Annotated in this window: 50 protein-coding genes (2 of these 50 running past the window's edge); 17 read left to right on the top strand and 33 right to left on the bottom strand. The window is 61.1% G+C overall.

Features of this window, described 5'->3' with window-relative positions:
* On the bottom strand, nt 1-767 hold the 5' portion of the coding sequence (xerD, locus tag AC4PS6_RS28435; RefSeq protein ID WP_014719783.1) for a site-specific tyrosine recombinase XerD. The gene continues 130 nt to the left of window position 1, outside the view; only the first 767 of its 897 coding nucleotides appear in the window; it begins with the start codon at nt 765-767; its stop codon lies off the left edge, out of view.
* Between the two features lie 107 nt (nt 768-874).
* On the opposite strand from xerD, the gene AC4PS6_RS28430 reads away from it, so the two are divergent.
* Nucleotides 875-2,683, top strand: coding sequence for a cation:proton antiporter (locus AC4PS6_RS28430; RefSeq protein ID WP_014719784.1), 1,809 nt, complete (start codon nt 875-877; stop codon nt 2,681-2,683).
* Here the strand turns inward: AC4PS6_RS28430 and AC4PS6_RS28425 are convergent, their stop codons facing one another.
* From AC4PS6_RS28425 to ffh, 6 genes are all read right to left on the bottom strand, one after another.
* Nucleotides 2,684-3,097 carry an acyl-CoA thioesterase gene (locus AC4PS6_RS28425; protein WP_003193963.1) on the bottom strand — a complete coding sequence of 138 codons (414 nt, stop codon included), beginning with the start codon at nt 3,095-3,097 and terminating at the stop codon, nt 2,684-2,686.
* A gap of 82 nt (nt 3,098-3,179) precedes the next feature.
* Complete coding sequence (rplS, locus tag AC4PS6_RS28420; protein WP_003175895.1) at nt 3,180-3,530, bottom strand: 50S ribosomal protein L19; 351 nt, start codon at nt 3,528-3,530, stop codon at nt 3,180-3,182.
* 45 nt (nt 3,531-3,575) lie between these two features.
* Nucleotides 3,576-4,349 carry a tRNA (guanosine(37)-N1)-methyltransferase TrmD gene (gene trmD / locus AC4PS6_RS28415; protein WP_153475158.1) on the bottom strand — a complete coding sequence of 258 codons (774 nt, stop codon included), beginning with the start codon at nt 4,347-4,349 and terminating at the stop codon, nt 3,576-3,578.
* Nucleotides 4,331-4,867, bottom strand: a complete 537-nt coding sequence (gene rimM / locus AC4PS6_RS28410; RefSeq protein WP_003175898.1) for a ribosome maturation factor RimM — start codon at nt 4,865-4,867, stop codon at nt 4,331-4,333. Before rimM ends, trmD begins: the two co-directional genes overlap by 19 nt.
* 5 nt (nt 4,868-4,872) lie before the next feature.
* The gene (rpsP, locus tag AC4PS6_RS28405; protein WP_003175899.1) at nt 4,873-5,124 is read right to left on the bottom strand and encodes a 30S ribosomal protein S16; all 252 of its coding nucleotides are present in this window, start codon (nt 5,122-5,124) and stop codon (nt 4,873-4,875) included.
* A 251-nt stretch (nt 5,125-5,375) separates the two neighbouring features.
* On the bottom strand, nt 5,376-6,752 hold the full coding sequence (ffh, locus tag AC4PS6_RS28400; protein ID WP_003193965.1) for a signal recognition particle protein: 1,377 nt from the start codon (nt 6,750-6,752) through the stop codon (nt 5,376-5,378).
* A 232-nt stretch (nt 6,753-6,984) separates the two neighbouring features.
* Here ffh and AC4PS6_RS28395 point away from each other — a divergent pair, with 232 nt between their 5' ends.
* The 3 genes from AC4PS6_RS28395 (at nt 6,985) to AC4PS6_RS28385 (ending at nt 10,724) form a co-directional block, all read left to right on the top strand.
* A complete protein-coding gene (locus AC4PS6_RS28395) occupies nt 6,985-7,797 on the top strand; it encodes a cytochrome C assembly family protein (RefSeq protein WP_003193966.1) in 813 nt (270 codons plus the stop codon).
* Between the two features lie 12 nt (nt 7,798-7,809).
* The gene (locus tag AC4PS6_RS28390) at nt 7,810-9,048 is read left to right on the top strand and encodes a transporter associated domain-containing protein (RefSeq protein ID WP_003193967.1); all 1,239 of its coding nucleotides are present in this window, start codon (nt 7,810-7,812) and stop codon (nt 9,046-9,048) included.
* Between the two features lie 365 nt (nt 9,049-9,413).
* Nucleotides 9,414-10,724, top strand: coding sequence for an MFS transporter (locus AC4PS6_RS28385; RefSeq protein WP_003193968.1), 1,311 nt, complete (start codon nt 9,414-9,416; stop codon nt 10,722-10,724).
* 121 nt (nt 10,725-10,845) lie between these two features.
* Here the strand turns inward: AC4PS6_RS28385 and purT are convergent, their stop codons facing one another.
* The 5 genes from purT to AC4PS6_RS28360 all read right to left on the bottom strand — a co-directional run bounded on the left by purT (nt 10,846) and on the right by AC4PS6_RS28360 (nt 14,085).
* A complete protein-coding gene (purT, locus tag AC4PS6_RS28380; protein WP_014719785.1) occupies nt 10,846-12,027 on the bottom strand; it encodes a formate-dependent phosphoribosylglycinamide formyltransferase in 1,182 nt (393 codons plus the stop codon).
* A gap of 70 nt (nt 12,028-12,097) precedes the next feature.
* Complete coding sequence (locus AC4PS6_RS28375; protein WP_014719786.1) at nt 12,098-12,565, bottom strand: preQ0 transporter; 468 nt, start codon at nt 12,563-12,565, stop codon at nt 12,098-12,100.
* A gap of 148 nt (nt 12,566-12,713) precedes the next feature.
* Entirely contained in the window at nt 12,714-12,929 is a 216-nt protein-coding gene (locus AC4PS6_RS28370) for a DUF1289 domain-containing protein (protein WP_014719787.1), read from the bottom strand.
* Entirely contained in the window at nt 12,926-13,447 is a 522-nt protein-coding gene (locus AC4PS6_RS28365; RefSeq protein WP_492181068.1) for a gamma carbonic anhydrase family protein, read from the bottom strand. The genes AC4PS6_RS28370 and AC4PS6_RS28365 overlap by 4 nt, the downstream gene beginning before the upstream one ends.
* Nucleotides 13,448-13,482: 35 nt before the next feature.
* Nucleotides 13,483-14,085 carry a CoA pyrophosphatase gene (locus tag AC4PS6_RS28360; RefSeq protein WP_014719789.1) on the bottom strand — a complete coding sequence of 201 codons (603 nt, stop codon included), beginning with the start codon at nt 14,083-14,085 and terminating at the stop codon, nt 13,483-13,485.
* Between the two features lie 147 nt (nt 14,086-14,232).
* Between AC4PS6_RS28360 and AC4PS6_RS28355 the strand changes: the two genes are divergently transcribed.
* The 7 genes from AC4PS6_RS28355 to nagE all read left to right on the top strand — a co-directional run bounded on the left by AC4PS6_RS28355 (nt 14,233) and on the right by nagE (nt 22,727).
* Nucleotides 14,233-14,781: an NUDIX hydrolase gene (locus AC4PS6_RS28355; RefSeq protein ID WP_003193976.1), complete on the top strand. Its 549-nt coding sequence runs from the start codon at nt 14,233-14,235 to the stop codon at nt 14,779-14,781.
* A gap of 36 nt (nt 14,782-14,817) precedes the next feature.
* Nucleotides 14,818-15,321, top strand: a complete 504-nt coding sequence (locus tag AC4PS6_RS28350) for a L,D-transpeptidase family protein (protein ID WP_014719790.1) — start codon at nt 14,818-14,820, stop codon at nt 15,319-15,321.
* A 262-nt stretch (nt 15,322-15,583) separates the two neighbouring features.
* On the top strand, nt 15,584-16,342 hold the full coding sequence (locus AC4PS6_RS28345) for a GntR family transcriptional regulator (protein WP_003193978.1): 759 nt from the start codon (nt 15,584-15,586) through the stop codon (nt 16,340-16,342).
* A 10-nt stretch (nt 16,343-16,352) separates the two neighbouring features.
* A complete protein-coding gene (gene nagA / locus AC4PS6_RS28340) occupies nt 16,353-17,459 on the top strand; it encodes an N-acetylglucosamine-6-phosphate deacetylase (RefSeq protein ID WP_014719791.1) in 1,107 nt (368 codons plus the stop codon).
* Nucleotides 17,440-18,462 carry an SIS domain-containing protein gene (locus tag AC4PS6_RS28335; protein WP_014719792.1) on the top strand — a complete coding sequence of 341 codons (1,023 nt, stop codon included), beginning with the start codon at nt 17,440-17,442 and terminating at the stop codon, nt 18,460-18,462. Before nagA ends, AC4PS6_RS28335 begins: the two co-directional genes overlap by 20 nt.
* A gap of 30 nt (nt 18,463-18,492) precedes the next feature.
* Nucleotides 18,493-21,003, top strand: a complete 2,511-nt coding sequence (gene ptsP, locus AC4PS6_RS28330) for a phosphoenolpyruvate--protein phosphotransferase (RefSeq protein ID WP_200600597.1) — start codon at nt 18,493-18,495, stop codon at nt 21,001-21,003.
* Nucleotides 21,004-21,029: 26 nt separating this feature from the next.
* A complete protein-coding gene (gene nagE / locus AC4PS6_RS28325; RefSeq protein ID WP_336827170.1) occupies nt 21,030-22,727 on the top strand; it encodes an N-acetylglucosamine-specific PTS transporter subunit IIBC in 1,698 nt (565 codons plus the stop codon).
* Between the two features lie 125 nt (nt 22,728-22,852).
* Here the strand turns inward: nagE and AC4PS6_RS28320 are convergent, their stop codons facing one another.
* From AC4PS6_RS28320 to purL, 3 genes are all read right to left on the bottom strand, one after another.
* On the bottom strand, nt 22,853-23,122 hold the full coding sequence (locus AC4PS6_RS28320) for a DUF6124 family protein (protein ID WP_020301367.1): 270 nt from the start codon (nt 23,120-23,122) through the stop codon (nt 22,853-22,855).
* A 475-nt stretch (nt 23,123-23,597) separates the two neighbouring features.
* Nucleotides 23,598-23,909, bottom strand: coding sequence for a YqfO family protein (locus AC4PS6_RS28315; protein ID WP_014719796.1), 312 nt, complete (start codon nt 23,907-23,909; stop codon nt 23,598-23,600).
* Between the two features lie 4 nt (nt 23,910-23,913).
* Nucleotides 23,914-27,810 (bottom strand): phosphoribosylformylglycinamidine synthase, encoded by a 3,897-nt coding sequence (gene purL, locus AC4PS6_RS28310; RefSeq protein ID WP_336827169.1) that lies wholly within the window; start codon nt 27,808-27,810, stop codon nt 23,914-23,916.
* A 286-nt stretch (nt 27,811-28,096) separates the two neighbouring features.
* Between purL and mltF the strand changes: the two genes are divergently transcribed.
* Entirely contained in the window at nt 28,097-29,557 is a 1,461-nt protein-coding gene (gene mltF / locus AC4PS6_RS28305) for a membrane-bound lytic murein transglycosylase MltF (protein WP_137270788.1), read from the top strand.
* A 136-nt stretch (nt 29,558-29,693) separates the two neighbouring features.
* On the opposite strand, the gene AC4PS6_RS28300 is transcribed toward mltF, so the two are convergent.
* The 5 genes from AC4PS6_RS28300 to treP form a co-directional block, all read right to left on the bottom strand.
* A complete protein-coding gene (locus tag AC4PS6_RS28300) occupies nt 29,694-29,972 on the bottom strand; it encodes a PTS sugar transporter subunit IIB (protein WP_019817232.1) in 279 nt (92 codons plus the stop codon).
* A 2-nt stretch (nt 29,973-29,974) separates the two neighbouring features.
* Nucleotides 29,975-32,509, bottom strand: coding sequence for a phosphoenolpyruvate--protein phosphotransferase (gene ptsP, locus AC4PS6_RS28295; protein WP_336827168.1), 2,535 nt, complete (start codon nt 32,507-32,509; stop codon nt 29,975-29,977).
* A gap of 209 nt (nt 32,510-32,718) precedes the next feature.
* Nucleotides 32,719-33,939 (bottom strand): maltoporin, encoded by a 1,221-nt coding sequence (locus AC4PS6_RS28290; RefSeq protein WP_019817230.1) that lies wholly within the window; start codon nt 33,937-33,939, stop codon nt 32,719-32,721.
* Between the two features lie 165 nt (nt 33,940-34,104).
* Nucleotides 34,105-35,751 (bottom strand): alpha,alpha-phosphotrehalase, encoded by a 1,647-nt coding sequence (gene treC / locus AC4PS6_RS28285; RefSeq protein WP_336827167.1) that lies wholly within the window; start codon nt 35,749-35,751, stop codon nt 34,105-34,107.
* Between the two features lie 122 nt (nt 35,752-35,873).
* Entirely contained in the window at nt 35,874-37,316 is a 1,443-nt protein-coding gene (treP, locus tag AC4PS6_RS28280; RefSeq protein WP_103451177.1) for a PTS system trehalose-specific EIIBC component, read from the bottom strand.
* Nucleotides 37,317-37,570: 254 nt separating this feature from the next.
* Between treP and treR the strand changes: the two genes are divergently transcribed.
* Nucleotides 37,571-38,275 (top strand): trehalose operon repressor, encoded by a 705-nt coding sequence (gene treR, locus AC4PS6_RS28275; protein WP_020301373.1) that lies wholly within the window; start codon nt 37,571-37,573, stop codon nt 38,273-38,275.
* Nucleotides 38,276-38,429: 154 nt separating this feature from the next.
* Here the strand turns inward: treR and guaA are convergent, their stop codons facing one another.
* The 4 genes from guaA to AC4PS6_RS28255 all read right to left on the bottom strand — a co-directional run bounded on the left by guaA (nt 38,430) and on the right by AC4PS6_RS28255 (nt 43,115).
* The gene (gene guaA / locus AC4PS6_RS28270; protein ID WP_014719806.1) at nt 38,430-40,007 is read right to left on the bottom strand and encodes a glutamine-hydrolyzing GMP synthase; all 1,578 of its coding nucleotides are present in this window, start codon (nt 40,005-40,007) and stop codon (nt 38,430-38,432) included.
* A gap of 80 nt (nt 40,008-40,087) precedes the next feature.
* Nucleotides 40,088-41,557, bottom strand: a complete 1,470-nt coding sequence (guaB, locus tag AC4PS6_RS28265) for an IMP dehydrogenase (protein WP_014719807.1) — start codon at nt 41,555-41,557, stop codon at nt 40,088-40,090.
* Nucleotides 41,558-41,661: 104 nt separating this feature from the next.
* Nucleotides 41,662-42,210, bottom strand: a complete 549-nt coding sequence (locus AC4PS6_RS28260) for a hypothetical protein (RefSeq protein ID WP_005791157.1) — start codon at nt 42,208-42,210, stop codon at nt 41,662-41,664.
* A gap of 137 nt (nt 42,211-42,347) precedes the next feature.
* Entirely contained in the window at nt 42,348-43,115 is a 768-nt protein-coding gene (locus AC4PS6_RS28255; RefSeq protein ID WP_032903680.1) for a sulfite exporter TauE/SafE family protein, read from the bottom strand.
* A gap of 99 nt (nt 43,116-43,214) precedes the next feature.
* Here AC4PS6_RS28255 and AC4PS6_RS28250 point away from each other — a divergent pair, with 99 nt between their 5' ends.
* From AC4PS6_RS28250 to leuA, 4 genes are all read left to right on the top strand, one after another.
* Complete coding sequence (locus AC4PS6_RS28250) at nt 43,215-44,105, top strand: LysR family transcriptional regulator (RefSeq protein WP_020301375.1); 891 nt, start codon at nt 43,215-43,217, stop codon at nt 44,103-44,105.
* 10 nt (nt 44,106-44,115) lie between these two features.
* Nucleotides 44,116-45,495 carry an exodeoxyribonuclease VII large subunit gene (gene xseA / locus AC4PS6_RS28245; RefSeq protein WP_014719810.1) on the top strand — a complete coding sequence of 460 codons (1,380 nt, stop codon included), beginning with the start codon at nt 44,116-44,118 and terminating at the stop codon, nt 45,493-45,495.
* A gap of 3 nt (nt 45,496-45,498) precedes the next feature.
* On the top strand, nt 45,499-46,320 hold the full coding sequence (locus tag AC4PS6_RS28240; protein ID WP_336827166.1) for a peptidoglycan DD-metalloendopeptidase family protein: 822 nt from the start codon (nt 45,499-45,501) through the stop codon (nt 46,318-46,320).
* Between the two features lie 425 nt (nt 46,321-46,745).
* Nucleotides 46,746-48,425: a 2-isopropylmalate synthase gene (leuA, locus tag AC4PS6_RS28235; RefSeq protein ID WP_014719812.1), complete on the top strand. Its 1,680-nt coding sequence runs from the start codon at nt 46,746-46,748 to the stop codon at nt 48,423-48,425.
* A gap of 167 nt (nt 48,426-48,592) precedes the next feature.
* Here the strand turns inward: leuA and AC4PS6_RS28230 are convergent, their stop codons facing one another.
* The 9 genes from AC4PS6_RS28230 to pilW all read right to left on the bottom strand — a co-directional run.
* A complete protein-coding gene (locus AC4PS6_RS28230; RefSeq protein ID WP_014719813.1) occupies nt 48,593-49,384 on the bottom strand; it encodes an amidohydrolase in 792 nt (263 codons plus the stop codon).
* Nucleotides 49,372-50,520 carry a pyridoxal phosphate-dependent aminotransferase gene (locus AC4PS6_RS28225; RefSeq protein ID WP_019817224.1) on the bottom strand — a complete coding sequence of 383 codons (1,149 nt, stop codon included), beginning with the start codon at nt 50,518-50,520 and terminating at the stop codon, nt 49,372-49,374. Before AC4PS6_RS28225 ends, AC4PS6_RS28230 begins: the two co-directional genes overlap by 13 nt.
* Before the next feature lie 134 nt (nt 50,521-50,654).
* Nucleotides 50,655-52,124: a ribosome biogenesis GTPase Der gene (gene der, locus AC4PS6_RS28220; protein WP_005791167.1), complete on the bottom strand. Its 1,470-nt coding sequence runs from the start codon at nt 52,122-52,124 to the stop codon at nt 50,655-50,657.
* Nucleotides 52,125-52,263: 139 nt separating this feature from the next.
* Nucleotides 52,264-53,415, bottom strand: coding sequence for an outer membrane protein assembly factor BamB (bamB, locus tag AC4PS6_RS28215; protein WP_014719815.1), 1,152 nt, complete (start codon nt 53,413-53,415; stop codon nt 52,264-52,266).
* Nucleotides 53,408-54,049 carry a YfgM family protein gene (locus AC4PS6_RS28210; protein WP_014719816.1) on the bottom strand — a complete coding sequence of 214 codons (642 nt, stop codon included), beginning with the start codon at nt 54,047-54,049 and terminating at the stop codon, nt 53,408-53,410. The genes bamB and AC4PS6_RS28210 overlap by 8 nt, the downstream gene beginning before the upstream one ends.
* 41 nt (nt 54,050-54,090) lie before the next feature.
* A complete protein-coding gene (gene hisS, locus AC4PS6_RS28205; RefSeq protein ID WP_336827165.1) occupies nt 54,091-55,380 on the bottom strand; it encodes a histidine--tRNA ligase in 1,290 nt (429 codons plus the stop codon).
* Between the two features lie 23 nt (nt 55,381-55,403).
* The gene (gene ispG, locus AC4PS6_RS28200) at nt 55,404-56,513 is read right to left on the bottom strand and encodes a flavodoxin-dependent (E)-4-hydroxy-3-methylbut-2-enyl-diphosphate synthase (protein WP_003175952.1); all 1,110 of its coding nucleotides are present in this window, start codon (nt 56,511-56,513) and stop codon (nt 55,404-55,406) included.
* 2 nt (nt 56,514-56,515) lie between these two features.
* The gene (locus tag AC4PS6_RS28195; protein ID WP_336827164.1) at nt 56,516-57,496 is read right to left on the bottom strand and encodes a RodZ domain-containing protein; all 981 of its coding nucleotides are present in this window, start codon (nt 57,494-57,496) and stop codon (nt 56,516-56,518) included.
* Nucleotides 57,496-57,671 carry the 3' end of a type IV pilus biogenesis/stability protein PilW gene (gene pilW / locus AC4PS6_RS28190; RefSeq protein ID WP_014719819.1) on the bottom strand. 583 nt of this gene lie beyond the right edge of the window, so the window shows 176 of its 759 coding nt (coding positions 584-759); its start codon lies beyond the right edge, outside the window; the stop codon is at nt 57,496-57,498. Before pilW ends, AC4PS6_RS28195 begins: the two co-directional genes overlap by 1 nt.

Below are 57,671 nucleotides of genomic sequence, written 5' to 3'. Positions count from 1 at the left end.
TTGAGCAAGTGGGTGGCGAAGGCATGGCGCAAGGTGTGGGGTGACAGCGCCTTGCCGATCCCGGCCACTTTGGCCTGGTGCTTGATGCGGTGCCAGAAGGTCTGGCGGGTCATCTGCTCGCCGCGCTGGCTGGGGAACAGCACGTCGCTGGGGCGCCCACCCAGCAGTTCGTGGCGCGCATCGCGCATGTAGCGCTCGACCCACACAATCGCCTCCTCGCCCATGGGCACCAGCCGCTCCTTGCTGCCCTTGCCCATCACGCGCAACACGCCCTGGCGCAGGTTGACCTGCTCCAGCGTCAGGCTGATCAGTTCGGTGACGCGCAGGCCGCAGGCATACAGCACCTCAAGCATCGCGCGGTCGCGCTGGCCGATGGCCTCGCTCAGGTCTGGGGCCGCGAGCAGGGCATCGACGTCGGCTTCCGACAAGGATTTTGGCAACGGCCTGCCGAGTTGCGGCATGTCGATTTGTAGGGTCGGGTCGACGGCAATGAGTTTTTCCCGCAGCAGGTAGCGATAAAAGCCACGCACGCCGGAGAGGAATCGCGCAGTGGAGCGCGGTTTGTAGTTCTGCTCCAGGCGCCAGGCCAGGTGATCGAGGATCAGCTCGCGCCCGGCATTTTTCAGCTCAAGTTTTTTCTCCTGCAGCCAGCCGTTAAACAGCGCCAGGTCACTGCGGTAGGCCTGGCGTGTGTTGTCCGACAGGCCTTTTTCCAACCAGAGGGCGTCGAGGAAGCGGTCGATCAGGGGATGGTCAATGGCAGGCATGGGCACTCAAGCAACGCAGCACAAGGCAATACGCGAATTATTTAGTGAACTGTGGCAAGAGCCATTAGTCTTTCATAGCCCGCTAATTCAAGGAACAGGAAGCTTTAATGAACGAACAACAGATTTTGTTGGCTTTTGGCGGTATTGGCGTGGCCGCACTCGGCTGCCAGTGGCTGGCCTGGCGCCTGAAACTGCCGGCGATTCTGTTTCTTCTGCTGAGCGGGATTCTGGCAGGGCCGATACTCGGATGGCTCGACCCGCAGGAAATGTTCGGCCCTCTGTTGATGCCATTGGTGTCGTTGGCAGTGGCGCTGATCCTGTTTGAGGGCAGCCTGACCCTGCACCTGTCGGAATGGAAGGAAATCGGCAGCGTCGTCCACCGGCTGGTCACCGTCGGCGCACTCTCGACCTGGGCGGTGATCACCCTGGCCACCCACTGGCTACTGGGTTTCGACTGGATGCTGGCACTGCTGTTCGGCACCCTGACACTGGTCACCGGCCCAACCGTGATCGTGCCCATGTTGCGTGTGGTGCGCCCCAAAGCGTCCATCGCCAATATCCTGCGCTGGGAAGGCATCGTCATCGACCCGATTGGCGCACTGCTGGCGGTAGTGGTGTATAGCTTTATCATCGCCAGTGCGTCGGGCGATGGTTTGAGCCACAGCCTGCTGACCTTCGGCGGCGTCATCCTCTGCGGCAGCCTGTTCGGCATCGCCGGTGGCTGGGTACTGGGGCAGATCATGCGCCGCCAGTGGTTGCCGGAATACCTGCATAACCTGGCGACACTGGCGGGCGTGCTGGGTATCTTCATCGCTTCCAACCAGGTGATGCATGAGTCCGGCCTGCTGGCGGTCACGCTGATGGGCATGTGGATGGCGAACATGAAAGGCGTGGATGTACGGCACATCCTGCACTTCAAGGAAAACCTCAGCGTGTTGCTGATTTCCGGGCTGTTTATCCTGCTGGCGGCACGCCTGGACCTGAACGCCATGATCGCCCTGGGGCCGTTCGTGTTGATCCTGCTGTTGATCATCCAATTCATTGCACGCCCGTTGAACGTGGCGCTTTCGACCTTTGGCTCGGGGTTGAACTGGCGCGAGCGCGCACTGCTGGCCTGGATCGCCCCACGGGGCATTGTGGCGGCGGCGGTGTCAGCGATCTTTGCGATCCGCCTGGATGAGGCTGGCCACGAAGGCGCGTTGTTGCTGGTGCCGCTGACCTTCGCGGTGATCATCGGCACCGTGGTGCTGCAAAGCGCCACGGCACGCCCCTTGGCCCGCCTGCTCAAAGTCGCTGAGCCGGCGCCTAGCGGCTTTTTGATCGTGGGTGCGAACGGCCCGGCGCGAGCACTCGGCAAGGCGTTGCAGCAATTGGGCAGCCGCGTGTTGCTGACGGATTCCAGCTGGGAAAACATCCGCGCCAGTCGTATGGAAGGCTTGCCTACGTACTTCGGCAACCCGGCCTCCCAGCATGCCGAATCCCATCTGGACCTGGTCGGCCTGGGGCACCTGCTCGCCCTCTCGCCTTCTGGCGAACTGAATGCCTTGGCCACCATGCGTTTTCGCCATGACTTCGGCCATCGCCTGTTCGCCCTGGCCAGCAGCCAGGAAAACCGTCGCACCGACAAGCACAAGGCCAGTCATGAACACCGCGGACACTTGCTGGGCAGCCAACCCTTGAGCTACACCAAATTGGCCAGCCTGCTGGGCCAAGGCGCCGAGTTGTACAGCACCAGCCTCACCGACGGCTTTGGCTGGGAGCAGTACCAGGCGTTGCACGGCGAGCGCGCCACCTTGCTGTTTGCCAGGGACACCAGCGGCTGGGTGCACGTGGTCTCGCCCGAGAGCAATTTGAAGCCCGTAGCGGGCTGGACCTTGCTGGCGGTCATTCAACCGCAGGCCAGCACCGCCGAGTAATCAGTCAACAAAGCCAGGCAGTACTGGGACAGGGCGTTTATCTGCGTCAATCGCGACAAAGCTGAATACGCCCTGGATCGCCTTTTCACGGCCATCAGCGCTCATGCTCTCGACGAACACTTCAACCTCGACCTTGAGGCTGGTGTTGCCGACCTTGATCACCCGACCGATCAGCTCAACGATAGAGCCAGCCGGGATCGCATGGTTGAAGTCGATACGGTCGGTGGAGACCGTCACCAAAGGTAAGCGACAGAAACGCGTGGCGGTGATGAACGACACTTCGTCCATCCAGGCCAGGGCAGTGCCGCCGAACAGGGTGTTGTGATGGTTGGTGGTGGGCGGGAACACGGCCTTGGTCACGTGGGTGACGGACAGGTCGGTGCGGCGCTGGATTTCTTCGAGGCGGGTGGTCATGGGTCAATACCGGCAGATAGGCAAATTTCAGGCACAAAAAAGCAGCCCGTAGGCTGCTTTTTTCTGCATCGGGAAGCTGGACTTAAGCCAGTTTTTCCTTGATGCGAGCTGCTTTACCGGACAGGTCACGCAGGTAGTACAGCTTGGCTTTACGTACGTCACCGCGACGCTTGACGGCCATGCTGTCGATTTGCGGGCTGTAGGTCTGGAAAGTACGCTCTACGCCAACACCGTTGGAGATTTTACGAACAGTGAAAGCACTGTTCACACCACGGTTACGCTTGGCGATTACCACGCCTTCGAACGCTTGCAGACGCGAACGGTCGCCTTCCTTCACTTTCACCTGAACGACAATGGTGTCGCCCGGGGCAAAGGTAGGGATCTCTTTGGTCATCTGCTCTGCTTCGAGTGCAAGGATGATTTTGTTAGTCATGCTGTGCTCCTAAGGTAAGTCAATGGACCTACCATCGATACGTTGTTAACTATCGTCCCGCGCGAGGATGTATTCCTCGAGCAGCTTCTTCTCTTCTCCAGAAAGCGAGCGGCTTTCCAGAAGATCGGCGCGTCGTTCATAGGTCCGACCAAGGGACTGCTGTAAACGCCAACGCCGGATGTGTGCGTGATTGCCACTTAGCAATACGTCGGGAACACGCTGATCCACATACACCTCCGGACGGGTGTAGTGCGGGCAATCCAGCAAACCATCCGTGAAGGAATCTTCCTCCGCGGAGTCCGCATGCCCTAAAGCTCCGGGCAGCAGTCGTGTAACCGCATCTATCAGGACCATCGCCGGCAGCTCGCCGCCAGACAGGACATAGTCCCCAATCGACCACTCTTCATCGACATGAGCTTCAATAAAACGCTCGTCAATGCCTTCATAGCGACCGGCAATCAGGATCAAACTTTCCTCATTCGCCAGTTCGCGTACCGCCGCCTGTTTCAGCTGACGGCCTTGAGGGGACAGGTAAATTACCTTCGCCTTCTCCCCGGCGGCTGCCTTGGCCTGAACCAACGCATCTTCCAGGGGCTTGATCTTCATCACCATGCCCGGGCCACCGCCAAATGGGCGATCGTCCACAGTGTGATGTCGATCCGTCGTGTAGTCTCGCGGGTTCCAACAGGTGAGCTGCAACAGCCCCTGTTTCACCGCCCGACTGGTGATGCCGTACTCGCTGATGGCGGAAAACATCTCGGGAAACAAACTGATCACTTCAATGCGCAAATTAGCCACGCTTAGAAGTCCGCGTCCCATTCCACCTTCATCTCGCCCGCTGCCAGGTCGACGGCCAACACGCATTGCTCGGTATAGGGCAACAGGCGTTCACGGTCATCCAGGCTGCCAGCGCAAGGCTTGACCACCATTACATCATTGGCGCCGGTTTCCAGAAGATGATCGATTTTCCCCAGCAATTGCCCGAGTTGATCAATAACCTTCAGACCTTCGAGCTGGTACCAGTAGTACTCGCCGTCGGTCAATTCAGGGAACAGGTTGCGCGGCACGCAGATCTCATAACCGGCCAGAAGACGAGCTTCTTCACGATCATCAAGACCCTTGAGCTTTGCGACCAGGAACTTGTCGCTCCCGCGTCCACTGACCAGCTCAACCTGCTTCACACTCCCTTCGCGCTTGAGCGTCCAGGTTTTGTACTGCAACAGGTTTTCAGTCGGATCAGTAAAGGAATACACCTTCACTTCGCCGCGAACGCCATGAACAGAGTAAATCTTGCCGATAACGATCAAATCATCAGCAACAGCTGGCGTCGCGTTCATATTGCTCAGGCTGCGGCCTTAGCCGAGTCCTTCAACAGTTTTGCAACGCGCTCGGATGGCTGTGCGCCAACGCTCAGCCAGTAGGCTACGCGCTCTTGGTTCACGGACAGACGAACTTCTTGACCACGAGCAACAGGGTTGAAGAAACCAACCTGTTCCTTGTGCGAACCGTCACGCGGGTTGCGGCTGTCGGTTACGGTCAAGTGGTAAAACGGGCGCTTTTTGGAGCCGCCAAGGGCAAGACGGATTGTTAGCATGTGAACATCGTTCCTGTAGTCGGTGCTGCAAATCTAAATGCACAGCGGGCATAGGTGCCCGAAAGGCCGCATATTCTAAGGAATATCCGGACTTTTGCAAATGTCTTTTTCTGGCGCCTATCAGCGTGCCATTCAGATCTGCTATAGAGCCGTCGGTTAAAACGGCGAGTCAGCGCCCGCCAACGGCGGGTTTGCTGGAGATCCCACATCCCTGTGGGGCGGAGCGCAAGCAAGGCTTGCGCTCGAATACTTTACATTTTAGGCATGCCGCCGCCGGGCAACATACCGCCCATGCCGCGCATCATCTTGGCCATACCGCCCTTGGCGGAGAATTTCTTCATCATCTTCTGCATCTGCTTGTGCTGCTTGATCAAGCGACCGATGTCCTGCACCTGGGTGCCGGAACCCATGGCGATCCGGCGCTTGCGCGAACCGCTGATCAGCTCAGGGTCGCGGCGTTCGGCCGGGGTCATGGAGTTGATGATGGCTTCCATCTGCTTGAACTGTTTCTCTGCCGCGCCCTGGGCGTTGCCCATTTGCGCCAGGTTCACACCGCCGATGTTGGGCAGCTTGTCCATCAGGCCGCCGAGGCCGCCCATGTTCTTCATCTGTTGCAGCTGGTCGCGGAAGTCTTCGAGATCGAAGCCCTTGCCCTTCTTCAGCTTCTTGGCCAGTTTGTCGGCCTTGTCCTTGTCGAGCGTGGCTTCGGCCTGCTCGATCAGGCTGAGCACATCACCCATGCCGAGGATGCGCGAGGCGATACGCTCAGGGTGGAACGGCTCGAGCGCTTCGCTCTTCTCGCCCATACCGATGAACTTGATCGGCTTGCCAGTAATGGCACGTACCGACAGCGCGGCACCGCCACGGGCGTCGCCGTCGACCTTGGTGAGGATCACGCCGGTCAGCGGGAGTGCATCACCAAAGGCCTTGGCGGTATTGGCCGCATCCTGGCCGGTCATGGCGTCGACCACGAACAGGGTCTCGACCGGGTTGATCGCGGCATGCAGCGCCTTGATCTCGCCCATCATCTCTTCGTCGATGTGCAGGCGACCGGCGGTATCGACGATGACCACGTCGATGAACTTGAGCTTGGCTTCTTTAATAGCCGCGTTGGCGATGTCGACCGGCTTCTGGCTGAGGTCGGACGGGAAGAAGGTCACGCCCACTTCGCCCGCGAGCATTTCCAACTGCTTGATGGCCGCCGGACGGTACACGTCGGCCGACACCACCATCACGGATTTCTTCTTGCGCTCTTTAAGGAAGCGCGCCAGTTTGCCGGCGGTGGTGGTTTTACCCGCACCTTGCAGACCAGCCATCAGCACGACGGCTGGCGGCACGGCGCTGAGGTTCAGGTCTTCGTTGGCCGCGCCCATCAGGCTTTCGAGCTCGGCCTGGACGATCTTCACAAAGGCCTGGCCCGGGGTCAGGCTGCGGGACACTTCGGTGCCGACCGCACGCTCCTTGACCGAGTTGACGAAGTCCTTCACCACCGGCAAAGCCACGTCGGCTTCCAGCAACGCCATGCGCACTTCACGCAGGGTGTCTTTAATATTGTCCTCGGTCAGCTTGGCCTTGCCGGTAACGTGGCGCAGCGTCTGCGAGAGACGGTCAGTCAAGTTTTCAAACATGCGCGATCCTTTCAGGCCCTATTCATCGAAATGCAGGTAGACCGAGGTAATGGCGGCCCAGGCTGGGGGTAATCGCTATTAAAAACAGCGTTCGCCGAGCCTGCGGCGTGGGCAGGTCGCGGATTATAGCGAAGACTGCGCCCATGCACACCCGCTGTCTGGCCCGGGAGTCTTTCGTGCAACGCAGGTGTGTGCCAAACTCAACGCCTTTCGGGCTTGCCTACCAGGATTTATGCTCCCCTTGTCACCCAGTTTGCTACCCAGCCTCGCCGCCGCCATTTTGTATGCCGCTGCGACCCTCTATCAGGGCACTCGTCTGGCCCAAGGCGCCAAAGCGGACAAACGTCTGCTCGTCGGCCTTGGCGTGCTGGCCCTGCTAGCCCATGCCGCCAGCCTGTTCACCCACCTGATGACCCCGGTCGGCCTGGGCCTGGACTTTTTCAGCGCCGCCAGCCTGATCGCCGCGGCCGTCATCGCGCTGACGCTGCTGGCCTGCTACCGGATTCCGGTGGAGAACCTGCTGGTGCTGCTATTCCCCCTGGGAATGCTCACGGTGCTGCTGGCGCAGTTCACCCCCACCGGCACCGTACAGGTGATCGACGAGGAGCCGGGCATCCTCGCTCACATCCTGCTGTCCATCCTCGCCTACGGCATGTTCACCATCGCGGTGTTCCAGGCCCTGCTCCTGCTGCTGCAGGATCACCAGCTCAAGCACAAGCACCCGTCGGGGCTGATCAAGAACTTCCCGCCCCTGCAAACCATGGAAAGCCTGCTGTTCGGGTTCCTGTGGGCCGGCTGGACCCTGCTGTCACTGTCGCTGATCTCCGGCTGGCTGTTCGTCGAGAACCTGTTTGCCCAGCACCTGGTCCATAAAACCTTGCTGGCGTGCCTGGCGTGGGTCGTGTTCAGCGTGCTGCTGTGGGGGCGCAACCGCCTCGGCTGGCGCGGGCACAAGGCCATCCGCTGGACCCTGGCCGGTTTCTGCCTGTTGATGCTGGCCTATTTCGGCAGCAAGCTGGTTCGCGAATACATCCTGCATATCTGACGGGCAGTGATCATGGACAACTTGCCCTTAGGGCCGATGCTCGCCGTAATTGCCCTGCTGATCTTGTGGGCGGCGCTGTTTACTGCCATAGAAGCTGCTCAACAACACCTGCTGGCCCTGCGCCCTGGCACCCGCCAGGGCGACAAGGCGGCCGCCCGCCTGAGCTTCCCGCGCCATAGCCTGATCCTGTGCAACAGCCTGTGTCGCGCCGCCGTGGTGATTCTTTGCACCCTGCTGGCAATCTATGCCTGGGCAGAAAACGGGCCCTGGCTAGGCTGGCTGATTTCCTGCGCAGCGCTGCTGGTGCTGGCCGACTACCTGCCCCGCGCCCTGGCCACCCGTCACCCTCAGGCAGTGCTGGGCTTTGGCAATACATTGCTGGGCGTGCCGCTGAAAATCCTCTACCCCCTGGCCTGGCTGCTCAATGGCATCAGCCTGCTGTTATTGCGCCCGTTTGCACGCAAATCCGGCGTGGCGAAAAACAGCGACGAGCCCCTGCCCGACCATGATGACAACCCAGAGCCCGATACCGACGCCGACCGCACTCCCGGCCTGCCCGGTATCCATGCCCTGGACAACATCACGGTCAACGACATCCTGGTGCCGCGCAGTGAAGTGGACGGCATCAACCTCGATGAGCCAATAGAAAACATCATCGAACAGTTGCGCACCTCGCCGCGCACACGCCTGCCGGTGTTCCACAGCGACATCAACCAGGTGCAGGCCGTGCTCAACACCCGGCAGGTCCAACACCTGCTGCCTGACGCCAGCCTGACCAAAGAGGCCCTGCTCGCCGCCTGCCACGAGCCTTACTTCGTGCCGGAAAGCACGCCGTTGCAGCTGCAACTGCTGAACTTCCACAAACAACAGCGGCGCCTGGGCATGGTGGTGGACGAGTACGGTGAAGTGCTGGGCATCGTCACCCTGGAAGATATTCTGGAAGAGATCGTCGGCGAATTCGAAAGCGATCAGGCGGTGGATAACCCGCATATCGAAGCCCAGCCCGATGGCCGCTACATCATCGACGGCGCCGCTTCGATCCGCGAACTGAACAAAAGCCTGGGCTGGCACCTGCCCAGCGACGGTCCCAAGACCCTCAACGGCCTGGTGACCGAAGCGCTGGAAACCATCCCCGATTGCGCGGTGTGCCTGAAAGTCGGCCGCTATCGCCTGGAAATTCTCGAGACCGAGGACAACCGGGTGAGCAAAGTATTGATCTGGCATACCAGCCACGTGCCAGTGGCCGCCTGACCTCAGCAGGCTCAACCCGGTCAATGTGGGAGCTGGCTTGCCTGCGATGCAGGCGACTCGGTCCTTCAGTTGAACCGAGGTGATGCTATCGCAGGCAAGCCAGCTCCCACATTGATCCAGTTCCAGGCCATAGATCCTCACCAGCCCCTTGTTGGATCCTTAGCCCCCTTCCTATAATCCCTGCGGCTTACCCAAGCCCCGCCCGACCGCGTGCTACCCGCACTCAGCGTGTCCTGGCACCGCCTTACCATGTCCGACCGGCGTTTGCTCCCATCCCGAGCCGCTCCGCGCATAGCCCTGATCCATGGGTGTTCGACCAATAATAATCCGCGTCCAAACGCGCAATAACCGTCAGGGATAACGTTATGAGCACCACCTACCAAGAGGCCGCGAGCGCCGCACCTGCCAACTCGACCGCCCGCGTCGCCACCGCGAGCATCGTCGGCACCGCCATTGAGTTCTACGATTTCTACATCTACGCCACGGCTGCCGCTCTGGTGATCGGCCCGGTGTTTTTCCCACAGACCTCTGGCACCGCACAGATGCTGGCGTCGTTTCTGACCTTCGGCATCGCCTTTATCGCCCGGCCACTGGGGTCGGCGTTATTCGGTCACTTCGGCGACCGCATCGGCCGTAAATCAACCCTTGTGGCTTCGCTGCTGCTGATGGGGGTGTGCACCACCTTGATCGGCTTGTTGCCGGGCTACGACAGCATCGGCGCCTGGGCCCCGATTCTCTTGTGTGTTCTGCGCTTCGGCCAAGGCCTCGGCCTGGGTGGAGAATGGGGCGGCGCGGCCTTGCTGGCGACCGAGAATGCCCCCAAGGGCAAGCGCGCCTGGTTCGGCATGTTTCCCCAACTGGGCCCGTCGATAGGCTTCCTGGCGGCCAACGGTTTGTTCCTGATTTTGGCCATGAGCCTGAATGACGAGCAATTTCGCAGCTGGGGCTGGCGCATTCCGTTCATCCTCAGCGCCGCGCTGGTGATGGTGGGCCTGTATGCGCGCCTCAAACTGCATGAGACGCCGGTGTTCGCCAATGCAGTGGCCAAGGAAAAACCCGTGAAAGTGCCGCTGGTGGAACTGTTCAGCCAGCATTGGCTGCCGGTACTGCTGGGCGCCGCGTCGATGGTGGTGTGCTATGCGCTGTTCTACATCACCACGGCGTTTTCGTTGAGCTACGGCGTTTCCACCTTGGGCTACAGCCGTGAAACCTTCCTCGGCCTGCTGTGCTTTGCGGTGCTGTTCATGGGGCTGGCAACGCCATTGGCCGCCTTGGCCAGTGATCGCTACGGGCGCAAGCCGGTGCTGATTGTCGGCGCGGTCCTGGCAATTCTGTCGGGCTTTACCATGGAGCCGCTGCTGACCCATGGCTCGACCTGGGCCGTGGCGCTGTTTCTGGCGTTGGAGCTGTTTTTGATGGGCGTGACCTTCGCACCGATGGGCGCCCTGCTGCCGGAATTGTTCCCGACCCGCGTGCGTTATACCGGTGCATCGGCAGCGTATAACCTGGGTGGGATCGTGGGGGCCTCGGCGGCGCCGTTCTTCGCGACCAAGCTGGTGGCGATGGGTGGTTTGAGTTATGTCGGGGGATATGTATCGGCAGCAGCGTTGCTGAGTTTGATTGCAGTGCTGTGCCTGAAAGAGACGCGGGATAATGATTTGAACAAGGTCGCCTGACCCCATGCTCGTTCCCAAGCTCTGCGTGGGAATGCAGTTAGGGACGCTTTGCGTCCCCAAGCGCGACGCAGAGCGTCACAAGAGGCATTCCCACGCAAAGCGTGGGAACGAGCGTGGAGGCTTAGAGCTCTACAACAACAGCCTTGGAAGCACGGGTCGCCTTGGCACGAGCCGCTTCAATCGACTCGTCCCGCGCCAGTGCCACGCCCATACGGCGCTGACCATTCACTTCAGGTTTGCCAAACAGACGCAACGCTGTATCCGGCTCGCTCAGCGCGGCGCCGAGGTTGGCGAATGCGGTCTGGGTGGACTGCCCTTCCACCAGGATCACCGCAGACGCCGAAGGCCCGAACTGACGGATCAACGGGATCGGCAGGCCGAGGATGGCGCGCGCGTGCAAGGCAAACTGCGACAGGTCCTGAGAAATCAGGGTCACCAGGCCAGTGTCATGGGGGCGCGGCGACACTTCGCTGAACCACACCTGATCGCCTTTGATGAACAACTCCACACCAAACAGACCACGACCGCCCAAGGCTTCGGTCACGGCTTTGGCTACGCGCTCTGACTCTGCCAGGGCAATCGGGCTCATGGCCTGCGGCTGCCAGGACTCCTGATAGTCGCCCTTCTCCTGGCGATGCCCTACCGGCGCGCAGAAGGTGGTACCGCCGATGTGGCGCACGGTCAGCAGGGTGATTTCGTAGTCGAAGTCGATAAAACCTTCGATGATCACCCGGCCCTTGCCGGCACGCCCGCCCTCTTGGGCGTAGTCCCAGGCTTTCTGCACGTCATCAGTGCTGCGCAACAGGCTCTGGCCCTTGCCCGACGAACTCATCACCGGCTTGACCACGCACGGAAAACCCAGGTCCTGGACGGCCTTGCTGTAGTCTTCGAAGGTGTCGGCGAAGTGGTACGGCGAGGTCGGCAGGTCCAGTTCTTCGGCGGCCAGGCGACGGATGCCTTCACGGTTCATGGTCAACGACGTGGCGCGGGCGGTCGGAATGACGGTAAAGCCTTCGGCCTCCAGTTCCACCAGGGTCGCGGTGGCGATGGCTTCGATTTCCGGCACGATAAAGTGCGGTTTCTCCGCCTCGATCACCGCACGCAATGCGGCCCCGTCAAGCATGTTGATCACATGGCTACGGTGCGCCACCTGCATGGCCGGCGCGTTGGCGTAGCGATCCACGGCAATCACTTCAACGCCCAGGCGTTGCAGTTCGATTACCACTTCCTTGCCCAGCTCACCGCAGCCACACAGCAAAACGCGGGTCGCGGTTGGCGACAATGGAGTTCCGATTCGGGTCATCTCAGGTCCTCAGGGGAGCGGATCATGGGGGAGAAAGGCCGGCATTTTACATGAACTGTAAAAATTGGCCTCAGTTGGCGACAGCCCGCCGGCGGATGCGCCAGGCCATGATCAGCCAGACCACGGTGACACCGGCGAACTTGGACACCAACGCCGTGCCCGCCACCGCCGGCGTCAGTGCGCCGATCAGGCCGAAAAAGATAAAGGTATCGAGGGGAATGCTCAGCGCCGAACTTATCCACAGGCGGTCATGCAGCGGGCGCTTGGTGATGCTGAACACCAGCCAGTCGATGCATTCGGACACCGCAAACGCCGTGGCACTGGCCAGGGCGATGGACGGGTCGGAGGTGATATAGGACAGCACCAGTGCCGCCAGCATGGCGATGATTGCGCCATGGCCGAAGCGGGTTTGCACCATGTCGCGCAGGATAAATACCAGGCCGCCCCAGGCGGACCAGATGATGTCCAGGTGTGGGGCGGTGGAGAAGGCGAAGTTGATCAGCACGACGCTGCTGATGTAGGCGATCAGGAAAAACATGGAGGATGGACCTGTGGGCAATGCCGCACAGGGTACACAATTACAAGGATGTCGTCTGGCAGGGCCTCATCGCAGGCAAGCCAGCTCCCACATTTGAGGGTATTCACACATCAAGGGTGGGAGCTGGCTTGCCTGCGATGGCGGCCTGTCAGGCGCCAGATTTTCCAGGGGTCATCCACACCATCCCACTCGCCACCGCCCGCTCATGGCACAACCCCAGCACCACCCGGCGCTCGGCGTTGTCCATGCGGCTCCAACGCGTGATTTCATCCACATTGCGCTGGCAGCCGGTGCAGATATCGTCATCATTCAGTGCGCAAATGCTGACGCAGGGCGAGGCGACCGGTCGCTCAATCGTGCTCATTCCTGCTCGACCAGGTCACGGGCATAACGCTGCGAGTTATGCACATAGTGCGCGGCGCTGGCTTCAAGCATGCGCTTTTGCGCCTCGGTCAGCCCACGCACCACTTTGCCCGGCGAGCCCATGACCAGCGAGCCGTCGGGGATTTCCTTGCCTTCACCGATCAGCGAGTTGGCGCCGATGATGCAGTGCTTGCCGATCTTGGCGCCGTTGAGGATCACTGCGTTGATACCGATCAGGCTGTAGTCGTCGACGGTGCAGCCGTGCAGCATGGCGTTATGGCCAATGGTCACGCCGGTGCCAAGGGTCAGCGGGTAGCCCATGTCGGTGTGCATCACGCTGCCGTCCTGCACGTTGCTGTTCTTGCCGATCAGGATCAGCTCGTTATCGCCACGCAACACCGCGTTGAACCAGACGTTGGCGCCCTCCTCCAGCTTGACCTTGCCCACCAGCGTGGCATTCGGTGCAACCCAACTGTTGGGATGGGTCTCGACGCGGGCGTCGCCCAGGCGGTATTTCATGGTTTTTCCTCACGGCATGCCATTTAAACGATGGCTTATAGATTGATGAAGCTCTTGGGCGGATGGTGCAGGCTGATCTTGGCATCGTCATAGAGCAGGTTGATCAGCTCGACAATCATGATTGCCGTCAGCCCCCAGATTTTGTATTCACCGAACCGGTAGCTGGGCACATACCAACTGCGGCCCTGGTAATCAATGCGATGGGTATGTTCGCGTGGGTCCTGTCGGAAAAAGTCCAAAGGCACGCTGAAAACGGCGGCAATCTCGGCGTCGTTGGCCAGGTATTCGACGTAATCGGGGACCACGCCCACATAGGGCGTTACGCGGATGCCGTGCAGGGAAATCAGCGGGCTCAACGGGCCGATGACTTCAACCAGCCCCGGCGGCAGGCCGATTTCTTCTTCGGCTTCGCGCAAGGCGGTAAAGATCAGGTCCGGGTCTTCGGGGTCGCGGCGCCCGCCGGGAAAGGCCACTTCGCCACCGTGGGTCGACAGGCCGCTGGCGCGCAGGGTCAGGATCAGCTCCGGTTCGTCACTGCGGGTAATCGGCACCAGCACCGCAGCCTCGGGGAAACGCCCGTCGGTTTCCAGAGTGTGGGGGGTGTGGTTGCTTACCCGGCGAAGTAGCTCGTCCAGCATGAGTCATCTCGGTCTGTTGGCTACCTTGCATCATGCACCAAAGCGTGCGAGCGCCCAACCCCAAAACCGCAGCGCTGTCGCGAAACGACAACTTGCAGGAACGCCCGGCACCGAGCCAAGATGTGCCCATTGTCCAGGAACCCCAGCATGAATTTCTGCAGCCAGTGCGGCAAACCGGTAACCCAACGCATTCCCGAAGGCGACGCACGCCTGCGCTATGTATGCGACCACTGCTCGACCATTCATTACCAGAACCCCAATATCGTCGCCGGTACCGTGCCGGTATGGGGCGACCAAGTGCTGCTGTGCCGCCGCGCCATTGAGCCACGCCTGGGTTACTGGACCCTGCCCGCAGGCTTTATGGAAAATGGCGAGACCGTCGAACAGGCCGCCATGCGTGAAACCCTGGAAGAAGCCTGCGCCCGGGTGCGCAACCTGAGCATCTATACCCTGATCAACGTGCCGCACATCAGCCAGGTGCATATCTTCTACCGCGCCGAACTGATCGACCTGGACTTCGCCGCTGGCCAGGAGAGCCTGGAAGTGAGGCTGTTCGACGAAGCCGACATCCCTTGGTCCGAGCTGGCTTTCCGCACGGTCGGGCGTACCTTAGAATGCTTCTTCGCTGACCGTCGCCAACAGGCGTACCCGGTACGTAGCGAATCTGTGCCACCGCTGTCCAAGCCCGCCCAATAACAAGCCGGCCAATGTCGCCAAAGGGATACCGTTTCAATGCGTTGGTTGCTTGCTCTGATCTGCCTGTCGTTCGCCACGCTGTCCCCGGCCTCCACGGTGCAAACCCTTGGCGGTAAAACGGTCGAGAAAGTCCTGGTACTCAAGTCCGCCCACCAGCTGCAGCTGATCAACGACGGCAAGCCGTTCAAGACCTATCGCATTTCCCTGGGCAAGAACCCCAAGGGCCACAAGCTGATCGAAGGCGACCGCCGCACACCCGAAGGCCTCTACTGGATCGACTGGCGCAAGACCAGCGACCGCTTCAACCTGGCCATGCACATTTCCTACCCGAACATCAGCGACGCCGCCCGCGCCCGCCGCGAAGGCGTGAAGCCGGGCAGCATGATCATGATCCACGGCACCCCCGACACCGAAGACTACCCGGAACAGTGGTTCCACACCCTGGACTGGACCGACGGCTGCATCGGCATGCGCAATGTGGATATGCGCGAAGTGTGGAATCTGGTCAAAGACGGCACCCTCATCGAGATTCGGCCGTAATCGCGTGCCGTTCGTAAAATAATTCGAAAATAATTCCTGCCCCAGGCAGCGCCTGCCGGTGAATACCAGTTCACCGCGCGGGACCCTGCACTTGTGCGCGCCACAAAGACCTCTCTAATACCACTTGACCCCAAGCCCCATTAAAGCGCCCTGAAACCGGGATTCGCACCGTTTTGGTAGCATTGACATGGTATTTAAGTGGTATTAGTTTTCGGCCATTACCGGGCGACAACACTCCAATAACGCATCGGAAACCTGACAGATGAACCCCATCCTGGCCCTGCGCCCCGACGATAAGCAATCCACGCCGCTGTACCTGCAACTGGCCCGCAGCCTTGAAGCAGCGATCCATGCCGGCCAGTGGAAATCCGAACAGGCCCTGCCTTCGGAACGCGCCCTCAGCGAGCAACTGAGCATCTCGCGGGTCACCGCCCGTAAAGCGCTGGAAGTGTTGCTGGCTCAAGGCCTGATCCGTCGCAGCCAAGGCTCCGGCACCTTCATCACGCCGCGCCTGGAACAACCCTTGTCACGCCTGTCGGGGTTCAGCGAAATGCTGCGGCTCAAGGGGTTTGTGCCCACGTCTCAGTGGTTGGAGCGCGACATCACCCCGCCGACCCATGAAGAACTGATCCGCCTGGGCCTGTCGCCCACCGACAAAGTGGCGCGCCTCAAGCGACTGCGCAAAGCCGATGACACGGTGATGGCGATTGAAATGACCGCCATGCCGGCCTCGGTGTTGCCCCATCCCCAGGCCATCGGCAATTCGTTGTACGAATACCTGGAAAGCATCGGCAAGCCCATCGTGCGCGCCTTGCAGCATATCCAGGCGATCAATGCCTCGGATGAGTTCGCCGCGCTGGTCGGCATCGCCCCCGGCACCGCCATGCTGCTGATGACCCGCGTGGGCTATACCGCCGATAACACGCCGATTGAAATCACCGACACCTACTGCCGCAACGATTACTACGACTTTGTCGCAGAACTGCGCCGCCATGATTACTCCGCCGAATTGCGAACTTAGAGAACTGCCCATGACTGAAGACAATATCCTCACGCCCAGCGGCTGGATGCGTGGTCGCCTGGTGCACGAGCACGGCAAGGTTGTCGCCATTGACGGCACGCCGTGCGACCCGGCCGACAACGACCTGCCCTACCTGCTGCCGGGCTTTATCGACCTGCATGTGCATGGCGGTGGCGGCGCGGACATCATGGAAGGTGCGGGCGCCTTCGAGACCATTACCCGTACCCACGTGCGTTTTGGCACCACCTCGCTGCTGGCCACCACCATGACGGCGCCGGTGGAAGAAATCTCCCGCGTGCTTGGTGAGCTCGGCACGTTCTGCGAACAGCGCCCAGCCGGCAGCGCCCGCGTACTCGGCGTGCACCTGGAAGGCCCCTACATCAATCCGGGCAAACTCGGCGCCCAACCCAACTTCGCCCACACCGCGTTGATGCAGGAAGTGGAAGCCTACCTGCGCCTGGCGCCGATCCGGGTGATCACCATCGCCCCGGAAATCGCCGGCCACGACGGCCTGATCCGCGCCCTCAGCGAACGCGGCGTGCGCATGCAGATCGGCCATACCCTGGGCAGCTATGAAGAAGGCGTTGCCGCCCTGGCCGCTGGCGCCACCAGTTTCACCCACTTGTACAACGCCATGAGCCCGCTGCATCACCGCGAACCCGGCATCGTCGGCGCCGCGCTGGCCCACGCCCAGTACGCCGAGCTGATCCCGGACTTGCTGCATGTGCACCCTGGCGCCATGCGCGTGGCGTTGCGCTCGATTCCCTGCCTGTATTGCGTCACCGACTCCACCGCCGCCGCCGGCATGCCCGACGGCGAGTACAAGCTGGGCAGCCACACCGTGACCAAATGCCTGGGCGGCGTGCGCCTGGCCGATGGCACCCTGGCCGGCAGCACCCTGACCATGGACCAGGCGCTGCGCAACCTGGTGAAAATCGGCCTGCCCATCAGTGAAGCCTCACAACGCCTGTCGCAATTTCCTGCGGACTACCTGGGCTTGCAAGAACGCGGCCGCCTGCAACCGGGCAGCTTTGCCGACTGCGTGCGCCTGGACCGCTCCCTGACACTCACCGACGTAATGGTCGAAGGAGACACCATTGACTTCAAAAATGCTTGAAGAGGCCCTGGCCTCCTGCGACGCCGTCGCGGCCCAACTGCAACGCCTGGACCCGATGCTGGAAGAAATCGCCGGCCGCCTGCGTCGCCAGCCACCACAGGTGGCGATGACCATCGCCCGCGGCAGCTCCGACCATGCCGCCAGCTACTTCGCCTACCTGGCCATGCAACACGTGGGCATTCCGGTGGCGTCGCTGCCGATGTCGGTGGTGACCCTGTTGCAGGCGCCGATGAAAGTCAGCGGCCAAGTGGCGTTTGGTTTCTCTCAATCGGGGCAGAGCCCGGACCTGGTCAACAGCCTGCGCCTGCTACGCAAGCGGGGTGCCTTGAGCATCTCGATGGTCAACGCCGAAGACTCACCGCTGGAAGCCGCGTGTGAATTTCATGTGCCGCTGTGCGCCGGGCCGGAACTCAGCGTGGCCGCCACCAAGAGCTTCATCGCCACCCTGAGCGCCAGTGCACAGTTGGTCGGCCACTGGAATCAAGAAGCCGACTTGCTGCAAGCCTGTCAGGCCTTGCCCGAGGGCCTGCGTGACGCCGCCAGACAGGATTGGCGCCTGGCCGTCGACGCCCTCAAAGGCAGCCAGCGCTTGATGGTGATCGGCCGTGGCGCCGGGTTTGCCATCGCCCAGGAAGCCGCGCTCAAGCTCAAGGAAACCTCGGCGATCCAGGCCGAAGCGTTCAGCAGCGCCGAAGTGCGCCACGGGCCGATGGCCTTGATCGACGAGAACTACCCTCTGCTGGTGTTCGCCCCACGCGGCGCCGAGCAGGCCGGCCTGCTGAGCCTGGCCGCCGACATGCGCCAACGCGGCGCCCGCGTGCTGCTGGCCGCGCCGGACGATATCGCCGAACGCGACTTGACGCTGAGCCGCGCCGAACACCCGAGCCTGGACCCGATCCTGGCGATCCAGAGCTTCTACGTGATGGCCGCCGGCCTGGCGCAGGCACGGGGCATGGACCCGGACCAGCCGCGCCACCTGAGCAAAGTCACCCGCACGCACTAAAGCGGCGTTTTCCTGATGAGTACCGTGCCCATGCCCAACAACAATAATCCATTGACCCTTAGCGCCCCCTTGAGTGGGCCGGTGCTGGCCCTGAACCGCGTCCCCGACGAAGTGTTCGCCAGCGGCGCCATGGGCGACGGTATCGCTATCGACCCGCTGAACGACTGCCTGCAGGCGCCCTGTGACGGCGTGATCATCCACGTCGCCCGCACCGGGCACGCCCTGACCATCCGCGCTGATAACGGTGCCGAAGTACTGATGCATGTGGGCATCGACACCGTGGAACTCAATGGCGAAGGCTTTGCCTTGCTGGTGAAGGAAGGCGCACGGGTGAGCGAGGGTCAGCCGTTGGTGCAGTTTGATCTGGACCGCATTGCGCGCCAGTGCAAGAGCCTGGTGAGCTTGATCATCCTGACCAACAGTGAGCGCTTTGAGCTGCAACCGATTGCAGGCAAGACGGTGAAGGTCGGTGACGCGCTGATGCGGATTGCCGTGCGCACATCCGCACCGGTTAACACCGCTGTGGATAACTCGGACGCGCAAGTGAGCGCTACAGTGCGCATCACACACCGTGGCGGATTGCATGCACGCCCTGCTGCACTGATCCGCAAGACTGCTCAGGGTTTCAGCAGCCAGTCACAGCTGCACTTCGGTGATAAGACGGCGGCTTGCGACAGCTTGATCGGCCTGATGGGGCTGGGTATTGGTGAAGGTGACGAGGTACGGGTGAGCTGTCGCGGCAAGGATGGCGAGGCGGCGTTACAGGCATTGGTCGCCGCGCTGTCCGTGGCGATCCACGAGGAACACCACACGCCGGTCGCCGCCACACCACGCCGGGCGAATACCGAAGCCAATGTGCTGCAAGGCGTCTGCGCCGCGCCGGGCTTGGTATGTGGGCCGCTGTTCCGCCTGGCGGGCATCGAGTTGCCGGAAGATACCGACACCCATAACGTCGACGAACAACTGCAAAGACTGGATGTGGCTCTTGAGCAAGTGCGTGGCGAAATCCGCAACACTCTGGAACTGGCCCGCCAACGCAAGAACGTCGAAGAAGAGGAGATCTTCGCCGCGCACCTCGCTCTGCTGGAAGACCCGACGTTACTCGACGCCGCCAGCGCAACCATCGAACAGGGCAGCGCCGCCACCCACGCCTGGCGGGATGCGATCCAGGCCCAGTGCGCCGTGCTGCTGGCATTGGGCAAGCCACTGTTTGCCGAGCGCGCCAACGACCTGCGCGACCTGCAACAACGGGTGCTAAGGGCGTTGCTGGGTGAAGCCTGGCATTTCGAATTGCCGGCGGGGGCGATTGTCAGTGCCCATGAGCTGACACCTTCGGACCTCCTGCAATTGAGCGCGCAACAGGCTGCGGGCATCTGCATGGCCGAAGGCGGTGCGACCTCCCATGTGGCGATTCTGGCCCGGGGCAAAGGCCTGCCATGTCTCGTCGCCCTGGGCAATGAAGTGCTCGACGTACCCCAAGGCCAACGGGTGGTGCTCGATGCCGCCAACGGCCGCCTGGAACTGGCCCCCAGCGAAGCGCGCCACGCCGAAGTTCACCAGATTCGCGAAACACAGAAGTTGCGACGCCAGCAGCAACAGGCCCAAGCCCGGCAATCGGCGAACACCACCGACGGCGTGACGGTTGAAGTCGCGGCGAATGTCGCCTCCAGCGCCGAAGCCCAAGTGGCGTTTGACAACGGCGCCGACGGCGTCGGCCTGCTGCGCACCGAATTCCTCTTCGTCGACCGTCGCACCGCGCCGGATGAGCAAGAGCAGCGCCAGGCTTATCAGGCCGTGCTGGATGCCATGGGCGACAAGTCGGTGATCATCCGCACCATCGATGTGGGCGGCGACAAGCAGCTCGACTACCTGCCGCTGCCCGTCGAGGCCAACCCGGTACTGGGCCTGCGCGGTATTCGCATGGCTCAGGTACGCCCGGAACTGCTCGACCAGCAACTGCGCGCCCTGCTGCAAGTTACCCCGCTGGCGCGTTGCCGCATCCTGCTGCCGATGGTCAGCGAGGTGGATGAACTGCTGCAGATCCGCCAGCGCCTGGATGAACTGTGCGCGGAGTTGGAGCTGACGCAACGCCCCGAACTGGGCGTGATGATTGAAGTGCCCGCCGCCGCGCTGATGGCTGAACAGTTGGCTGAACACGCGGACTTTTTGTCCATCGGCACCAATGACCTGTCCCAGTACACCCTGGCCATGGACCGCGACCACGCAGGCTTGGCCGCCCGTGTTGACGCGCTGCACCCGGCGCTGCTGCGGCTGATCGCCCAGACCTGCGCCGGTGCGGCGAAACACGGCCGTTGGGTCGGCGTGTGCGGTGCCCTGGCGTCGGACCCGCTGGCCACGCCAGTACTGGTTGGCCTGGGAGTCACCGAGCTGTCGGTAAGCCCGCCGCAGATCGGCGAAATCAAGGACCGCGTCCGCCACCTGGACGCGGCGCAATGTCGGCAACGGAGCCTTGAGCTGCTCGACCTGAGCAGCGCCAAGGCCGTTCGCCAAGCCTGTCAACACCACTGGCCGCTGAGCTGAAAACAACAAGAATAGGGAGACACGCCATGTACCAACACTTTATCGAAGGCCTGCAACGCCTGGGCCGCGCACTGATGCTGCCGATTGCGATCCTGCCAATCGCCGGCTTGCTGCTGCGCCTGGGCGACACCGACTTGCTCAACATCGCGGTGATGCACGATGCCGGGCAGGCGATCTTCGCCAACCTGGCGCTGATCTTCGCCATCGGCATTGCCGTGGGTTTTGCTCGCGACAACAACGGCACCGCCGGCCTGGCCGGGGCGATTGGCTACCTGGTGATGATCTCCACACTCAAGGTGATGGACACGTCCATCAACATGGGCATGCTCGCCGGTATCGCCAGCGGCCTGATGGCGGGCGCGCTGTATAACCGCTTCAAAGACATCAAGCTGCCGGAGTACCTGGCGTTCTTTGGCGGACGACGCTTTGTACCGATTGCCACCGGCTTTTCGGCGGTGGGCCTGGGCGTAATCTTTGGCCTGATCTGGCCGCCGATCCAGCACGGCATCAACAGCTTCGGCGTATTGCTGATGGAAAGCGGCAGTCTGGGTGCGTTCGTATTCGGCGTATTCAACCGCCTGCTGATCGTCACTGGTTTGCACCACATCCTCAACAATATGGCGTGGTTCGTGTTCGGCACGTTTACCGACCCGACAACCGGCGCGGTGGTGACCGGCGACCTGACCCGCTACTTCGCCGGCGACCCGAAAGGCGGCCAGTTCATGACCGGTATGTTCCCGGTGATGCTGTTCGGCCTGCCGGCGGCGTGCCTGGCGATGTACCGCAACGCGTTGCCGGAGCGGCGCAAGGTCATGGGCGGGATCTTCCTGTCGATGGCGCTGACCTCGTTCCTGACCGGGGTGACCGAGCCGATTGAATTCGCCTTCATGTTCCTCGCACCGTTCCTCTACTTACTGCATGCGCTGCTGACCGGCCTGTCGATGGCCGTGACCAATATGCTGAATATCCACCTCGGCTTTACCTTCTCCGGTGGTTTTATCGACATGGTGCTGGGCTGGGGCAAGTCCACCAATGGCTGGCTGGTGGTACCGGTGGGCCTGGCCTACTCGGTGATCTACTACACGGTGTTCAGCTACTGCATCCGCCGCTTCAACCTGAAGACACCGGGGCGTGAAGATATCCAGGTGGTGCAGGCCGAAGCGATGAGTGATAACCAGCGTGCGACGGCTTATATCCAGGCGTTGGGTGGTGCGCAGAACCTGCTCAGTGTCGGCGCTTGCACTACGCGCCTGCGCTTGGACATGGTGGATCGCAACAAGGCGGTGGATGCTGAACTGAAAGCGCTGGGTGCCATGGCTGTAGTGCGCCCGGGTAACGGCGGCAGTTTGCAGGTGGTGGTTGGGCCGATGGCCGATAGCATTGCTGATGAGATTCGCTTGGCGATGCCGGGGTTTGTTGCCGCAACGCCTGTAGCGGTTGCGCCTGTGGATAAGCCGGTGGCGGTGAATGTACACGAGGCCGAAAAGTGGCTGAATGCCCTGGGTGGCCGAGAGAATGTGCGCCAACTGGAAGCGGTAGCGATGACCCGGTTGCGGGTGGAGTTGGGGGATGATTCGGTGCTGTCTGAAGCGGACCTCACTGCGCTGGGTTGCAAGGGTGTGAGCCAGCTGGATAGCGGGGTTTGGCACTTGTTGATTGGTGACAAGGCTTTAGGTTTGGGTGAGGCTTTGGAGCGGTTGGTTACCCGCCCTATCAACGCCTGACCGATCGTTCCCACGCTCTGCGTGGGAATGCCGCCCCGGACGCTCTGCGTCACGCCCTGCGCAAGGGTGACGCTGAGCGTCACAGGATGCATTCCCACGCGGAGCGTGGGAACGATCAGTTACGATCAGTTAGCCGTGGCTGCTGACACTTCGTGAAGATCCAGCACCCGATCCACCATCAACTGGATCCCTTCCACCATCCGATGAATCCCCAGCACTGCATCACGCAGGGGGCCGTCGACATCAAAAGCCAGTTGACCCGCCAGTGCCTGCACGGATGCCAGGTCTTGGGAGGCGTTGGCGAGCAGGGTTTCGCTGTTCAGGTTGGTTAGGATGGTGAAGATTTGGTCGGTGGGCTGGGAATCAGATGGGGGATTTGGGCTGTCTTTGATCATGGTAAACCTCTGGTGTGAAGTAAGAACTACCAGCATCACTTGCAGATGATGGGTGGCAGCTGTGTGCGGGCCTGCAAGACCGAGAATCACCAGCAAGTCTCGGTAGACCCGAAGGTCTCCCGCACACAGCCGCCATAAATGGCGACCATGAAAAAGCGCCGCAATTATAAAGGCGCTTGTGACTAACTGGTGAGGTTTCGGCGGGCTTGCAGTCCCGGTCGCTGAATTGGCAGCGACTGACGAAGGTTAGTGGTACCCGTTCCGAGGGACAACCTGAAAGGCTTGTCGGAAAGTTCTGAGGCGCCTGCACCGGCGCCATCGCAGGCAAGCCAGCTCCCACAGTGGGTTGATGCATGACAGGACAACACGATCAAACTGTGGGAGCCGGGCTTGCCCGCGATGAGGCCTTCACAGCCAACAAAAAACCCGCTGACCAAACTGGCCCAGCGGGTTTCTTGTTTATGCAGCCAGCCGATCAAAAATCCGCCAACTGCCACACCTCATACGCCGGTGTCTCATACGGGTGACTGAGTTTCAAAGCAGCCACGACAGCCGCAATCAACTCATCCGCCACCACCAGCTCAACCTTCCACTCTTCAACCACTTCAACCTGGCCGACCTGCCCGATAAACGGCTGGCTGCCGTCCAACGCGCGGAATTGGCCCTGGCCCAGCACTTGCCAGGCGCAGCTGTCGTAGTCGCCGATGCGCCCGCCGCCGGCTGCGAAGACGGCGGTTTTCACCGTCTCTACATGGCTGTCGGGTACGAAGAAGGCGAGCTTGTACACGGCCTTAGTTCACCCACACGCGAGCGTTGCGGAACATGCGCATCCAGGCGCCGTCTTCGTTCCACTCTTCCGGGCGCCACGAGTTCTGCACGGCGCGGAACACGCGCTCCGGGTGCGGCATCATGATGGTCACGCGGCCGTCGCGGCTGGTAAGGCCGGTGATCCCGCGCGGCGAGCCGTTCGGGTTGGCCGGGTAGCTCTCGGTGACCTTGCCGTGGTTGTCGACGAAACGCAGGGCCACGGTGCCGGACAGGTCGGCTTCAAGCAGCGCTTCTTCGCTGCTGAATTCGGCGTGGCCTTCACCGTGGGCGATGGCGATTGGCATACGCGAACCGGCCATGCCCTGCAGGAAGATCGAGTTGGACTCCTGCACCTGCACCATGGCGACACGGGCTTCGAACTGCTCGGAACGGTTACGCACAAAGTGCGGCCAGAACTCGCTGCCCGGGATCAGTTCGCTGAGGTTGGACATCATCTGGCAACCGTTGCACACACCCAGGGTGAAGCTGTCGTTGCGTTCGAAGAAGCCCTGGAACGCATCGCGGGCACGGCTGTTGAACAGGGCCGACTTGGCCCAGCCTTCACCGGCACCCAGCACGTCGCCGTAGGAGAAACCACCGCAGGCCACCAGGCCTTTGAACTCATTGAGGTCAACGCGACCAGCGAGGATATCGCTCATGTGCACGTCGATCGCATTGAAGCCGGCGCGGTCGAACGCCGCCGCCATTTCCACCTGACCGTTGACGCCTTGCTCACGCAGTACGGCAACCTGTGGGCGAATGCCCTTCTTGATGTAAGGCGCGGCGATGTCCTGGTTGACGTCGAAGCTGAGCATGGTGCTCAGGCCCGGGTTGTCTTCTTCCAGGATCACGTCGAATTCCTGCTCGGCGCAGTCGGCGTTGTCGCGCAGACGCTGGATCTGATAGCTGGTCTCGGCCCACTGGCGTTGCAGCAAACGACGCTGACCGGTAAAGACCGTGTCGCCGTTGAAGGAGATATTGACTTCGCCGTTGTTGATCGGCTGGCCAATCACCGCCACGCACTCGGCCAGGCCAGCGGCGCTGAACTGCGCGAGCACGTCTGGGGTAGCGTCCTGGCGCACCTGGATCACCGCACCCAACTCTTCGTTGAACAGGATGCCGTTGATTTCGGCAGCATCCTCGGCAACGCTGTCGAGCACGATGTTCAAGCCGCAGTGACCGGCGAAGGCCATTTCGACAACGCTGGTCAGCAAACCACCGTCGGAACGGTCGTGGTAAGCCAACAGGTGGCCGTCGGCGTTCAGGCCCTGGATCACGGCGAAGAAGGCCTTGAGGTCTTCGGCGTCGTCGACGTCCGGGGCCTGCTTGCCGAGCTTGCCGTGGGTTTGCGCCAGGATCGAGGCGCCCATGCGGTTCTGGCCACGGCCCAGGTCGATCAGGATCAGGTCGGTGGTGCCCTTGTCCATGCGCAGTTGCGGGGTCAGGGTCTGGCGGATGTCGGTGACCGGCGCGAAACCGGTAACGATCAACGACAGCGGCGACGTGACGCTCTTGTCGGTGCCGTCTTCGTTCCAACGGGTGGCCATGGACATGGAGTCCTTGCCCACCGGAATGGTGATACCCAGTTCCGGGCACAGCTCCATGCCGACGGCTTTAACCGTGTCGTACAGGCGCGCATCTTCACCCGGGTGGCCGGCAGCGGACATCCAGTTGGCCGACAGTTTGATGTCGGACAGCTTGCCGATACGCGAGGCAGCGATGTTGGTGAGGGTTTCACCAATGGCCATGCGGCCCGACGCCGGAGCGTCCAGCAGGGCCAGCGGCGTGCGCTCGCCCATGGCCATGGCTTCACCGGTGTACACGTCGAAGCTGGTGGCGGTGACGGCAACGTCGGCCACCGGCACCTGCCATGGGCCGACCATTTGGTCACGGGCAACCAGGCCGGTGATGGTGCGGTCGCCGATGGTGATCAGGAAGCTTTTGCTCGCCACGGCCGGATGGTGCAGCACGCGTTCGATGCTGTTGGCCAGGTCCAGCGTGCTTGGGTCGAAATCATCGCCCAGTTCAGCTTCACGGTTGGCCGAACGGTGCATGCGCGGGGCCTTGCCCAGCAGCACTTCCAACGGCATGTCCACGGGGCTGTTGCCGAAGTGGCTGTCGGTGACGGTCAGTTGCGGCTCGGCAGTGGCTTCGCCGACCACGGCAAACGGGCAACGCTCGCGTTCGCAGATGGCCTGGAAGCGTGCGAAGTCTTCAGGACCGACGGCCAGTACGTAGCGTTCCTGGGATTCGTTACTCCAGATTTCGTGCGGGGCCATGCCCGGCTCGTCGTTTGGAATGTTGCGCAGCTCGAAACGGCCACCACGGTCGCCATCGTTGACCAGTTCCGGGAAGGCGTTGGACAAACCGCCAGCGCCGACGTCGTGGATGAAGCTGATCGGGTTCTTGTCACCCAACTGCCAGCAACGGTCGATGACTTCCTGGCAACGGCGTTCCATCTCAGGGTTTTCGCGCTGTACGGAAGCAAAGTCCAGATCTGCCGAGCTGGTGCCGGTGGCCATGGAAGAGGCCGCACCGCCGCCCAGGCCGATCAGCATCGCCGGGCCGCCGAGCACGATCAGCTTGGAGCCGACCAGAATCTCGCCTTTCTTGACGTGTTCTTCACGGATGTTGCCCATGCCGCCGGCCAACATGATCGGCTTGTGGTAGCCGCGCACTTCATCGCCACGCGGGGTGGTGATGGACTGCTCGAAGGTCCGGAAGTAGCCGGTGAGCGCTGGTCGCCCGAATTCGTTGTTGAACGCGGCGCCGCCCAGCGGGCCTTCGATCATGATGTCCAGCGCCGTGACGATGCGCTCAGGCTTGCCATACGGCACTTCCCACGGCTGTTCAAAGCCCGGGATCTGCAGGTTGGACACGGTGAAACCGGTGAGGCCCGCCTTGGGCTTGGCACCACGGCCGGTGGCGCCTTCGTCACGGATTTCGCCACCTGAACCGGTGGCTGCGCCCGGGAACGGGGCAATCGCGGTCGGGTGGTTGTGGGTTTCAACCTTCATCAGGATGTGCACCGGCTCCTGCACCGCGCCGTACTGGCGGGTTTCCGGGTCCGGGAAGAAGCGACCGGCGACGGAGCCGACGATGACCGAGGCGTTGTCCTTATAAGCCGACAGAACGCCTTCGCTGTGCATCACGTAGGTGTTCTTGATCATGCCGAACAGGCTTTTTTCATGGCTTTGGCCGTCGATGTCCCAACTGGCGTTGAAGATCTTGTGACGGCAGTGCTCGGAGTTGGCCTGGGCGAACATCATCAGTTCGATGTCGTGGGGGTTGCGCTTCAAGCCGGTGAAGGCGTTGACCAGATAGTCGATCTCGTCTTCGGCCAGGGCCAGGCCCAGCTCGGTGTTGGCCTTCTCGAGGGCGGCGCGGCCGCCGCCGAGCACGTCAATCGCGGTCAGCGGCTTCGGCTCGGCATGGCTGAACAGGCCGGCAGCCTGTTCCAGCTGGCTGACGATGATCTGGGTCATGCGGTCGTGCAGGCTGCTGGCGATCAGCTCGGCCTCGGCGTCGCTGAACTGCCCGGCGACGTAGAAGGCGATCCCACGCTCCAGGCGCTGGATTTTATCCAGGCCGCAGTTGCGGGCGATGTCGCTGGCCTTGCTCGACCAGGGCGAGATGGTGCCGAACCGTGGCAGAACCAGGAACAAGCGGCCAGTCGGCTCTTGAACGGGAACGCTTGGGCCGTACTTCAGAAGGCGTGCCAGCACTTGCTGTTCGTCGGCGGTCAAGACGCCGGTTACGTCGGCGAAGTGAGCAAATTCAGCGTACAGGCCTGTAACAGCTGGAACCTTCTGGCTCAGTTGCTCAAGGAGTTTGCTGTGGCGAAAGGCAGAAAGGGCAGGAGCGCCGCGCAGGATCAACATCTTCGGGACAGCCTCGGGAAGGGGTGTGCTTTGAGGCCGTGCATTCTAGCGTAAACCTTCGCCAACGGCACCCGAAACGCTACCGGTGGCCGCCGCCGAACGTCAGTTGGCACGCTTTGCCTGCGATCACGGCGTTATCCAGGGTATTGGGCGCAGTTATTTTAACCGTCACAATCGCTCGCCAAGCCCCGTTTCTGCGGGCTGCAGCACAGTTTTACGCTGGCTAGCAGACAAGTGCGCCGCTGTCGAGATATGGCGCCGTGAGCCGTTTGCGTATACTGCGCAGATGTTCTTCCCAACTGTTTCGCGCCTGCGATGCGTCAAATGGCTCATCGCCACCTTGCTCTTCCTGATGCTCAGTGCCTGTGTTGATAAACCCAGCACACTGGAGCGAATCAAGGAGGATGGCGTATTGCGGGTGGTCACTCGCAACAGTCCCGCTACGTATTTCCAGGATCGCAACGGTGAGACCGGCTTCGAATACGAACTGGTCAAGCGCTTTGCCGACGACCTGGGGGTGAAGTTGGAAATCGAGACGGCCGACAACCTCGACGACCTGTTCAGCCGGCTGGGCAAACCCAATGGCCCGGTACTCGCCGCCGCCGGCCTGGTGAGCAGCGACCAGCGCCAGCAGCAGGTGCGCTTCTCCCACCCGTACCTTGAAGTCACCCCACAGATTATCTACCGCAACGGCCAATCGCGTCCCACCAATGCCGCCGACCTGGTGGGCAAGAAGATCATGGTGCTCAAGGGCAGCACCCACGCTGAACAACTGGCGGCGCTGAAAAAACAGAACCCGGCGATTGAATACGAAGAATCCGATGCCGTTGAGGTGGTGGATTTGCTGCGCATGGTCGACGAAGGGCAAATCGACCTGACCCTGGTGGACTCCAACGAAGTGGCCATGAACCAGGTGTACTTCCCCAACGTGCGCGTGGCCTTCGACCTCGGCAATGCCAGCAATCAAAGCTGGGCCGTGGCAGCAGGCGACGACAACAGCCTGCTCAACGAGATCAACAGTTACCTGGACAAGGTCGAGAAGAATGGCACCCTGCAACGCCTGAAGGACCGCTACTACGGGCACGTCGATGTACTCGGCTATGTCGGCGCCTATACCTTTGCCCAGCACCTGCAACAGCGCCTGCCCAAGTACGAGAAACACTTTCGCGCCTATGCCAAGGCCGAGAAAGTCGATTGGCGGTTGTTGGCAGCCATTGGTTATCAGGAATCGCTGTGGCAACCCACGGTCACCTCCAAGACCGGCGTGCGCGGCCTGATGATGCTGACCCAGAACACCGCGCAAGCCATGGGCGTGTCCAACCGCCTGGACCCCAAGCAGAGCATCATGGGCGGCGCCAAGTACCTGGCCAGAATCAAGGATGAGCTGGACGACAAGATCGCCGAGCCCGACCGCACCTGGTTCGCCCTCGCCGCCTATAACGTGGGCACCGGTCACCTGGACGACGCACGCATCCTGGCGAAAAAAGAAGGCCTGAACCCGAACAAGTGGCTGGACGTGAAGAAGATGCTGCCACGCCTGTCGCAGAAGCAGTGGTACAGCAAGACCCGCTACGGCTACGCCCGCGGCGGCGAGCCGGTGCATTTTGTGGCGAACATCCGGCGTTACTACGACATCCTCACCTGGGTGACCCAGCCGCAGCTGGAGGGTAACCAGGTGGTGGAAGGCAACCTGCATGTGCCGGGCGTGGACAAGACCAAGCCACCGCAAGACAGCCCGCAACTCTGATCACGACAGCCCGCACACAGCAAATCTCTGTGGGAGCCGGGCTTGCCCGCGATGGCGGCCTGACAGTCAAGGTATTCGGCGCCTGACACACCGCTATCGCGGGCAAGCCCGGCTCCCACATTTGATCATCGTCGCCTTATAGGCTGGTGAGCAGGTGGAGCACGCCGCCCGGCAGTACCATCACGGCGGGTATACCCGCGGCCTTCAACGCCGACTCATCCAAACGCCCCGCCTCGCGCAATTGCACGCGCACCCGCGTGAGTGCCACGCGCTGCTGTGACGTGACGTTCCCCTCCCCGCCCAATGCACTCACCACATCGGCCGACAACAGGCTCGGCGTCGTCGGCGTGACCGTCTCGGCCACCAAATCAGGCGTCAGGGCTTTCCAGAACGCCCGCTGCAATTTCTCGAACATGCTCAGTGCTCCATGACAGGTGAGGTTTCAACGGTGGCCGCGTGGTACAGGCGCAGGGCCTCGCGCACTTGGTCGGCTTCTTCCAGGCCCAGCACTTGGCGGGCAATGATCTGGCAGTCGTGCAGGTCCAACTCGCGCACGGTGGCCTTGATGGTGGGGATCAGCGGCACGCTGACCGACAGCTCATCCACGCCCAGGCCGATCAACACCGGCACCGCCAGGGTTTCGGATGCCAGCGCACCACATACGCCCACCCACTTGCCGTGGGCATGGGCCGCCTTGACAGTGATGTCGATCAGCCGCAGCACCGCCGGATGAAAACTGTCGGCCTGGCTGGCCAGGCGCGGGTGATCGCGGTCCATGGCCAGGGTGTATTGGGTGAGGTCGTTGGTGCCGATGGAGAAGAAATCCACATGGGGCGCAAACACATCCGCCATCAACGCCGCACTCGGCACTTCGATCATGATGCCCAGCTTGGGGAGTTCACTCAGGCCAAGCGTCTGCGCTTCCTCTTCGAGCATTTTGCGCGCCAGATGCAGCTCCGACAGCAGGCTGACCATTGGCAACATGATATGCAGCCGCGCCAAGCCTGCACTGGCAAGAATCGCACGCAACTGTTCACGCAACAGTTCGGGACGTTCCAGGCACAGGCGGATCCCGCGCAGGCCAAGGAATGGGTTGGTCTCGCTTTCCATCGGTACATAGGCCAAGGGTTTATCGCCGCCCACATCCAGGGTACGCACCACCAGATTGCGCTCGGTGCCGAGGGCGCGGGCGATGGCGCTGTAGGTGTCGGCCTGCTCCTCTGCGCTCGGGGCACGGTTGCGTTCCAGGTAGAGGAACTCCGAACGCAGCAGACCCACGCCTTCAGCGCCCAGGGTCAGTGACTGTTCCACTTCCTGCAATGAGGCGACGTTGGCTGTGACCTCGATGTGGTGACCGTCGCGGGTGACCGCCGCCTGTGAGGCCTGTGCCACTTCACGCTGCAGCCGTAGCTTTTGCTGTTGACGAACCGCCTGCAGTTGCTCGATTTCAGCCAGATTCGGCTCCAGCTGCAGCTCGCCTTTATCGGCATTGAGCAGTACCCGCTTGCCGTTGGCCAAGGCCAATACTTGACTGGGTACACCGCAAAGGGATGGCAGGCCGAGGGCCCGGGCGAGGATGGCCACGTGGCTGGTAGCCCCACCGGCGACCGTGACGAAGCCCAGCACTTTGCTGGTATCCAGGCCGGCGGTTTGTGAGGGGGTCAGTTGTTCGGCGACCAGAATGGCGCACTCCGGCAGCTCCATGGAACGCTCCGGCACCCCCAGGATCAACTTGAGCACGCGCTGGCCGACGTCGGCCAAATCCGCCGCACGCTCAGCCAGCAGCGTTTTACCCAAGCCTTCGAAGAGCCTGGCGGTCGCCACCGTGGCCGTATTCCAGGCAAAGGCCGCGCTCTTGCCTTCGGCCAGCAGGCTATGAGCTTGTTCAAGCAGGGTCGGGTCTTCGAGCAGTTCCTGGTGGGCGCGGAAAATCTCGGCCTGGGCGCTGCCGGCCGCCTTGGCCTGCAACGCTTGCAGCGCCTCGTTTGCCGCCCGCAGGCCACGGGCCAATGCGGTACGTTCGAAGGTTTCTCCCGCACCGGCTTCGGGAATGTCGAGCGTCGGTTCAGCCACCTGGACCACCTGGCCGAACGCCGAGCCCGGCGACGCACAGACGCCTCGCAACACGGACGCCGAAGACGCCGACGCAGCGGGCTTGCTGATTTTCTCGACGGCTACCGGCAGCGTCTCGCCACAGCCGTCGAGCAACAACGCCACCAGCGCCTGGATCGCCGCCTCGGCATCTTCCCCCGCCGCGCTCACTTGCACGCTGTCGCCCTGGGAGGTCTGCAGCGCCATGATCGCCACAAGCGACTTGGCATTCGCGCTCAGGGTTTGCTTGTGCAGAAATATGCTTGAACTGAACCCCTTCGCCGCCTGAGCAAACACCGCCGCAGGGCGGGCGTGCAAGCCGCTGGCGTTGGGCAGGGTTACTGGCTTGGAGAACAGCGCATTGCCCTCCTCCTCGTCCACCTCTGCGGGTATCTGCCCCGGTGAGACCTGCAACAGTGGCTGGCCGGACTCGACCAGCGCCTGACCGGCCACCAACGGCACAAACGGCTCGCCGCTTACAATGAGCATCAACGTCAGCAGGCTACGTGCATTGAGCGCCACATAGTCGGCATCGAATTCGATCAGCGGCTGCCCGGCCTCCACCCGCTGGCCCTCCTCGACCAGCCGGGTGAAGCCCTGGCCCGCCAGGTTCACCGTGTCCAGGCCAATATGCAGCAATATCTGCACACCGTTATCGGCGGTGACGCTGACGGCGTGGCCGCTGTCCTGAATGTTGCTGACCACCCCGGCCAACGGCGCGCAGAGGGTCTGCGAAGTGGGGTCGATGCACAGGCCATCGCCAATCACGCGGCCGGAAAATACCGGGTCGGGGACCTGATCCAGCGCCAGCAAAACCCCGGACAAGGGTGCCAGCAGTTCCAGGGGTTGAGATGTGGTCATGACTTCACCTGTTTGTGTTGTTCTTTAAAAATCATTGAGTCGATGCAAGGTTGAGGATGACGAAGATCAAAGGTGGGAGCGGGCTTGCTGTGGCGAGCAAGCTTGCTTGCGCTGGGGTGCGAAGCGCCCCCAAAAGCCTGCGACTGCTGCGCAGTCGAGCGGGAGCAAGCTCCCTCGCCACAGCAAGCCCGCTCCCACACAAGCGCGGATTACTTCCACCAATATTCGACCTGCACACCGACGTTCGACCCATGCCGCGCCGTGCCATAGGCGCCGGTGTCGGACAAAGCCGAGCCCGCCGCCAGCTCATTGGCCGCACGCTTGGCCGCTTTATTCCAGGACGCATAGGTGTAATACAGCCTTACTTCCGGCCGCGCCCAGAACTCAGGGCCTTTGGGCGACCAGGTCGGGGCGAAGGTAAATTTGCTCAATTTGCGCGTACCGCCGGTGGCCTCGACCTGATCGTGCCCCAGCTCAGTGACCAGTTTGAATTGCTCGCTGAGCGCATACGCCGGGCGTACACCCAGGGACATCCAGTTCTGATCCTGACGCCCAGGGCGCACATCTTTCTGGTACACAGCTTCAACTTGTCCACCGAAACGCGGTGTCACCTGCCAATCAAAGAACTCCACGGCGCGGTAACTTTTGCTGCTTTTGTCCAACGTGGTATTGCCGGTGTAACCCAGGCCGGTGCCAGGGCCTTCGCCGTACTGCAGGGCAAACTTGTTCTTGCCGCCCAGGAAGGCCGCTTGTACATGCTGCGCCGTCAGCGCCCAGCCACTGTTGGTGTCACGCCCACCGGCCTTGGCGATGTAGCTCAAGCCAAGTTCCAGCTCGCCACCGGGGTTGGTCTTGAAACCTGCGACGTTGAAGTCGTGACGGGTGGCGTATTCCTTCTGGTACAGGTTGTCCTTGCGCGACAGGGCGTAGCTGTATTTCAAGCCGCCGATCAACACGTCCTCGATCCCACCGCCGGTGGCGCTCTGGTTCCAGTAGTAGAAGTCGGAAATATGGATGTCGTTACGTTTGTAGTAACGCCGCCCGGCCCACAGCGAACCGCCATTGAGACTGGGCAGGTTGGACCATTGCGCATACATCTGCGGCATGCGCGCCGAGCCGTTGTTTTCACCCTGGAACTTCAGGGCGCGGTCGTACCGGTTGTAGAGGGACGCCATGGCATCGACGCTGAACACAGAACCGTCGTCGAGGGTCAGCAAATCCTGACGCAGTTCCAGCTCGGCGTACTGCTCGCATTCGTTACCCAGGCGGTATTTGGTTTGCGCACCCGGCAGTTGGAAACATTGCTGCTTGCCGCTGCCCGTTGACGTGCCCACGCCGCTGCGCAAATACCCGGCAAACTCCAGGGCTTGCGCGCCAAAAGGCACCGTGAGGCAGGAGGCAATAAGGCCCAGCTTTATTGTTGTTTTCATGAAACGCTCCTTCTATTTTTATTGTTTTTTCTTACTGTCTTGCATGACGCGATCCCTGTAGGAGCGAGCTTGCTCGCGAAAAACTTCCTGCCTCCACGCAACACTTGGAGGGGCGCGTTTTCGTTGACGATCTTCGCGAGCAAGCTCGCTCCTACAGGGGGTGTTTCAATCAGTCAGGTGCAGCACGAAGGATTCATAAGGACGTAACAGCACAGTGCTCGTGCGCAGGGGGCAGTCGGGGTAGTTGCTGATCAACAGGCGTTGCTCGCTCTCGGCGTTGATCACGCCTTCTGGCAGCTGGATCTCGCATGGCGATCCATAGAAGTTGTTGAGTACCAAAAGGCGCTCGCCGTGGCCTTCACGCAGGTACGCCCAGACCTGGAGATGGTCTTGCAGCATCGGGCGGTAAACGCCTTGCTGTATCAGCGGTTCGCGACGGCGCAGATCGATCAGCCTGCGGTAGTGATGCAGCACCGAATCCGTGTCATCCACCTGGCTTGCGACGTTGATCTGCGCAGCATTCGCGGGAATGCCGATCCAGGGTTCACCGCGGCTGAACCCCGCGTTCGCTTCGGTGCTCCACTGCATGGGCGTACGCCCGTTATCGCGGGACTTCTGCATGATCGCCGCCATGCTCGAGGCTTCGGACTCTCCCGCGTCGCGCTTGAGCCGGAAGATGTTCAGGGTTTCCACATCGCGGTATTGCGAGATGCTGTCGAAGCCTGGATTGGTCATACCCAACTCTTCGCCCTGATACACATACGGCGTGCCCTGCAAAAAGTGCAGCGCCGTGGCAAGCATCTTGGCCGAGACCACGCGGTATTGGCCGTCGTCACCAAAGCGCGAGACCACCCGTGGCTGGTCGTGGTTGCACCAGAACAACGCGTTCCAGCCGCCGCCGGCCTGCATGCCCATCTGCCAGTCGGAGAAAATCTGCTTGAGTTGCAGGAAGTCGAAGTCAGCCTTCACCCACTTTTGCAGGTTGGGGTAATCGACTTTCAGGTGGTGGAAGTTGAAGGTCATCGACAGTTCTTTAGACGCTGGATTCGAGTAGCGAATGCAGTGTTCCAGGCGGGTGGATGACATCTCGCCCACGTTGATAAGGTCATGGCCTTCAAAGACTTCACGGTGCATTTGCTGCAAGTATTGGTGCACGTTCGGGCCGTCGGTATAGAAGCGGCGGCCGTCGCTGTTGTCCTCGGGGAAGTCGGCGGGCTTGGAGATCAGGTTGATCACATCCAGGCGGAAGCCGCCCACGCCTTTGTCGCGCCAGAAGCGCATCATCTTGAACACTTCGGCGCGCACCTGGGGGTTGTCCCAATTGAGGTCGGCCTGTGTATGGTCGAACAGATGCAGGTAGTACTGGCCAGTCTGCGCTTCGTACTCCCAGGCCGAGCCGCCGAACTTGGATTCCCAGTTGTTCGGCTGGTCGCGCCAGATGTAGAAGTCACGATAGGGATTGTCGAGGCTGCTGCGCGCCTGCTGGAACCATTCGTGTTCGATGGAGGTGTGGTTGACCACGATATCGAGCATCAGCTTGATACCACGCTTGGCGGCTTCGCTGATCAGCAGGTCGCAGTCGGCCATAGTGCCGTAGCTGGGGTCGATGGCGTAGTAGTCGCTGATGTCGTAGCCGTTGTCGCGCTGGGGCGAACGCAGGAACGGGGTGACCCACAGGCAATCCACGCCCAGCCATTTGAGGTAGTCGAGTTTGTCCACGATGCCCAACAGGTCACCGGTGGCGTTACCCGCGTGGCTGTGGAAGCTTTTGGGGTAGATCTGGTAGATCACCGAGTGTTGCCAGGTTTGCATGGTGGGTTCCTTCAGTAGAGTTGGGTGCTGGCCCTTCCGGCCTCATCGCAGGCAAGCCAGCTCCCACACTTGAATGTGTTCACACATCACTGTGGGAGCTGGCTTGCCTGCGATAGCGATCTTCAGGCGACCCGGTAACCAGGCCGAATGATCTTCATGCTCAACATGCACGTCAGCGCAAACGGCACGACCATCGCCACGACCATGCCGATCACGAACATCGGAATCGCGCTCGGCACGATCGAGATAAACCCGGGCAACCCGCCGACGCCGATGGCCGAGGCCTGCACCTTGTTCAACGACAGAAAAATGCTGCCCAGCGCCGAGCCCAGCAGCGCGGCATAGAACGGAAATTTGAAGCGCAGGTTCACGCCGAACATCGCCGGCTCCGTGATGCCGAAGTAAGCGGAAATCGCCGAGGTGGAGGCCATGCTTTTGTCCCGAGCATTGCGGGTCATGTAGAACACCCCGAGCGCGGCGCTGCCCTGGGCCAGGTTGGACATGACGATCATCGGCCAGATAAAGGTGCCGCCCTGAGTGGAGATCAACTGCAGGTCGACGGCGAGGAACATGTGGTGCATGCCGGTGATTACCAGCGGCGCATAGAGCAGGCCGAAAATCGCGCCGCCGATCATCGGGGCGATCTCGAACAGGGTCACCAAACCTTCGGTGATCAGGATGCCAAGGTGACGGGTCACCGGGCCGATAATCGCCAGGGCCAGCACGCCGGTGACGACGATAGTGGTGATCGGCACCACCAGCAGTTGAATGGCATTCGGCACCCGCGCCCGCAGCCACTTTTCGATCACGCTCATGACAAAGGCCGCCATCAGGATCGGCAGGATCTGCCCCTGGTAACCGACTTTCTCGATCTGGAACCAGCCGAAGATATCGAAGTACGGCAGGCTCTGGCCGTCGAGGCCGGCAACCGCCTTGCCGTAGTTCCAGGCGTTGAGCAGGTCCGGGTGCACCAGCATCAGGCCCAGCACGATGCCGAGGATTTCACTGCCGCCGAACCGCTTGGCCGCCGACCAGCCCACCAGTGCCGGCAGGAACACGAAGGAGGTGTTGGCCATCAGGTTGATCAGGCTCCACAGACCATCCAGGTTCGGGTAGGCCTCCAGCAGCGTCTTGCCTTCGATGAACATGCCCTTGGCGCCCATCAGGTTGTTCACGCCCATCAACAGGCCGGCAATGATCAGCGCGGGCAGGATCGGCATGAACACATCGGAGAACACCCGCACCAGACGCTGCATGGGGTTGGTCTTGTCGCCGCCGGCTTTCTTGACGTCGGCAATGGTCGACGCGGCCAGGCCGGTCAACTCGCGCAGGGCGGCGTAGACCTTTTCCACTTCGCCGGGGCCGATCACCACCTGGAACAGGCCACCGGTAAAGAACGAGCCCTTGACCAGATCGACCTGGTTAAGGGCACTGCTGTTGACCAGGCTGGGGTCCTTGAGCGCCAGGCGCAGGCGGGTCACGCAATGGGCGGCCTGCTCAAGGTTTTCGCGGCCCCCGAGGTTGTCGAGAATCTCGCGGGCAATCGTTGAATAGTCGTGGCTCATGCTCGTTTTCCACTGTGATTGTTTTTATGGGTGGCAGTCGTTGGCAGCACGCCGAGGAGGGAAAAGTACTCGTCTGTACGAGTTAAATCAACAACTCGTCTGTACGAGTTACATTTTTGTTTATGCCTGCGAGCTTTCTGTCAGATTTTTCCCCGGCTCGCACCGCTGTCCAATGGACAAACCCCACCTCTGCCACTATGGTTCCTGCCTTGAACGCGCAGTCCACCTTCATAACGCCGGGCAAGAGCCATCCCATGAGCAAATACAACCAGATCTATACGGATCTGCTTGCCAGCATCACCACCGAGCGCCTGCAACGCGGTACGCGCCTTCCCTCCGAAACCGAACTGATGGACGCCTACCAGGCCAGCCGTGGCACCGTGCGCCGCGCCATCGAGCAGTTGCAGGAGCGTGGCTTTGCGCAAAAAATCCATGGCAAGGGCACCTTCGTGCTATCGCCCAACCCGATCGAGTTTCAGTTGGGCGGTATCGTCAGCTTCCACGAGACCCACGCCGACCTGGGCGATGACGTACACACTGACGTCGTCGAATTCACCCAGATCCCTCTGGAAGGTTCCCTGCTGCAACACATCGAAGCCGAGCCCGGCACGCTGATCACTCGCGTCAAACGCGTACGGCGCATCGGTGGCAAACGCGTGATTCTCGACATCAACCACTTCGTCGCCGACCTGATCCCCGGCCTGGACCACTCGATTGCCGAGCAGTCGATCTACGCGTTTATCGAGCAAACGTTGCAGCTGCAGATCAGCTACGCACAGCGCACCATCGAAGCCCTGCCGCGCAGCAAAGACGACCAGGCGCACCTGGACCTTGATGGGCAAAGCCATGTGATCGTGGTGAGTAACCAGACGTTTTTGCAGGACGGGAGGCAGTTCGAGTACACCGAGTCGCGGCATACGCTGGATAAGTTTTACTTTTCGGATATTGCGCGGCGGTGAATTCTACGCGCGGGCTTGGGTCTGACGGTTTGAAAAGCGCCCACGCCCCTCAATAGCGGCTCCCCATGCACCGGGCTCAACGGGCGACACAGAAAGCAAAACCCCGGCACGTGGCCGGGGTTTTGTCATTCAGCACTCACCTGCTATTGCAGGATCATTCCCACTCAATCGTCGCCGGCGGCTTGCTCGACACGTCATACGTCACGCGCGAAATGCCTTCGATCTCATTGATGATACGGCCGCTGACCGTCTCCAGCAGTTCGTAAGGCAGGTGTGCCCAACGCGCTGTCATGAAGTCGATGGTCTCTACGGCGCGCAGCGCAACAACCCATGCGTAACGACGACCATCGCCGACAACGCCCACCGATTTCACCGGCTGGAACACCACGAACGCCTGGCTGACCTTGTGGTACCAGTCGGCCTTGCGCAGTTCTTCGATGAAGATGTGGTCGGCACGACGCAGCAGGTCGGCGTATTCCTTTTTCACTTCACCGAGGATACGCACGCCCAGGCCCGGGCCTGGGAATGGGTGGCGGTAGACCATGTCGTACGGCAGGCCCAGTTCCAGGCCCAGACGGCGGACTTCGTCCTTGAACAGTTCGCGCAGCGGTTCTACCAGCTTGAGGTTCATTTCCTCAGGCAGGCCACCCACGTTGTGGTGGGACTTGATCACGTGGGCCTTGCCGCTTTTGGCGCCGGCCGATTCGATCACGTCGGGGTAGATGGTGCCCTGGGCGAGGTACTTGATGTTGTCCAGTTTGTTGGACTCGGCATCGAACACGTCGATGAAGGTGCGGCCGATGATCTTGCGCTTCTTCTCCGGGTCGGACTCGCCGGCCAGGTTGTTGAGGAACTGGTCCTCAGCGTTGGCGCGGATCACCTTGACGCCCATGTTCTCGGCGAACATGGCCATCACTTGCTCACCTTCGTGCAGGCGCAGCAGGCCGTTGTCGACAAACACGCAGGTCAGTTGGTCGCCGATGGCCTTGTGCAGCAGTGCCGCTACAACCGAGGAGTCAACGCCGCCGGACAGGCCAAGCAATACGTTGTCAGTGCCGACCTGGGCGCGCACTTGGGCGATGGCATCTTCAGCAATTTTCGACGGGGTCCACAGGGCTTCACACTCGCAGATGTCGAGGATGAAACGCGACAGGATGCGCCCGCCTTGCTTGGTGTGGGTCACTTCCGGGTGGAATTGCACGCCGTAGTAGCGACGCTCGTCGCTGAACATGCCGGCAATCGGGCAGCTCGGGGTGCTTGCCAGGATGTGGAAGTCTTCCGGCATTTTGGTGACCTTGTCACCGTGGCTCATCCACACGTCGAGGCCGAACAGGCCGTCGGCGTCGATGTGGTCTTCGATGCCGTCCAGCAGGCGGCTCTTGCCGACCACGTCTACACGGGCATAACCGAATTCACGCAACTCGGAACCTTCAACCTTGCCGCCCAGTTGCTCGGCCATGGTCTGCATGCCGTAGCAGATGCCGAACACCGGCACACCCAGGTCGAATACCGCCTGCGGGCAGCGCGGGCTGTTGGCTTCGTGAACGGACTCGGGGCCACCGGCGAGAATGACGCCTTTGGGTGCGAATTCGCGGATCGCTTCATCGTCCATGTCGAACGGGTGCAGTTCGCAGTACACGCCGATTTCACGCACGCGGCGGGCGATCAGTTGGGTGTACTGGGAACCGAAGTCGAGGATCAGGATGCGGTGGGCGTGAATGTCGAGGGCCATGAAGTCAGTCTCGTCTAATGAATCAGAAACAACTCGGGGCTGAAGAACAGCCCCGGTTACTTAACATTTTGCTGGAAGGCTCAACCTACACGGTAGTTTGGCGCTTCCTTGGTGATCTGCACGTCGTGGACATGGGATTCAGCCATGCCGGCGCCGGTGATCCGCACGAACTCTGGCTTGGTGCGCATTTCTTCGATGTCGGCACTGCCGGTGTAGCCCATCGAGGAACGCAGGCCGCCCATCAGTTGATGGATGATCGCGCTCAGGGTGCCTTTGTACGGCACACGGCCTTCGATGCCTTCCGGTACGAGCTTCTCGGCGCCTGCCGAGGAGTCCTGGAAGTAACGGTCGGAAGAGCCTTGCGCCTGGGACATGGCGCCCAGCGAACCCATGCCACGGTAAGCCTTGTACGAACGACCCTGGAACAGTTCGATCTCGCCCGGCGCTTCTTCGGTACCTGCGAACATCGAGCCCATCATCACGCAGGAGGCACCGGCGACGATGGCCTTGGACAGGTCACCGGAGAACCGGATGCCACCGTCGGCGATCAACGGTACGCCCGTGCCTTCAAGGGCGGCGGCGACGTTGGCGATGGCGCTGATCTGCGGCACGCCCACACCGGCGACGATACGCGTGGTGCAGATGGAGCCTGGGCCGATACCGACCTTGACTGCGTCGGCGCCCGCTTCGGCCAGGGCCTTGGCGGCAGCGCCGGTGGCGATGTTGCCGCCGATCACCTGCACGTCAGGGAAGTTCTGCTTGACCCAACGCACGCGGTCAATCACGCCTTTGGAGTGGCCGTGGGCGGTGTCGACCACTACCACGTCAACACCGGCGGCGACCAGGGCCGAGACCCGATCACCAGTGTCTTTACCGGTACCGACGGCAGCGCCAACACGCAGACGACCTTGGTCATCCTTGCTGGCCAGCGGGTAAGCCTTGGCTTTTTCGATGTCGTTGACGGTCATCATGCCTTTGAGGGCGAATTTGTCGTCGACGATCAGCACGCGCTCGATGCGGTGCTTGTGCAGCAGTTCGCGCACATCGTTCTTGTCGGCGCCTTCCTTGACGGTGACGAGGCGCTCTTTAGGCGTCATCACTTCACGGACGGTGACTTCAAGGCGGTTCTCGAAACGCACGTCACGGGAAGTGACGATGCCGACCAGGTCGCCATCGTGCAGCACCGGGACGCCGGAGATGTTGTGCATACGCGTGAGTTCGAACAGGTCACGCACGGTGGCGTCAGCTTCGATGGTGATCGGATCTTTCACCACGCCGGCTTCGTAACGCTTGACCTTGCGCACTTCGGCAGCTTGCTGCTCGATGGTCATGTTCTTGTGGATGATGCCGATGCCGCCTTCCTGAGCCATGGCAATGGCCAGACGGGCTTCGGTGACGGTGTCCATGGCAGCGGAAACCAGGGGAATATTCAGCTCGATGCCACGGGTTAGGCGGGTCTTGAGACTGACTTCGTTAGGAAGCACCTCGGAATAACCGGGCACTAGGAGAATGTCGTCGAATGTCAGAGCTTCTTGGCTGATACGCAGCATCGCGGGGGCTCCCGAGCGGGAAAATGGAAGCGCGCCATTATATACATGCACCCTGCCCGGCTCAATGTAAAACTCTGACAAACTTGGTAATACTGATAGATGGATTAAAGCTCGACTTTGACCCAGCTCATTTTCTGGTCCAACCAATCGGCAAATTCGTCGATAAAGCTCTGCTTGAACCCCGCCTCCGCCCAGTTGTTGAAGATGAACCCCAGGTTGGAAAACCCGCATTCCTGCAGGAACAGAAAACCGTTGATGTCATCTTCATGCCCACACAGCGGGCAGGTGAAGTTGTCGGTGTGGCCAGGCATCCAGTCTTCCAGGCTTTCGAACAGCGCCTCACCAACTTCCTTCAGGCATTCCGGGCAACCGGCTTCTTCAAGAAACCCCTTGGCCGGGGTATAGATGCAACGCTTGTAGATGATCTCCAGGCCATTGACCGGCTCGTTGAACGGCAGCGCCTCGGGGTGCAGCACCACGGCGCGGGCGCCATCGGCCAGGGCGTAGCCCATGCGGTTGCCGGTACGCCCGCAAGTGGTGAGTTCTTCCTTGATGATGTTCTTGCGCACCAGCCAGCGCACAATCGCCCGGGCGCGGGGTTCGTGGACGGGCAAGGTGGAGATTTTCGGGACAAGGATGCTTTGGGAGTTCATGGGAGTCCTGCGGTGTGGCTATTGGCGCCATCGCGGGCAAGCCCGGCTCCCACAGTTGATCGCATTCCAATGTGGGAGCCGGGCTTGCCCGCGATGACGCCCGGGAGGACGGCAGCTTAATCCCTGAAAAAATCAGGTCAAGTACTCACATACCGCCCGATCAACGCAATACCACTGGCCAATACCAACCAGGTCACCAACCGCACGAACGCCTCCCGGGACAGCCGCATCGTCAGCCTGCGCCCACACCACAGCCCCAGGGCCATCGCCGGCAACAGACAAACCGCCAACATCAATAACGGCAAATCTGCATACACCCCGGCAATCAGGAACAAACTCAAACGCACGACCGTGCTGCAACTGATCAGCGCGCTTTGCGTGGCCCGCGCCGCGTCTTTGGGTAAACGGCTGTTAAGGTAAATCGCATATAAAAAGCCGCCACTGCCAAATAGCGCACCAAACAGGCCACCCACAGTGCCCATGGGAATCGACCAGCCCGCCGCCAATTGAGTCGGCCGTGCTTTCACCGCCAGGCTGTAAATCGCGTAGGCACTGATAAACAGCCCCATCAACAACAGCAACAAGTCCGAATGCAAGTTGAGCAAAAAACCCACGCCCAGGCTGCAGCCGATGGCCATGCAGGGCAGCAACCGCAACAGTTCCGGCTTGTTCACATCGTGCCGCGCTTGCAGCAGGCCGCCAAACGCCGCGACAAAATCCAGCAGCACCAGCAACGGGATGATCTTCGACAGCGGCATGAATAGAATCAGGATTGGCCCGGCGACCAAGGCCGTCCCGAACCCGGCAATGCCAAACACCACATAGGCCAGCACCACACCCAGGCCGATCACCAGCCAATCCACAGCCCCGAACGACCACTGACTCATCAACTCAACCAGGCTCATGGGTTATTCCTTGTTGGACATGGCCTTCACTTTAGCCATTGTCTACTGTTGCGACTAATATCTTCAAAGCCAGCCACTCATCTCAAAAAGGCATGACTCGTGATCTCCACGCGGCAACTGCGTTACTTCGTCGAAATCGCCGAGAGCGGCAGCTTCAGTGCCGCGGCCGAACGCCTGTTTGTGGCGCAGTCGGCCTTGAGCCGGCAGATCAAGGAACTGGAAAATCAACTTCAAACCCCATTGTTCGAACGCACCGCACGCCAACCGCGGCTCACAGCGGCCGGTGAAGCGTTCTACCCACGGGCGCGCAATTTGTTGAGTGAGTTGCTCAAGGCCAGCGAAGTGGCGACCCTCGTAGGCAATGGCCAGCTTGGCACGCTGCGCCTGAGTCACTCGAGCACCGTGCCGATGAGCGGCGCGTTATTGCACGGCATCAGCAACTGGCTAGAGCGCTGTCCGGGCGTGTCGGTGGATATTGCCAAGCTCTCCTCCGAAGCTCAGTTGGAGGATATCGCCGAGGGTCGCCTGGACGTCGGCCTGCTACGCTTGCCCGTATTGCGCCAGCGCGACGGCGTGCGTGTGCTGCCGTTGTACACGGAGCCGTTGGTGCTGGCGGTGCCGCCGAATCATCCGTTGGCACGCAGCGACGCGCCGGTGGAGTTGGCACAGCTAAAGGACCAAGCGTTTATCTCGATCCCCCATCCCCAACGCGGCGGGCTGAGTTATCTGTCGGCCGAATTGTGCATGCGTGCAGGTTTTTTCCCCAAGGCCGCACGGGTGATGTCGCGCAAGACCACGCAGTTGCAATTGATCCAGGCCGGTTTCGGTATTGCCTTGTTACCAAAATCCATGCAGGACATCGCCCCCGCCAACCTGCACTTTTTACCCCTGGCCGACCCGGACTGCCACAGCACCGTGGCCCTGGCCTGCGCGCAAGTGCAGAGCCCGCTGGTGGAGCAATTCTGTCAAACCCTGCACGAATGCCTATAAACTGCCGCCCATGATTAAAGATCCTTTTGCCCGTTTGGGCCTGGACCGCGAAGTCCTGACTGTCAGCCAGCTCAACGGCCGTGCGCGGGTGTTGCTGGAAGACGTGTTCACCAATATCTGGGTGGAAGGCGAGATCTCCAACCTCGCTCGCCCAGCCTCCGGCCATGTGTATTTCACGCTCAAGGACAGCGGGGCCCAAGTGCGTTGTGCGCTGTTTCGCAACAACGCTGCACGGGTACGCCAGGCGTTGAGGGACGGGCTGGCGGTGAAGGTGCGCGGCAAGGTCTCGTTGTTCGAGGGCCGTGGTGATTACCAACTGATCCTCGATACCGTGGAGCCAGCCGGTGACGGTGCGCTGCGCCTGGCCTTTGATGCACTGAAGGAAAAGCTGAGCGCCGAAGGCCTGTTCAGTGCCGAACGCAAGGTGGCGCTGCCGGTGCATCCTCGGCGCATCGGCATTATCAGCTCGCCCACCGGCGCGGTGATTCGCGACATTATCAGCGTGTTCCGCCGCCGCGCGCCGAACATTGAACTGACCCTGATCCCTACCGCCGTGCAAGGCCGCGAAGCAATCCCGCAGATCGTGCGGGCGCTGAAACTCGCCGACGCTCGTGGTTTCGACGCGCTGATCCTCGCCCGTGGCGGTGGCTCCCTTGAAGACTTGTGGTGCTTCAACGAAGAGGCGGTGGCCCGTGCAGTTGATGCCTGTGTTACCCCTATCGTCAGCGCCGTTGGTCATGAAACCGATGTGTCCATCAGCGACTTCGTGGCGGACGTCCGCGCCCCTACTCCCTCCGCCGCCGCCGAGTTGTTGGCTCCCGACGCCAGCCATCTGGTGCGCCAGGTAGAAAACCTGCAGCGCCGCCTGGTGATGCTGATGCGCAACCGCCTGAGCCACAGCCGCCTGCGCCTGGAAGGCATGGCCCGGCGCCTGCGTCATCCGGGCGAGCGCTTGCGCCAGCAGGCCCAGCGTCTGGATGACCTGGACATGCGCTTGCGCCGTGCCTTTGAGCGCAGCCTCAATACCCGTCGCGAGCGCTTGATCCGCCTGGAGACCCGCCTCGCCGGCCAGCACCCGGGCCGTCAACTGGCACTCTTGCGCCAGCGCCTGGACAGCCTCGCCGAACGCCTGCCCCGCGCCATGCGCGAAGGTCTCAAGGCTCGGCGTCTGCAACTGCAGAGCCAAGTGCAGACATTGCAGGTGGTCAGCCCGCTGGCGACCCTGGGCCGCGGCTACAGCATCCTGTTAGACGAGCGCGGCCAGGCGATTCGCAATGCCGCGCAAACCCACACCGGCCAGCGCCTCACCGCGCGCCTGGGTGAAGGCCAATTGCAAGTGCGGGTGGAAGACAACCACCTGACACCCGTCACCCTTTCATTATTGGATTGATCGATGCCACGCATACTGAGCCTGTTGATGCTGTTGTGCCTCACGTTTAATGCCCACGCCGACAGCTACATCACGCGAACCCTGAACAAACCGGTGCCTGGCGGCGTGGCCGTCGTCGAGCTGGGCCCTTCGGCCACGGCGCCGAAAGCCACTTACCAGGGCAAGCCGGTGCTGGTGGTCAAGGAGCAGGACAACTGGCTGGCCATTGTCGGCATCCCGTTGACGGTCAAGCCCGGCAACGAGCGCATCAGCAGCGGTGGGCGCAACCTGCCGTTTATCGTCGGCTACAAGAAGTATCCGGAACAGCGCATCACTTTGAAGAACAAGAGCCAGGTCAACCCTGACCCGGCCCAGCTCAAGCGCATCGAAGGCGAACTGGCTGTGCAGCTCAAGGCTTACCGCAGTTTCAGCCCGAACCTGCCGAGCAACCTGGTGCTGGATAAACCGGTGAGCGGGCCGTTGTCGAGCAAGTTCGGCGTGCGACGCTTCTTCAACGGCGAAGAGCGCAACCCGCACTCGGGCCTGGACTTCGCCGTGCCGGCCGGTACGCCGATCAAGACGCCCGCCAACGGCAAGGTCATTCTGGTGGGCAATTACTTCTTCAATGGCAACACGGTGTTCGTCGACCATGGCCAGGGTTTTATCAGCATGTTCTGCCATATGTCCAAAATCGACGTGAAGGTGGGCCAGCAACTGGTGCGCGGCGCGGTGGTGGGCAAGGTGGGTGCGACTGGCCGGGCGACTGGCCCGCACATGCACTGGAACGTCAGCCTGAACGATGCACGTGTAGATCCAGCGATCTTTATCGGCGCGTTCCAACCCTGATATCAAATGTGAAACTACGGGCCTCATCGCGGGCAAGCCCGGCTCCTACATTGGAAGGCTGCCCAGTGTGGGAGCTGGCTTTCCTGCGATGGTGCAAGCCGTCGCCTCAATTGCGCACCTGACAAACCCACAGCAACAAAAACACACACTACTCGAAATTACGGCAATAAAATCTCGATTTTCGAGACAGCAAAAGAACTTATCTCAATTTTTCTCGACTGCTTGCCATCTTTCACCCCGGCGGTTAGGGTTGAGCTTATGAAAACCTCTCACACCCTCATTCAGCTCCGCCAGCACCGCAGCCTGTGCCTTGTCAGCGCACGACTGCCAGGCTGAATCGATCTGCCTCGTCCTAAAGTTTTATCCCCAATAACAGTTCTACGGCAGGCCGCCTTTTTTCGGCCCCTACAACCAAGGATTTTCCGATGAGCATGCTCAAAGACCCGTCTTCGAAATACCGCGCGTTCCCGACCATCGACATCCCGGACCGTACCTGGCCGTCGAAGACCATCACCCAAGCGCCGATCTGGTGCAGCTCCGACCTGCGTGATGGCAACCAGTCGCTGATCGAGCCGATGGACGCGGTGAAAAAGCTGCGCTTCTGGAAGACCCTGGTGGCCGTTGGCGTAAAGGAAATCGAAGCCTCGTTCCCTGCCGCGTCGCAAACCGACTTCGACTTCGTGCGCACCCTGATCGAAGACAACCACATCCCCGAGGACACCACCATCCAAGTGCTGACCCAGGGTCGTGAAGACTTGATCGCACGCACCTTCGAATCCCTGCGCGGCGCGAAGAAAGCCATTGTGCACTTGTACAATGCCACCTCGCCGTCGTTCCGCCGCATCGTGTTCAACCAGGACAAGGACGGCATCAAGGCCATCGCGGTCAACGCCGCCAAGCTGTTCGTCAAATACGCCGCCCAGCAGCCGGAAACCCAGTGGACCTTCGAATATTCCCCAGAGACCTTCAGCGCCACTGAGCTTGAGTTCGCCAAGGAAGTCTGCGACGCGGTGATCGAGGTGTGGAACCCCACGCCTGAGCACAAGATGATCCTCAACCTGCCCGCCACGGTTGAATGCGCCACCCCTAACATCTATGCCGACCAGATCGAGTGGTTCGGTCGCCATATCAACCGTCGTGACAGCGTGATCATCAGCCTGCACACCCACAACGACCGTGGCACTGGCGTGGCGGCCACCGAGTTGGGCCTGATGGCCGGCGCTGATCGTGTGGAAGGCTGCCTGTTTGGCAACGGCGAGCGTACTGGTAACGTCGATTTGGTCACCGTGGCGCTGAACATGTACACCCAGGGCCTGGACCCGCAGTTGGACTTTTCTGACATTGACGGCGTACGTAAAGTGGTCGAGGAATGCAACCAGATCCAGGTGCACCCACGTCACCCGTATGTCGGCGACCTGGTACATACCGCGTTCTCCGGCTCGCACCAGGACGCGATCCGCAAAGGCTTCTCCCAGCAGAAAGACGATGCGCTGTGGGAAGTGCCGTACTTGCCAATCGACCCTGCGGACATTGGCCGCAGCTACGAGGCCGTGATCCGTGTGAACAGCCAGTCAGGCAAGGGCGGCATCGCCTACTTGCTGGAGCAGGAATACGACATCAGTTTGCCCCGTCGCATGCAGATCGAGTTCAGCCAGGTGGTACAGGCCGAAACCGATCGCGTGGGCCTGGAGATGACCGCGCCACAGATCTACGCCTTGCTGCAGCGTGAGTACTTGCAAGCCAACACGCCGTACGCGCTGGTCAGCCACCGCCTGCAGGAAGAGAACGGCAACAGCTTTGTCGAGGTGGAAGTCTCCGGCAAAGGCCAGGGCGAAACCAACTTGCACTGGAAAGGCAAAGGCAACGGCGCGCTGGAAGCCTTGGTGGCCGGCTTGCCGATTGGCGTTGAAATCATGGACTACAACGAGCATGCGATTGGTGCGGGTACCAATGCCAAGGCGGCGGCTTACATTGAACTGCGCGTGAACGGCGAACGCCCGGTGCATGGGGTGGGGATCGATGAAAACATCACTACCGCCAGCTTCAAGGCGCTGTTCAGTGCGCTGAACCGCTCGTTGAGCCAGTTGGAAGCCAAAGCGGCGTAAGCATTGCCGTAATGCAAAAGGCCCCTGGGTGAGAATCCAGGGGCCTGATCGTTCCCACGCTCTGCGTGGGAATGCAGCCCTGGACGCTCTGCGTCCGCCCTTAGAAGCAGTACGCAGAGCGTCCCAAGAGGCGTTCCCACGCAGAGCGTGGGAGCAATCTCAGAGCCTCAGACAAACTGAAAGCTATCGGCATCTAGATTCGCCGGGAATCGTGTACGGTAAGCCGCCAGCTCCGCCGCATCCAGGATCACCTGGAACACCCCATCCGCCTCCCCTGCACTCAGCAAAGTCTCACCCTGGAAATCCAACACCTGGCTATCGCCGGTGTAGGCAAACCCCTTGCCGTCGGTGCCCACCCGGTTCACCGCCGCCACGTAACACAGGTTCTCAATGGCCCGTGCCGGCAACAGCCGATTCCAATGCTGACGCCGAGCGCCCGGCCAGTTGGCGGTGTACAGCAGCAGGTCCGTATCCTGGGCGTCGCGGCTCCACACCGGGAAGCGCAGGTCATAGCAGATCAGCGGGCGAATGCGCCAACCCTTCAACTCGAACTGCACCTGGCGCTCGCCGGGGGTGTAATGGTCATGTTCACCGGCCATGCGGAACAGGTGGCGCTTGTCGTAATGCAAGACCTCACCATCCGGCCGCGCCCACAGCAGACGGTTGCGGTGGCTGCCATCGGCGGCCTGGATGATCACACTGCCGGTAATCACGGCCTGATACTTTGCCGCTTGGGCTTGAAGCCAATGATGGGTGGGGCCGCTTTCCGGCTCGGCGAGGGCTTCTGATTCCATGGAAAAACCGGTGGTGAACATCTCTGGCAGCACAATCAAGTCGGCGCCTTTGGCCTGCTCCAGCAGCAACTCGAAGTGTTCGAAGTTGGCCTGGCGGTCATGCCAGGCCAGGCTCGTCTGCACCAGGGCAATGTTCAGATTGGGCAGTGCACTCAGATCGCGCATAGTTTTTCCGCCGCTTGTCGCAACGTCTCCTCGCGTTTGGCAAAGCACAGGCGCACCAGGCGCTGGCCTTGGGGTGGGTGCTGGTAGAACACCGAAACCGGAATGGTCGCCACGCCATGTTCGCGGGTCATCCACAGGGACATGGCGACGTCATCCAGGTCTGGGCGAATCTGCGAGTAATCCACCAGTTGGAAGTAAGTGCCGGTCACCCGGGTAAAGCTCAAGCGCGATGGCGCCAGCAGGTCGCAGAACAGGTCACGTTTGGCCTGGTAAAAAGCCGGCAGTTCGTCGACATGCTCCGGATGTTCGGCCATGAAGTCTGCCAAAGCGTACTGCAAAGGGGTGACGCCGCAAAAGTTGACATATTGATGCACCTTGCGCAGTTCAGCTGTCAGGGCCGGCGGCGCGACCACGTAACCGGTTTTCCAGCCGGTCACGTGATAGGTCTTGCCGAAGGAGCTGACCACAAAGGCGCGCTGATACAGTTCCTGATGGGCCAATATGCTGACGTGGGGCACACCGTCGAATACCAGGTGTTCGTAGACCTCATCGCTGACCAGATAAATATCACGGTCGCGGATCAGTTCGGCCAACTGGTCCAGCTCGGCGCGGCTGATCAGCGCGCCGGTGGGGTTATGTGGCGAGTTGATGATGATCATGCGCGTGCGCGGTGAGAGCGCGGCCTTGATCTTGTCAAAGTCGAGGGCGAAGCCTTGCAGGCTCAATTGCACATGCACGCAGCGACCACCGGCCAGCTCGACCGACGGCTCGTAGCTGTCGTAGCTGGGGTCGAACACGATGACTTCATCGCCGTTGCGGATGACCGCCTGGATCGCGCAAAAGATCGCCTCGGTGGCGCCTGGGGTGATGGTCACTTCGCTGTCGACATCCACTGTGACGCCATAACTGCGGGCGATCTTGGCCGCCACTTGCTGACGCAACACGGGCAGGCCGGTCATCGGTGCATATTGGTTATGGCCGAGGGCGATATGCTTGCCCACGGCATCGAGTAAACCTTGCGGGCCATTGAAATCGGGGAAGCCCTGGGACAGGTTGAGCGCGCCGGTTTCAGCGGCGAGTTGCGACATGGTGGTGAAAATGGTCGTGCCGACATTCGGCAGCTTGCTGGTGATCATCGGAAGCCCCTGCAGGTGAACCCCAAGTTTTAAGCTGCCCACTGCATCGGGTCAAGACACAAACGGTCGCGCATAAAAAAGGGCTCCAAAGGAGCCCTCTCTTGCAGCGTGTCGCTTACAACGCAAAGCTGCCGTTATTTCTTGTCACGGCGCTTCTTGTCGGCTTTCTTGTGGTGAGTCATCAAACGACGCTTCTTGTTCACCTGACGGTCGGTCAGTGTGTTCTTGTTGCCTTCGTATGGGTTCTCGCCACCCTTGAACTCGATACGGATCGGCGTACCGACCAGTTTCAAGACACGGCGGTAAGTGTTTTCCAGGTAACGCACGTAGGACTTGGGCACCTTCTCGATCTGGTTACCGTGGATCACGATAATCGGCGGGTTGGCACCACCCAAGTGGGCGTAACGCAGTTTGATCCGGCGGTTGTTGACCATCGGCGGCGCGTGCTCGCCCACCGCGTCTTCCAGGATCTGGGTCAGGCGGTTGGTCGGCCAGCGGGTAACCGCGGACTTGAACGAGTTCTGTACGGACGCGTAGAGGTTGCCCACGCCGGTGCCGTGCAGTGCCGAGATAAAGTGGATATCGGCGAACTCGACGAAGAACAACCGGCGCTGCAGCTCGATTTTGACGAAATCGCGCTCGCTCGGCGTCATGCCGTCCCACTTGTTGATCGCGATCACAAGGGCCCGACCGGCTTCCAGGGCAAAGCCCAGCAAGTTGAGGTCGTGGTCCACCACGCCTTCGCGGGCGTCCATTACGAAGATCACCACGTTGGCGTCTTTGATCGCTTGCAGGGTTTTGACCACGGAGAACTTTTCAACTTCTTCGTGGATCTTGCCGCGCTTGCGCACACCGGCGGTGTCGATCAGCGTGTACTTCTCGTCGTTACGCTCAAACGGGATGTAAATACTGTCGCGCGTGGTGCCGGGTTGGTCATAGACGATAACGCGGTCTTCACCGAGCATACGGTTGACCAGGGTCGACTTGCCGACGTTCGGGCGGCCGATGATAGCGATCTTGATACCGTCTTTTTCGCTCGGGCCAGGAATGCGCTTGGCTTCCTCACCTTCAGCGACGATCTCTTCCTCGCCCTCTTCTTCCTCGACGTCATCCTTGGGGAAGTCGCGCAGGGCGATTTCCAGCATCTGGGTGATGCCGCGACCGTGGGCACCGGCGACCGGGATCGCATCGCCCAGGCCCATCGGGCTGAATTCGGCACGGGCTGCCTCAGGATCGATGTTGTCGATCTTGTTGGCGACCAGATAGGAGCGCTTGTTGCGCTTGCGCAGGTGCTCGCCAATCATCTGGTCGGCAGCGGTATAGCCCGCGCGGGCGTCCACCAGGAACAACACGACATCGGCTTCTTCAATGGCCAGCAGTGACTGCTCGGCCATTTTTTCGTCCATGCCATGCTCGTCACCGGAGATACCACCGGTGTCGACAATAATGTAGGAGCGCCCTTGCCACTTTGCCTCACCGTATTGGCGATCACGGGTCAGACCGGACAAGTCGCCGACAATGGCGTCGCGAGTCCTGGTCAGGCGGTTGAACAGGGTGGACTTGCCGACGTTAGGTCGGCCCACCAGGGCGATTACGGGAACCATGCGGCTCTCCACTTCGTTATTTCAGAAAATACAAAAGCCGCTGCAGGGCAGCGGCTGGTGCTCGGGGCAGCATCGTCAGATGCCGCATGCCCCGCCGAAGCAGGGCCGCCTGGGGGTTACCCCAAGCATAGTCAAACCTTTACTTGATGGTCAGGGCTTCCAGCTTGCCGCCGTTGCCATACACATAAAGCATGTTACCCACCACCAGCGGACGCGCACGCAGGCCGTCGCTGTCGATACGCTGGCGACCGACAAAACGACCGTCCACCTGGCTCAGCAGGTGCAGGTAGCCTTCGAAGTCACCCACCGCGACGTAGCTGGAAAAGACTTCCGGTGCCGACAATTGACGGCGAGCCAGGGAGTCATTGCTCCACAGTGCAGTGGTGGAACGCTCATCCACACTTTCAACGGTGCCGGATGCCAGGCTCACATAGACGCTGCCAAACCCTTGGGCGACACCCGCATAGCTGGAGGCATCACGCTGCCAGTTGATGCGACCGCTTTGCAGGTCCAGCGCGGCAACACGACCCTGGTAGGTGGCGACGTAGAGGGTCTCACCCGACAGCAGCAAGCCGCCGTCGATGTCTACAACGCGATCCAGTTCGGAACGACCTTGCGGGATGGCCACACGGGTTTCCCAGGCCGGCACGCCGTTCTGGGTATTCAGGGCAACCACTTTACCGGTCGACAGGCCAGCAACGGCCAGGTTGTTGGTCACAATCGGACCACTGGTACCGCGCAGGGTCAACACCGCTGGGGTGCTGTCGTACAACCAGCGTTGGTCGCCGGTGGAGGCATCCAGGCCGATCACGCGGTCATCCTGGGTTTGCACCACGACGATATCGCCGTTGGTCGCCGGTGCCGAGAGCACTTCACTGGTCACGCGAGCGCGCCATTTCTCTTCACCGGTGCTGGAGTCCAGCGCGACCACGTCACCCTTGAGGGTACCGATCAGCACCATGCCGTAGCCGACGCCCACACCGCCGGAAACCGGCAGTTCGAGGTCTTTCTTCCACTTGACGTCGCCGCTCATGCGATCCATGGCAACCACGACACCAGTGGAATCAGTAGCCACGATGTTGTCGCCGTCAATCGCCGGCTGCAACAGGTTGTAGAGGTCGCCCTGCCCATCACCAATGGATTGGCTCCATTGTTTTTGCAGGACCACTTCTTCCTTGAAGCTGGTCAGCTCGGCAGGAGGCAGTTCTTTTTTGCTGTTGCTGCTGCAACCCGCGGCCAAAACGGCCAGAGCCAGCAATGCTGCATGTTTCCAACGGATCACGTCACGCATCCCCTTTGGCCAAGTCGTCGAGCTTGATTTGTAAGCCACCGACCGCCGCTTCATCAGACAGCGCCGCCTTGGCTTTTTGGTACGCAGCATGGGCTTCGTCGGTACGACCCAATTGGACCAACAGGTCGCCCTTGAGCTCTTCGCGAGTGGCCACGAATGCCTTGTCAGCATCGCCGTCGAGCAGTTTGAGTGCTTCGTCAGCCTTGTTCTGTGCCGCCAATACCTGTGCCAGGCGCTGACGTGCGATTTCACCCAGGGTCGGGTTGGTCGGCTTGTCGGCAATGGCCTTCAGCTCGGTGACGGCGTCATCCAGCTTGCCGGTATCGACCGCGACTTTCGCGACGAACAGGCTGCCGTACTGGGCGTAGGTGCTACCGCCGAATTCGTTCTTCAGCTTGCCGGCCAGATCCGCCACCTGCGCAGGGTCAGGCTTGCCGTCCGGGGTCAGGGTAGTTTCCAGCAGTTGCTGATAAACGATCGAGGCACCTTGGGACTGGTTGGCCTGATACTTGGTCCAGGCTTGCCAGCCGAACACCACCACTAGCGCCAGCAGGCCGCCTGTGACCAGGGGCTTGCCGTTACGCTGCCACCAGTCCTTGAACTCGGCCAGTTGCTCATCATCAGTACTCGACACCCCAATACTCCTTAATCGCTAAATTCGGCTGTTCGACAGCTTCAACCCTGCACGATGCAGGTGGCCAAGTGCGCAGCGAGCGCATCAAAGGCAATGTTCTGTTGTTCACCCTGGCCACGCAGGGGTTTGAAACCTATCACTTGCTGGGCCAGCTCGTCATCGCCGAGGATCAGTGCGTAAAGCGCACCGCTCTTGTCGGCCTTCTTGAACTGGCTCTTGAAGCTACCAGCGCCGGCATTGATCTGCAGGCGCAGGTTGGGCAACTGGTCACGTACTTTTTCGCTCAAGGCCAGGGCCGCCAGTTCGGCAGCCTCGCCGAAAGCGCACAGGTACACGTCCACCTGACGGGAAATCTCTTCCGGAACCTGCTCCAAGGTTTCCAGCAGCAGGATCAGCCGCTCGATGCCCATGGCAAAGCCTACGCCGGGGGTCGGCTTGCCGCCCATTTGCTCGACCAGGCCGTCGTAGCGACCACCGGCACACACGGTGCCCTGGGCGCCGAGCTTGTCGGTGACCCACTCGAACACGGTCTTGCTGTAGTAGTCGAGGCCACGCACCAGCTTGGGGTTGATCACGTAGGGAATACCGGCTGCATCCAGACGAGCCTTGAGGCCCTCGAAATGCACGCGGGACTCGTCGTCCAGGTAATCAGCCATTTTCGGCGCATCGACCAGCACGGCCTGGGTGTCGGCGTTCTTGGTATCCAGCACGCGCAACGGGTTGGTCTTCAGACGGCGTTGGCTGTCTTCGTCCAGCTTGTCCAGGCGGGCCGACAGGTATTCGACCAGGGCTTCGCGATAGCGACCCCGGGACTCGCTGGTGCCCAGGCTGTTGAGTTCAAGCTTGACCGCATCGCGGATGCCCAGTTGGCCCCATAGGCGCCAGGTCAGCACGATCAGCTCGGCGTCGATGTCCGGGCCGTCCAGGTTGAAAACTTCGCAACCGATCTGGTGGAACTGGCGGTAACGGCCTTTCTGCGGGCGCTCGTGGCGGAACATCGGGCCGATGTACCAGAGCTTCTGGGTCTGGCCACCACCGGTGATGCCATGTTCCAGTACGGCACGCACGCACGCGGCCGTGCCTTCCGGACGCAGGGTCAGGGAGTCGCCGTTGCGGTCTTCGAAGGTGTACATCTCTTTTTCGACGATGTCGGTCACTTCACCGATGGAGCGTTTGAACAGCTCGGTGAACTCGACGATCGGCATACGGATCTGCTTGTAACCGTAGTTATCCAGCAGGCGCGCGACAGTGCTCTCGAAGTAGCGCCACAGTGGCGTCTGCTCCGGCAGGATGTCGTTCATGCCACGAATGGCTTGCAGAGACTTGCTCACATCAGATCCTTAAATTCGTTCAATCAGCCGCGAGCGATCAGCGCTGCGTCAGCGGCGACCTTCTCGGCCGCTTTCTCGCGGATCAGCTTTTCCAGCTCGTCCACCAGATTGTCATTCGTTAGCTTCTGCGACGGCTTGCCGTCGATGTAAATCAGGTTTGGTGTACCACCGGTCAGGCCCACATGAGCCTCTTTGGCCTCGCCCGGCCCATTGACCACACAACCAATCACTGCGACATCCAGCGGCACCAGCAGGTCTTCGAGGCGCAACTCCAGGTCGTTCATGGTTTTCACCACGTCGAAGTTCTGCCGCGAGCAGCTCGGGCAGGCAATGAAGTTGATACCACGGGAACGCAAACGCAGGGATTTTAGAATGTCGTAACCGACCTTCACTTCCTCAACGGGGTCTGCCGCCAGGGAGATGCGGATAGTATCGCCAATCCCTTCGGCGAGCAGCATACCGAGACCCACCGCAGATTTCACTGTGCCTGAGCGCAAACCGCCAGCTTCGGTGATACCCAAGTGCAGCGGCTGCACGATTTCCTTGGCCAGCAGGCGATAGGCTTCTACCGCCATAAACACGTCGGAAGCTTTTACGCTGACCTTGAAGTCCTGGAAATTCAGACGTTCAAGGTGTTCAACGTGGCGCAGGGCCGACTCGACCAGCGCCGCCGGAGTGGGCTCGCCGTATTTCTTTTGCAGGTCTTTTTCCAGGGAGCCGGCGTTGACGCCGATGCGGATCGGAATACCGCGATCACGGGCAGCGTCCACCACAGCACGCACGCGGTCTTCACGCCCGATGTTGCCGGGGTTGATACGCAGACAGTCCACACCCAGTTCGGCCACGCGCAACGCGATCTTGTAGTCGAAGTGAATGTCGGCAACCAGCGGTACCTTGACCAACTGCTTGATACGACCAAAGGCCTCGGCTGCGTCCATGTCTGGTACGGAAACTCGCACGATGTCCACACCGGCCGCTTCCAGACGGTTGATCTGGGCCACGGTGGCCGCTACATCGTTGGTGTCGCTGTTGGTCATGCTCTGCACTGCGATAGGGGCATCGCCACCCACCGGCACCGAGCCGACCCATATCTTGCGAGATACGCGACGTTTGATTGGAGATTCGCCGTGCATGACTATTGTCCCAACTTGAGGCGAGCGGTCTCGCCACTGGTGAACGGCGCCACGTCTACAGGCTGGCCGTTGTAGGCCACTTGCGCGCCACGGGCGAAGCCCAGACGCAGCGTCAAAGGAGGCTTGCCGCCCTGGTCAAGCGTATCGCCCTTACGCTTCAAACCGCTGAACAGCACTTTGCCGTTGCCATCGGTAACTTGCGTCCAGCAGTCAGCGATGAAGGTAATTTGTACGCGCCCGTCACCGGCGATCAACGCCGGAGTGGTGGGAGGCGATATCGCCGGCGCTGCGGGTGCGGCTGGCGCAGGGGTCGCAGGTGCAGGAACCGCCGGAGCCTGTGCCACGGGTGCTGCGGGAGTGGTCGGAACAGCCGGAGCCGGCACCGCAGCAGGGTCCACGCCAGCATCTGGCGTGGACTGTTCGGCAGTGGCCGGTGCTTGCGGCGCGGCTTGCCCTTCTACCACGGCCTGGTCTTCCGGCTCGTCCAGCGGATGAATCTGGGTGGTGCCATCGGCGCTTTCGACTTCGACGTGCTCCATGGCGTTGCTGGTCAGGTCTTTGCTGCGCAGGGAGGCTTGGTCTTGCCACCAGACGAAACCGCCGCCGACCACGGCAACCAGCAACAACAGGCTGACAATCCGCAAAATCGTGTGGGAAACCCGCGTTGGCTCTTCGATGCGCCCAAGGCCATGGACATTACTGCCCTGGGCATCGGTACCGGTGAACTGGTCGAATTCCTGCACCAGTACGGCCTGGTCGATACCCAACAATTTGGCGTAGGCGCGGATATAGCCGCGGGCAAAGGTATGCCCAGGCAGCTTATCGAACGCGCCGGCTTCCAGGTTGGCCAGGGAGGTGCTGGTCAAATTGAGCTTGAGGGCCACTTCCGCCAGCGACCAACCATTGCTTTCGCGGGCCTGGCGCAAGGTTTCGCCTGGGTTGACGCGATTAGCTGCTACATCTTCCGGGTGCGCGGCTTTCATCATTGCTCCGACAGGTATTGCTGATATTCCGGCGTACCGGGATAGAGTCGTTCGAGTTGCTGGCCAAAACGTGCGGCCGTGTCGTGTTCTTCATGAACTGTCGCCAGGCGCACACCGAGCAATAGACTACGTGCATTTTGCCCGCTGAGCAGGCTAAAACGCTCGTAATAGTCAC

Source organism: Pseudomonas sp. DW-iso17 (genome assembly GCF_058725345.1).
The sequence above is the reverse complement of the archived record's forward strand: the minus strand, read 5'-3'. Positions and strand labels throughout refer to the sequence as shown.

What these genes read in the sequence shown, in the direction of transcription:
- AC4PS6_RS28430 (WP_014719784.1), top strand. Translation starts at nt 875, where the DNA reads ATGAACGAACAACAGATTTTGTTGGCTTTTGGCGGTATTGGCGTGGCC.
- AC4PS6_RS28425 (WP_003193963.1), bottom strand. Translation starts at nt 3,097, where the DNA reads ATGACCACCCGCCTCGAAGAAATCCAGCGCCGCACCGACCTGTCCGTC.
- rplS (WP_003175895.1), bottom strand. Translation starts at nt 3,530, where the DNA reads ATGACTAACAAAATCATCCTTGCACTCGAAGCAGAGCAGATGACCAAA.
- trmD (WP_153475158.1), bottom strand. Translation starts at nt 4,349, where the DNA reads ATGGGACGCGGACTTCTAAGCGTGGCTAATTTGCGCATTGAAGTGATC.
- rimM (WP_003175898.1), bottom strand. Translation starts at nt 4,867, where the DNA reads ATGAACGCGACGCCAGCTGTTGCTGATGATTTGATCGTTATCGGCAAG.
- rpsP (WP_003175899.1), bottom strand. Translation starts at nt 5,124, where the DNA reads ATGCTAACAATCCGTCTTGCCCTTGGCGGCTCCAAAAAGCGCCCGTTT.
- ffh (WP_003193965.1), bottom strand. Translation starts at nt 6,752, where the DNA reads ATGTTTGAAAACTTGACTGACCGTCTCTCGCAGACGCTGCGCCACGTT.
- AC4PS6_RS28395 (WP_003193966.1), top strand. Translation starts at nt 6,985, where the DNA reads ATGCTCCCCTTGTCACCCAGTTTGCTACCCAGCCTCGCCGCCGCCATT.
- AC4PS6_RS28390 (WP_003193967.1), top strand. Translation starts at nt 7,810, where the DNA reads ATGGACAACTTGCCCTTAGGGCCGATGCTCGCCGTAATTGCCCTGCTG.
- AC4PS6_RS28385 (WP_003193968.1), top strand. Translation starts at nt 9,414, where the DNA reads ATGAGCACCACCTACCAAGAGGCCGCGAGCGCCGCACCTGCCAACTCG.
- purT (WP_014719785.1), bottom strand. Translation starts at nt 12,027, where the DNA reads ATGACCCGAATCGGAACTCCATTGTCGCCAACCGCGACCCGCGTTTTG.
- AC4PS6_RS28375 (WP_014719786.1), bottom strand. Translation starts at nt 12,565, where the DNA reads ATGTTTTTCCTGATCGCCTACATCAGCAGCGTCGTGCTGATCAACTTC.
- AC4PS6_RS28370 (WP_014719787.1), bottom strand. Translation starts at nt 12,929, where the DNA reads ATGAGCACGATTGAGCGACCGGTCGCCTCGCCCTGCGTCAGCATTTGC.
- AC4PS6_RS28365 (WP_492181068.1), bottom strand. Translation starts at nt 13,447, where the DNA reads ATGAAATACCGCCTGGGCGACGCCCGCGTCGAGACCCATCCCAACAGT.
- AC4PS6_RS28360 (WP_014719789.1), bottom strand. Translation starts at nt 14,085, where the DNA reads ATGCTGGACGAGCTACTTCGCCGGGTAAGCAACCACACCCCCCACACT.
- AC4PS6_RS28355 (WP_003193976.1), top strand. Translation starts at nt 14,233, where the DNA reads ATGAATTTCTGCAGCCAGTGCGGCAAACCGGTAACCCAACGCATTCCC.
- AC4PS6_RS28350 (WP_014719790.1), top strand. Translation starts at nt 14,818, where the DNA reads ATGCGTTGGTTGCTTGCTCTGATCTGCCTGTCGTTCGCCACGCTGTCC.
- AC4PS6_RS28345 (WP_003193978.1), top strand. Translation starts at nt 15,584, where the DNA reads ATGAACCCCATCCTGGCCCTGCGCCCCGACGATAAGCAATCCACGCCG.
- nagA (WP_014719791.1), top strand. Translation starts at nt 16,353, where the DNA reads ATGACTGAAGACAATATCCTCACGCCCAGCGGCTGGATGCGTGGTCGC.
- ptsP (WP_200600597.1), top strand. Translation starts at nt 18,493, where the DNA reads ATGCCCAACAACAATAATCCATTGACCCTTAGCGCCCCCTTGAGTGGG.
- nagE (WP_336827170.1), top strand. Translation starts at nt 21,030, where the DNA reads ATGTACCAACACTTTATCGAAGGCCTGCAACGCCTGGGCCGCGCACTG.
- AC4PS6_RS28320 (WP_020301367.1), bottom strand. Translation starts at nt 23,122, where the DNA reads ATGATCAAAGACAGCCCAAATCCCCCATCTGATTCCCAGCCCACCGAC.
- purL (WP_336827169.1), bottom strand. Translation starts at nt 27,810, where the DNA reads ATGTTGATCCTGCGCGGCGCTCCTGCCCTTTCTGCCTTTCGCCACAGC.
- mltF (WP_137270788.1), top strand. Translation starts at nt 28,097, where the DNA reads ATGTTCTTCCCAACTGTTTCGCGCCTGCGATGCGTCAAATGGCTCATC.
- AC4PS6_RS28300 (WP_019817232.1), bottom strand. Translation starts at nt 29,972, where the DNA reads ATGTTCGAGAAATTGCAGCGGGCGTTCTGGAAAGCCCTGACGCCTGAT.
- ptsP (WP_336827168.1), bottom strand. Translation starts at nt 32,509, where the DNA reads ATGACCACATCTCAACCCCTGGAACTGCTGGCACCCTTGTCCGGGGTT.
- AC4PS6_RS28290 (WP_019817230.1), bottom strand. Translation starts at nt 33,939, where the DNA reads ATGAAAACAACAATAAAGCTGGGCCTTATTGCCTCCTGCCTCACGGTG.
- treC (WP_336827167.1), bottom strand. Translation starts at nt 35,751, where the DNA reads ATGCAAACCTGGCAACACTCGGTGATCTACCAGATCTACCCCAAAAGC.
- treP (WP_103451177.1), bottom strand. Translation starts at nt 37,316, where the DNA reads ATGAGCCACGACTATTCAACGATTGCCCGCGAGATTCTCGACAACCTC.
- treR (WP_020301373.1), top strand. Translation starts at nt 37,571, where the DNA reads ATGAGCAAATACAACCAGATCTATACGGATCTGCTTGCCAGCATCACC.
- guaA (WP_014719806.1), bottom strand. Translation starts at nt 40,007, where the DNA reads ATGGCCCTCGACATTCACGCCCACCGCATCCTGATCCTCGACTTCGGT.
- guaB (WP_014719807.1), bottom strand. Translation starts at nt 41,557, where the DNA reads ATGCTGCGTATCAGCCAAGAAGCTCTGACATTCGACGACATTCTCCTA.
- AC4PS6_RS28260 (WP_005791157.1), bottom strand. Translation starts at nt 42,210, where the DNA reads ATGAACTCCCAAAGCATCCTTGTCCCGAAAATCTCCACCTTGCCCGTC.
- AC4PS6_RS28255 (WP_032903680.1), bottom strand. Translation starts at nt 43,115, where the DNA reads ATGAGCCTGGTTGAGTTGATGAGTCAGTGGTCGTTCGGGGCTGTGGAT.
- xseA (WP_014719810.1), top strand. Translation starts at nt 44,116, where the DNA reads ATGATTAAAGATCCTTTTGCCCGTTTGGGCCTGGACCGCGAAGTCCTG.
- AC4PS6_RS28240 (WP_336827166.1), top strand. Translation starts at nt 45,499, where the DNA reads ATGCCACGCATACTGAGCCTGTTGATGCTGTTGTGCCTCACGTTTAAT.
- leuA (WP_014719812.1), top strand. Translation starts at nt 46,746, where the DNA reads ATGAGCATGCTCAAAGACCCGTCTTCGAAATACCGCGCGTTCCCGACC.
- AC4PS6_RS28230 (WP_014719813.1), bottom strand. Translation starts at nt 49,384, where the DNA reads ATGCGCGATCTGAGTGCACTGCCCAATCTGAACATTGCCCTGGTGCAG.
- AC4PS6_RS28225 (WP_019817224.1), bottom strand. Translation starts at nt 50,520, where the DNA reads ATGATCACCAGCAAGCTGCCGAATGTCGGCACGACCATTTTCACCACC.
- der (WP_005791167.1), bottom strand. Translation starts at nt 52,124, where the DNA reads ATGGTTCCCGTAATCGCCCTGGTGGGCCGACCTAACGTCGGCAAGTCC.
- bamB (WP_014719815.1), bottom strand. Translation starts at nt 53,415, where the DNA reads ATGCGTGACGTGATCCGTTGGAAACATGCAGCATTGCTGGCTCTGGCC.
- ispG (WP_003175952.1), bottom strand. Translation starts at nt 56,513, where the DNA reads ATGCACGGCGAATCTCCAATCAAACGTCGCGTATCTCGCAAGATATGG.
- AC4PS6_RS28195 (WP_336827164.1), bottom strand. Translation starts at nt 57,496, where the DNA reads ATGAAAGCCGCGCACCCGGAAGATGTAGCAGCTAATCGCGTCAACCCA.